At 67.7% G+C, this 56412-nt stretch carries 60 protein-coding genes (1 of these 60 only partly in view); 35 read left to right on the top strand and 25 right to left on the bottom strand.

Annotation, left to right across the window (positions count from 1 at the left end; genetic code table 11):
- The 3 genes in view from NM2_RS28330 to NM2_RS28320 are tightly spaced (at most 14 nt apart) and all read left to right on the top strand, a layout consistent with a single transcriptional unit that may run on beyond the window.
- A protein-coding gene (locus NM2_RS28330) for a glutamyl-tRNA reductase (RefSeq protein WP_067674729.1) crosses the window boundary here: on the top strand, positions 1–1009 show its 3' portion. 356 nt of this gene lie to the left of the window's left edge; only the last 1009 of its 1365 coding nucleotides appear in the window; the start codon falls outside the window, past its left edge; the stop codon is at positions 1007–1009.
- A gap of 14 nt (positions 1010–1023) precedes the next feature.
- Positions 1024–2097 (top strand): hydroxymethylbilane synthase, encoded by a 1074-nt coding sequence (gene hemC / locus NM2_RS28325; protein WP_067674726.1) that lies wholly within the window; start codon positions 1024–1026, stop codon positions 2095–2097.
- Complete coding sequence (locus tag NM2_RS28320; RefSeq protein WP_067674724.1) at positions 2094–3659, top strand: bifunctional uroporphyrinogen-III C-methyltransferase/uroporphyrinogen-III synthase; 1566 nt, start codon at positions 2094–2096, stop codon at positions 3657–3659. The genes hemC and NM2_RS28320 overlap by 4 nt, the downstream gene beginning before the upstream one ends.
- 464 nt (positions 3660–4123) lie before the next feature.
- Here NM2_RS28320 and NM2_RS28315 read toward each other — a convergent pair whose 3' ends face one another.
- Positions 4124–4396, bottom strand: a complete 273-nt coding sequence (locus NM2_RS28315; RefSeq protein WP_067674723.1) for a hypothetical protein — start codon at positions 4394–4396, stop codon at positions 4124–4126.
- Positions 4397–4532: 136 nt separating this feature from the next.
- Entirely contained in the window at positions 4533–5702 is a 1170-nt protein-coding gene (locus NM2_RS28310; RefSeq protein ID WP_067674719.1) for an alpha/beta hydrolase family protein, read from the bottom strand.
- A gap of 108 nt (positions 5703–5810) precedes the next feature.
- Here NM2_RS28310 and NM2_RS28305 point away from each other — a divergent pair, with 108 nt between their 5' ends.
- The 6 genes from NM2_RS28305 (at position 5811) to NM2_RS28275 (ending at position 9998) form a co-directional block, all read left to right on the top strand.
- On the top strand, positions 5811–6428 hold the full coding sequence (locus NM2_RS28305; RefSeq protein WP_067674716.1) for a TetR/AcrR family transcriptional regulator: 618 nt from the start codon (positions 5811–5813) through the stop codon (positions 6426–6428).
- 601 nt (positions 6429–7029) lie between these two features.
- A complete protein-coding gene (gene hemB, locus NM2_RS28300; RefSeq protein ID WP_067674797.1) occupies positions 7030–8007 on the top strand; it encodes a porphobilinogen synthase in 978 nt (325 codons plus the stop codon).
- A complete protein-coding gene (locus tag NM2_RS28295) occupies positions 8004–8537 on the top strand; it encodes a hypothetical protein (RefSeq protein ID WP_067674712.1) in 534 nt (177 codons plus the stop codon). Before hemB ends, NM2_RS28295 begins: the two co-directional genes overlap by 4 nt.
- 299 nt (positions 8538–8836) lie before the next feature.
- Positions 8837–9433: a transport-regulating membrane protein Mce1N gene (gene mce1N, locus NM2_RS28285; RefSeq protein ID WP_245718257.1), complete on the top strand. Its 597-nt coding sequence runs from the start codon at positions 8837–8839 to the stop codon at positions 9431–9433.
- The gene (locus tag NM2_RS28280) at positions 9430–9714 is read left to right on the top strand and encodes a hypothetical protein (protein ID WP_067674706.1); all 285 of its coding nucleotides are present in this window, start codon (positions 9430–9432) and stop codon (positions 9712–9714) included. Before mce1N ends, NM2_RS28280 begins: the two co-directional genes overlap by 4 nt.
- A gap of 62 nt (positions 9715–9776) precedes the next feature.
- Positions 9777–9998: a hypothetical protein gene (locus NM2_RS28275; RefSeq protein ID WP_067674703.1), complete on the top strand. Its 222-nt coding sequence runs from the start codon at positions 9777–9779 to the stop codon at positions 9996–9998.
- Between the two features lie 4 nt (positions 9999–10002).
- Here NM2_RS28275 and NM2_RS28270 read toward each other — a convergent pair whose 3' ends face one another.
- Positions 10003–10389 (bottom strand): hypothetical protein, encoded by a 387-nt coding sequence (locus NM2_RS28270; protein WP_245718256.1) that lies wholly within the window; start codon positions 10387–10389, stop codon positions 10003–10005.
- Positions 10390–10570: 181 nt separating this feature from the next.
- Here NM2_RS28270 and hemL point away from each other — a divergent pair, with 181 nt between their 5' ends.
- The 6 genes from hemL (at position 10571) to ccsB (ending at position 17074) form a co-directional block, all read left to right on the top strand.
- A complete protein-coding gene (gene hemL / locus NM2_RS28265; protein ID WP_067674791.1) occupies positions 10571–11893 on the top strand; it encodes a glutamate-1-semialdehyde 2,1-aminomutase in 1323 nt (440 codons plus the stop codon).
- A gap of 137 nt (positions 11894–12030) precedes the next feature.
- Positions 12031–12636, top strand: a complete 606-nt coding sequence (locus NM2_RS28260) for a histidine phosphatase family protein (RefSeq protein ID WP_157121358.1) — start codon at positions 12031–12033, stop codon at positions 12634–12636.
- A 287-nt stretch (positions 12637–12923) separates the two neighbouring features.
- Entirely contained in the window at positions 12924–13532 is a 609-nt protein-coding gene (locus tag NM2_RS28255) for a TlpA disulfide reductase family protein (RefSeq protein ID WP_067674700.1), read from the top strand.
- A gap of 64 nt (positions 13533–13596) precedes the next feature.
- Positions 13597–14433 carry a cytochrome c biogenesis CcdA family protein gene (locus tag NM2_RS28250; protein WP_067674694.1) on the top strand — a complete coding sequence of 279 codons (837 nt, stop codon included), beginning with the start codon at positions 13597–13599 and terminating at the stop codon, positions 14431–14433.
- Positions 14434–14447: 14 nt separating this feature from the next.
- Positions 14448–16100 (top strand): cytochrome c biogenesis protein ResB, encoded by a 1653-nt coding sequence (locus tag NM2_RS28245; RefSeq protein WP_067674785.1) that lies wholly within the window; start codon positions 14448–14450, stop codon positions 16098–16100.
- A 2-nt stretch (positions 16101–16102) separates the two neighbouring features.
- Entirely contained in the window at positions 16103–17074 is a 972-nt protein-coding gene (gene ccsB / locus NM2_RS28240) for a c-type cytochrome biogenesis protein CcsB (RefSeq protein WP_067674692.1), read from the top strand.
- Between the two features lie 131 nt (positions 17075–17205).
- Here the strand turns inward: ccsB and NM2_RS28235 are convergent, their stop codons facing one another.
- Positions 17206–17367, bottom strand: coding sequence for a hypothetical protein (locus tag NM2_RS28235; protein ID WP_157121352.1), 162 nt, complete (start codon positions 17365–17367; stop codon positions 17206–17208).
- Positions 17368–17460: 93 nt separating this feature from the next.
- On the opposite strand from NM2_RS28235, the gene NM2_RS28230 reads away from it, so the two are divergent.
- Entirely contained in the window at positions 17461–17697 is a 237-nt protein-coding gene (locus tag NM2_RS28230; RefSeq protein ID WP_067674685.1) for a ribbon-helix-helix domain-containing protein, read from the top strand.
- Positions 17694–17993: a type II toxin-antitoxin system PemK/MazF family toxin gene (locus NM2_RS28225; protein WP_067674682.1), complete on the top strand. Its 300-nt coding sequence runs from the start codon at positions 17694–17696 to the stop codon at positions 17991–17993. Before NM2_RS28230 ends, NM2_RS28225 begins: the two co-directional genes overlap by 4 nt.
- 435 nt (positions 17994–18428) lie before the next feature.
- Here NM2_RS28225 and NM2_RS28220 read toward each other — a convergent pair whose 3' ends face one another.
- Entirely contained in the window at positions 18429–18737 is a 309-nt protein-coding gene (locus NM2_RS28220) for a hypothetical protein (protein WP_067674678.1), read from the bottom strand.
- A 177-nt stretch (positions 18738–18914) separates the two neighbouring features.
- On the opposite strand from NM2_RS28220, the gene NM2_RS28215 reads away from it, so the two are divergent.
- Positions 18915–20093: a helix-turn-helix domain-containing protein gene (locus tag NM2_RS28215; RefSeq protein ID WP_067674674.1), complete on the top strand. Its 1179-nt coding sequence runs from the start codon at positions 18915–18917 to the stop codon at positions 20091–20093.
- A gap of 62 nt (positions 20094–20155) precedes the next feature.
- The gene (locus tag NM2_RS28210; RefSeq protein WP_067674782.1) at positions 20156–20710 is read left to right on the top strand and encodes a flavoprotein; all 555 of its coding nucleotides are present in this window, start codon (positions 20156–20158) and stop codon (positions 20708–20710) included.
- A gap of 162 nt (positions 20711–20872) precedes the next feature.
- Here the strand turns inward: NM2_RS28210 and NM2_RS28205 are convergent, their stop codons facing one another.
- Positions 20873–21442, bottom strand: coding sequence for a PIN domain-containing protein (locus tag NM2_RS28205; RefSeq protein WP_245718255.1), 570 nt, complete (start codon positions 21440–21442; stop codon positions 20873–20875).
- Between the two features lie 379 nt (positions 21443–21821).
- On the opposite strand from NM2_RS28205, the gene NM2_RS28200 reads away from it, so the two are divergent.
- Together NM2_RS28200 and NM2_RS51910 are read left to right on the top strand one after the other, a co-directional pair.
- The gene (locus NM2_RS28200) at positions 21822–22085 is read left to right on the top strand and encodes a hypothetical protein (protein ID WP_067674671.1); all 264 of its coding nucleotides are present in this window, start codon (positions 21822–21824) and stop codon (positions 22083–22085) included.
- A gap of 226 nt (positions 22086–22311) precedes the next feature.
- Positions 22312–22722, top strand: coding sequence for a hypothetical protein (locus NM2_RS51910; RefSeq protein ID WP_245718254.1), 411 nt, complete (start codon positions 22312–22314; stop codon positions 22720–22722).
- A gap of 523 nt (positions 22723–23245) precedes the next feature.
- Here the strand turns inward: NM2_RS51910 and NM2_RS28190 are convergent.
- Positions 23246–24142, bottom strand: coding sequence for a LysR family transcriptional regulator (locus NM2_RS28190; protein ID WP_067674666.1), 897 nt, complete (start codon positions 24140–24142; stop codon positions 23246–23248).
- A 70-nt stretch (positions 24143–24212) separates the two neighbouring features.
- On the opposite strand from NM2_RS28190, the gene dapA reads away from it, so the two are divergent.
- Positions 24213–25100, top strand: coding sequence for a 4-hydroxy-tetrahydrodipicolinate synthase (gene dapA / locus NM2_RS28185; protein WP_067674660.1), 888 nt, complete (start codon positions 24213–24215; stop codon positions 25098–25100).
- A 318-nt stretch (positions 25101–25418) separates the two neighbouring features.
- On the opposite strand, the gene NM2_RS28175 is transcribed toward dapA, so the two are convergent.
- On the bottom strand, positions 25419–25652 hold the full coding sequence (locus NM2_RS28175; protein ID WP_040828156.1) for a BldC family transcriptional regulator: 234 nt from the start codon (positions 25650–25652) through the stop codon (positions 25419–25421).
- A 237-nt stretch (positions 25653–25889) separates the two neighbouring features.
- On the opposite strand from NM2_RS28175, the gene NM2_RS28170 reads away from it, so the two are divergent.
- From NM2_RS28170 to NM2_RS28155, 4 genes are all read left to right on the top strand, one after another.
- Positions 25890–26225: a DUF4229 domain-containing protein gene (locus NM2_RS28170; protein ID WP_067674777.1), complete on the top strand. Its 336-nt coding sequence runs from the start codon at positions 25890–25892 to the stop codon at positions 26223–26225.
- 121 nt (positions 26226–26346) lie between these two features.
- A complete protein-coding gene (locus NM2_RS28165) occupies positions 26347–26568 on the top strand; it encodes a hypothetical protein (RefSeq protein WP_040828154.1) in 222 nt (73 codons plus the stop codon).
- On the top strand, positions 26568–27158 hold the full coding sequence (locus NM2_RS28160) for a Clp protease N-terminal domain-containing protein (RefSeq protein WP_067674659.1): 591 nt from the start codon (positions 26568–26570) through the stop codon (positions 27156–27158). The genes NM2_RS28165 and NM2_RS28160 overlap by 1 nt, the downstream gene beginning before the upstream one ends.
- Positions 27159–27222: 64 nt before the next feature.
- Positions 27223–27612, top strand: a complete 390-nt coding sequence (locus NM2_RS28155; protein WP_067674657.1) for a phage holin family protein — start codon at positions 27223–27225, stop codon at positions 27610–27612.
- A gap of 230 nt (positions 27613–27842) precedes the next feature.
- Here the strand turns inward: NM2_RS28155 and NM2_RS28150 are convergent, their stop codons facing one another.
- A complete protein-coding gene (locus tag NM2_RS28150) occupies positions 27843–28709 on the bottom strand; it encodes a 1,4-dihydroxy-2-naphthoate polyprenyltransferase (protein WP_067674655.1) in 867 nt (288 codons plus the stop codon).
- Positions 28710–28900: 191 nt separating this feature from the next.
- On the opposite strand from NM2_RS28150, the gene NM2_RS28145 reads away from it, so the two are divergent.
- Positions 28901–32299 carry an AfsR/SARP family transcriptional regulator gene (locus NM2_RS28145; RefSeq protein ID WP_067674775.1) on the top strand — a complete coding sequence of 1133 codons (3399 nt, stop codon included), beginning with the start codon at positions 28901–28903 and terminating at the stop codon, positions 32297–32299.
- Between the two features lie 287 nt (positions 32300–32586).
- Here the strand turns inward: NM2_RS28145 and NM2_RS28140 are convergent, their stop codons facing one another.
- On the bottom strand, positions 32587–33432 hold the full coding sequence (locus tag NM2_RS28140) for an ABC transporter permease (RefSeq protein ID WP_067674652.1): 846 nt from the start codon (positions 33430–33432) through the stop codon (positions 32587–32589).
- Between the two features lie 98 nt (positions 33433–33530).
- On the opposite strand from NM2_RS28140, the gene NM2_RS28135 reads away from it, so the two are divergent.
- Positions 33531–34265 carry an RNA-guided endonuclease InsQ/TnpB family protein gene (locus tag NM2_RS28135; protein ID WP_067674650.1) on the top strand — a complete coding sequence of 245 codons (735 nt, stop codon included), beginning with the start codon at positions 33531–33533 and terminating at the stop codon, positions 34263–34265.
- 34 nt (positions 34266–34299) lie between these two features.
- Here the strand turns inward: NM2_RS28135 and NM2_RS28130 are convergent, their stop codons facing one another.
- The 5 genes from NM2_RS28130 to NM2_RS28110 form a co-directional block, all read right to left on the bottom strand.
- Entirely contained in the window at positions 34300–35310 is a 1011-nt protein-coding gene (locus NM2_RS28130) for an ATP-binding cassette domain-containing protein (RefSeq protein WP_067674647.1), read from the bottom strand.
- Positions 35311–35382: 72 nt separating this feature from the next.
- Positions 35383–36540: an o-succinylbenzoate--CoA ligase gene (menE, locus tag NM2_RS28125; protein ID WP_067674644.1), complete on the bottom strand. Its 1158-nt coding sequence runs from the start codon at positions 36538–36540 to the stop codon at positions 35383–35385.
- A gap of 80 nt (positions 36541–36620) precedes the next feature.
- Positions 36621–37085 carry a DUF3349 domain-containing protein gene (locus NM2_RS53080; RefSeq protein ID WP_369690340.1) on the bottom strand — a complete coding sequence of 155 codons (465 nt, stop codon included), beginning with the start codon at positions 37083–37085 and terminating at the stop codon, positions 36621–36623.
- Positions 37082–38419, bottom strand: coding sequence for an inorganic phosphate transporter (locus tag NM2_RS28115; RefSeq protein WP_084531633.1), 1338 nt, complete (start codon positions 38417–38419; stop codon positions 37082–37084). Before NM2_RS28115 ends, NM2_RS53080 begins: the two co-directional genes overlap by 4 nt.
- Positions 38420–38523: 104 nt before the next feature.
- Entirely contained in the window at positions 38524–38919 is a 396-nt protein-coding gene (locus NM2_RS28110) for a VOC family protein (RefSeq protein WP_067674641.1), read from the bottom strand.
- Between the two features lie 244 nt (positions 38920–39163).
- Here NM2_RS28110 and NM2_RS28105 point away from each other — a divergent pair, with 244 nt between their 5' ends.
- From NM2_RS28105 to menD, 4 genes are all read left to right on the top strand, one after another.
- Positions 39164–40078 carry a 1,4-dihydroxy-2-naphthoyl-CoA synthase gene (locus NM2_RS28105; RefSeq protein WP_067674769.1) on the top strand — a complete coding sequence of 305 codons (915 nt, stop codon included), beginning with the start codon at positions 39164–39166 and terminating at the stop codon, positions 40076–40078.
- A gap of 96 nt (positions 40079–40174) precedes the next feature.
- A complete protein-coding gene (locus tag NM2_RS28100) occupies positions 40175–40831 on the top strand; it encodes a PaaI family thioesterase (RefSeq protein WP_067674638.1) in 657 nt (218 codons plus the stop codon).
- Positions 40832–40917: 86 nt separating this feature from the next.
- Positions 40918–41364 (top strand): DUF6918 family protein, encoded by a 447-nt coding sequence (locus NM2_RS28095; protein WP_067674635.1) that lies wholly within the window; start codon positions 40918–40920, stop codon positions 41362–41364.
- A gap of 109 nt (positions 41365–41473) precedes the next feature.
- Entirely contained in the window at positions 41474–43099 is a 1626-nt protein-coding gene (gene menD / locus NM2_RS28090; protein WP_067674633.1) for a 2-succinyl-5-enolpyruvyl-6-hydroxy-3-cyclohexene-1-carboxylic-acid synthase, read from the top strand.
- Positions 43100–43372: 273 nt separating this feature from the next.
- Here menD and NM2_RS28085 read toward each other — a convergent pair whose 3' ends face one another.
- Positions 43373–43582, bottom strand: a complete 210-nt coding sequence (locus NM2_RS28085) for an Rv3202a family protein (protein WP_067674631.1) — start codon at positions 43580–43582, stop codon at positions 43373–43375.
- A gap of 137 nt (positions 43583–43719) precedes the next feature.
- Positions 43720–43953, bottom strand: a complete 234-nt coding sequence (locus tag NM2_RS28080; protein ID WP_067674629.1) for a DUF8836 family protein — start codon at positions 43951–43953, stop codon at positions 43720–43722.
- A 161-nt stretch (positions 43954–44114) separates the two neighbouring features.
- Between NM2_RS28080 and NM2_RS28075 the strand changes: the two genes are divergently transcribed.
- The gene (locus NM2_RS28075) at positions 44115–44696 is read left to right on the top strand and encodes a TIGR03086 family metal-binding protein (RefSeq protein WP_067674626.1); all 582 of its coding nucleotides are present in this window, start codon (positions 44115–44117) and stop codon (positions 44694–44696) included.
- Between the two features lie 233 nt (positions 44697–44929).
- Here the strand turns inward: NM2_RS28075 and NM2_RS28070 are convergent, their stop codons facing one another.
- Positions 44930–45541, bottom strand: a complete 612-nt coding sequence (locus tag NM2_RS28070) for a TetR/AcrR family transcriptional regulator (RefSeq protein ID WP_067674624.1) — start codon at positions 45539–45541, stop codon at positions 44930–44932.
- A gap of 83 nt (positions 45542–45624) precedes the next feature.
- Between NM2_RS28070 and NM2_RS28065 the strand changes: the two genes are divergently transcribed.
- On the top strand, positions 45625–46659 hold the full coding sequence (locus tag NM2_RS28065; protein WP_067674620.1) for an aldo/keto reductase: 1035 nt from the start codon (positions 45625–45627) through the stop codon (positions 46657–46659).
- 165 nt (positions 46660–46824) lie between these two features.
- On the opposite strand, the gene NM2_RS28060 is transcribed toward NM2_RS28065, so the two are convergent.
- The 4 genes from NM2_RS28060 to NM2_RS28045 all read right to left on the bottom strand — a co-directional run bounded on the left by NM2_RS28060 (position 46825) and on the right by NM2_RS28045 (position 53697).
- The gene (locus tag NM2_RS28060) at positions 46825–50994 is read right to left on the bottom strand and encodes a bifunctional nitrate reductase/sulfite reductase flavoprotein subunit alpha (protein ID WP_067674617.1); all 4170 of its coding nucleotides are present in this window, start codon (positions 50992–50994) and stop codon (positions 46825–46827) included.
- 138 nt (positions 50995–51132) lie between these two features.
- Positions 51133–51837: a demethylmenaquinone methyltransferase gene (locus NM2_RS28055; protein WP_067674613.1), complete on the bottom strand. Its 705-nt coding sequence runs from the start codon at positions 51835–51837 to the stop codon at positions 51133–51135.
- A gap of 157 nt (positions 51838–51994) precedes the next feature.
- Positions 51995–53137, bottom strand: a complete 1143-nt coding sequence (locus tag NM2_RS28050; protein ID WP_084531632.1) for a glycosyltransferase family 4 protein — start codon at positions 53135–53137, stop codon at positions 51995–51997.
- Between the two features lie 83 nt (positions 53138–53220).
- Complete coding sequence (locus NM2_RS28045; protein WP_067674611.1) at positions 53221–53697, bottom strand: DUF3592 domain-containing protein; 477 nt, start codon at positions 53695–53697, stop codon at positions 53221–53223.
- Between the two features lie 40 nt (positions 53698–53737).
- Between NM2_RS28045 and NM2_RS28040 the strand changes: the two genes are divergently transcribed.
- A complete protein-coding gene (locus NM2_RS28040; protein ID WP_067674609.1) occupies positions 53738–54244 on the top strand; it encodes a DUF2505 domain-containing protein in 507 nt (168 codons plus the stop codon).
- A 63-nt stretch (positions 54245–54307) separates the two neighbouring features.
- On the opposite strand, the gene NM2_RS28035 is transcribed toward NM2_RS28040, so the two are convergent.
- The 3 genes from NM2_RS28035 to NM2_RS28025 form a co-directional block, all read right to left on the bottom strand.
- Positions 54308–54757 carry a VOC family protein gene (locus NM2_RS28035; RefSeq protein WP_067674604.1) on the bottom strand — a complete coding sequence of 150 codons (450 nt, stop codon included), beginning with the start codon at positions 54755–54757 and terminating at the stop codon, positions 54308–54310.
- A 54-nt stretch (positions 54758–54811) separates the two neighbouring features.
- The gene (locus tag NM2_RS28030) at positions 54812–55237 is read right to left on the bottom strand and encodes a helix-turn-helix domain-containing protein (protein ID WP_067674601.1); all 426 of its coding nucleotides are present in this window, start codon (positions 55235–55237) and stop codon (positions 54812–54814) included.
- Between the two features lie 22 nt (positions 55238–55259).
- The coding region (locus NM2_RS28025; protein WP_067674599.1) for a geranylgeranyl reductase family protein at positions 55260–56412 on the bottom strand (1153 nt) is incomplete at its 5' end.

The raw sequence follows: 56412 nt of genomic DNA, 5'->3' as shown, positions 1-56412 counted from the left end.
CCAGATCCGTGCCGCCTACGCGGCCTCGGACGCACAGCAGGCCGCCGGGCGCACCCTGCACGAACTGGCGCAGAACGCGCTGCGGGTGGGCAAGCGGGTGCATTCGGAGACCGGGATCGACCGTGCGGGCGCGTCGGTGGTGTCGGTCGCGCTGGACCGGGCGCGCGCGGAAATCGGCGATCTGACCGGCCGCACGGCCGTGGTCGTCGGCGCGGGCGCGATGGGCGGGCTGTCGGTGGCGCATCTGGCGCGCGCCGGGATCGGCCACATCATCGTGGTGAACCGGACCCTCGAGCGCGCGCAGCGGCTGGCGAACACCGCTGTGAGCATGCACGGCGTCACGGCGACCGCGCAGGACCTCAGCGATCTGGTCGGCGCGCTGGCCGCCGCCGATATCGTCGTCACCAGCACCGGCGCGGTCGGCGCCGTGGTGACGCTGGCCGATGCGCATCGGGCGTTGCACATGGCCCCGGCCGGGCATCGGATGGTCGTCTGCGATCTGGGGCTGCCGCGCGATGTGGATCCGGCGGTGGCCGGATTGCCCGACGTCACCGTGATCGACATGGAGACGCTGCAGCATGATCCGGCGGCCGGTGCGGCCGCCGACGACACCTCCGCGGCGCGGGCCATCGTCGCCGAAGAACTCTCCAAATACCTTGCGAGCCAACGCGTTGCGGAGGTCACCCCGACGGTGGCGGCCCTGCGGCAGCGCGCGGCCGATGTGGTCGAGGCCGAGCTGATGCGGCTCGAGTCGCGGCTGCCGAGTCTGGCCGATCCCGAGCGCGCCGAGGTCGCGCGCACGGTGCGCCGGGTCGTCGACAAGTTGCTGCACGCGCCGACGGTGCGGGTCAAACAACTGGCCTCCGCGCCCGGCGGCGGCACCTACGCCGAAGCCCTGCGCGAACTGTTCGAACTCAAACCCGGTGCGGCACAAGCGGTTGCGGCGCCGATGGAGGTCGCCACTCTCGGCGAGGACCTCACTTCCGGTAATGAAGGGACACCAGCGTGACGGCTACCGATGCCATGGTGCACGAGAACGACACGACACGTCGGGGTACCGCCGACGCGCCGTGGCGGATCGGCACGCGCGGCAGCCTGTTGGCGCTCACCCAGGCCGGCACGGTCCGGGACGCGTTGATCGCGGGCGGACAGCAGGCCGAACTCGTCGTGGTGAAGACCGCCGGTGACAAATCCTCGGATCCGGTGGAGAAGATCGGCGTCGGGGTGTTCACCGCCGCGTTGCGCAACGAGCTGGCCCTGGGCACCGTCGACATCGCGGTGCACTCCTACAAGGATCTGCCCACCGCGCCGGACCCGCGTTTCGTCATCGCGGCGATCCCGCCGCGCGAGGATCCGCGCGATGCGCTCATCGCCCGCGACGGACTGGTCCTGGGCGAGTTGCCCGCCGGTTCCCGGATCGGCACGTCGGCCGCGCGCCGCGCGGCACAGCTGCGCGCGCTCGGGCTGGGTCTCGAGATCCTGCCGTTGCGCGGCAATATCGACACCAGAATTCGTAAGGTCGCCGACGGCGAACTCGACGCGGTGGTCATCGCGCGGGCCGGAGTCGCCCGCATCGGCCGCACCGACGAGATCACCGAATCGCTCGAGCCGGTGCAGATGCTGCCCGCCCCGGCGCAGGGCGCGCTCGCGGTCGAATGCCGCACCGGCGACCCGGATCTCGTGACCATCCTGTCCGCCCTGGACGATGCGGGTACTCGCGCGGCGATCACCGCCGAGCGGGGGTTGCTGGCCGAACTCGAGTCCGGTTGCATCGCCCCGATCGGGGCGTTGGCCGAGGTCGTCGAATCGCTCGACGACGACGGCCGGGTGGTCGAGGAACTGTCGCTGCGCGGTTGCGTGGCGGCGATCGACGGCTCGGACGTGCTCCGGGCATCGGCGGTCGGTTCGCCCGACGACGCCGAGGGACTCGGCCGCGCGCTGGCCCGTGAGCTGCTCGAGCTCGGGGCTCGTGAGCTGCTCGGTGCCGGCCGCGAGGCCGACACACCGCAGGCCGCTGGGGACGGCCGCGACACAGGAGCGGTGGATTCGCCGCACACAGACTTTCACCCATCCCAGCCAATGGAGAACGATAAATGAGCCGAGCCACTAAGAAGCATCCTGGTCGGATTCTCTTTGTCGGGTCCGGCCCCGGTGACCCGGCGCTGCTGACCGTTCGGGCGCGCGAGGTGCTCGACCGGGCGACGCTGGCGTTCACCGACCCCGATGTGGACAAGGGTGTGCTCGCCCTGATCGGTGTCGCGGTGGAGCCGAACCCGGACGGAGAGCGTCCGGTCGACGTGCGCCCGGCGCTGGGCGAACCCGCCGAGGTGGCCAAGACCCTGGTCGCGGAGGCACGCAACGGCCACGACGTGGTGCGGCTGGTGTCCGGTGATCCGCTGACCACCGATTCGGTGATCGCCGAGGTCAACGCGGTCACGCGCTCGCACATGGTGTTCGAGGTGCTGCCCGGTCTGCCGTCGGGTGCGACGGTGCCCGCCTACGCGGGGATCGCGCTGGGCTCGAGTCATACCGAGGTCGATGTGCGCGGCGAGGTGGACTGGGCCTCCGTCGCGGCCGCACCCGGCCCGCTGGTTCTGCACGCGACCTCCGGGCATCTGGCCGAGACGGCCAGCGCCCTGACCGAGCACGGCCTCGCGCCGCAGACTCCGGTCGCGGTGACCGTGCGCGGCACGACCCGTCAGCAGCGGACCATCGAGGCCACCCTGGCCACGCTGAACAGCGCCGCCTCCGAGTTGGTCGGGCCGCTGGTGGTCACGGTCGGCAAGGAGGTCGAGAAGCGGTCGAAGATGTCCTGGTGGGAGTCGCGCTCGCTGTACGGCTGGACGGTTCTGGTGCCGCGCACCAAGGAGCAGGCCGGCGAGATGAGCGAGAAGCTCGTCACGCACGGCGCCATTCCCATGGAGGTGCCGACCATCGCGGTCGAGCCGCCGCGCAGTCCCGCGCAGATGGAGCGCGCGGTCAAGGGGCTGGTCGACGGTCGTTATCAGTGGGTGGTGTTCACCTCCACGAACGCGGTGCGCGCGGTGTGGGAGAAGTTCGCCGAATTCGGTCTGGACGCGCGGGCGTTCTCCGGAGTGAAGATCGCCTGTGTCGGCGAGGCCACCGCGGAGCGGGTGCGTTCGTTCGGCATCAATCCGGAACTGGTGCCCAGCGGCGAGCAGTCCTCGGAAGGGCTGCTGGCCGACTTCCCGCCCTACGACGACGTTTTCGACCCGGTCAACCGGGTGCTGCTGCCGCGTGCGGACATCGCGACCGAAACCCTCGCCGAAGGTCTGCGCGACCGCGGCTGGGAGATCGACGACGTCACCGCGTACCGCACGGTGCGCGCCTCGCCGCCGCCCGCGGAGACCCGCGAGATGATCAAGACCGGCGGTTTCGACGCGGTCCTGTTCACCTCCTCCTCCACGGTGCGCAACCTGGTCGGCATCGCGGGCAAACCGCACGCCCGCACCATCGTCGCCTGCATCGGCCCCAAGACCGCCGAGACCGCCATCGAATTCGGCCTGCGCGTAGACGTGCAGCCCGAACTCGCCCAGGTCGGCCCGCTGGTCGAGGCCCTCGCCGAACACGCCGCCCACCTGCGCGCCGAGGGCCTGCTGCCCCCGCCGCGCAAGAAGAGCCGCCGCGGCAGGGCTTGAGTCCTCGGCCTCCGCTCCGCTTCGGCGGGTTCGCGTTGTCCAGGGGTGCTTGAACTGGGTGTGAGGCCGGCGTTGTCCAGGGGGCTTCTACCGGGCGTGAGGTAGGTGTTTGCCGAGTTCGAAACGGCTTGCGCCTCGGTGTGATTCACACTCGCGCCGGTGGATGAAGACGCGTCGGCTCGAGCGCGGACGGGGTGCCTCGGCGACGAGATGGGTCGTCGATCGGGAGGCCGAATGGCTTGTGCCCCGGCGCGGTCCGTACCTGCTTCCGTGGCCGGATGAGCGAATCGGCCCGGGACTGTGTGGCTCGGCCGCGGGACGTTGTCGATGGTGAGGCCGACATGTCTTGTGCCTCAACGCGATTCGGTTCCTGCCTCGGTTGGGCAGGTGTGAACCGCGTTGAGGAGTTGTGTCGGCGCTCGCTCATCGTGCCCATTCTCGAGCCGAAGCAGCTGCGGGAGCGGTCAGCGGCGGGTGCGCATGAGGTCTCGGACGAGGCGGCAGGTTTTGTCCGAGGGTGGGCGGATGCCTACGAGATCGGCTGTGCGGCGGATCTTTTCGTTGTCGGCGAGGTCGGCTCGGTAGACGCCGGAGTCCAGCAGGGCGATGGCCAGGCGCAGGGCCTTGAGGCGGCGGTTGTGGGTGACGTACCACGAGCGCGGGCGGCCCGCGGGCAGGCGGCGCTTGGCAAGCGGAACGTACGGCTGGTCGATGATGATCGGCGAATCTGTGGCCACGAGACCCTCCCCGGCTGTGGTGGAAACGAATGTCCGAGGGCTGTCCAGCTCTCGAACATGTCTTCGATTATAGCGTCCGCTACCGACAGAAACCGCCGTCGCGAGGTGGGCGATCGGCGGTTGGTCGGAGTGTGGGTCAGCGGCCGAGGACGCCGTCCAGCCAGTCGAAGGTGCGCTGGTGGAACAGGGCGGTCGCGCCCTCGTGGCAGTGTTCGCCGCCGCCTTCGTCCTCGCGGAAGACGATGAACTCCTTCGGGCAGGTCAGCGCCTCGAAGATCTGCTGTGGTTGTCCGGCGAAGAACTGGTCGTTCTCGGCCTCGAGTACCAGCGTCGGGCAGCTGATCCGATCCGCGATGCCCGCCATCGTGTAGCACTCGATCGCCTTCAGCAGCTCCTCGGGACCGGACACCCCGAATGTCCACAAACCATTGCGAACTGCCCAGCGCGCCTGGGTGTTCCGCGTCAGCAGCGCTTCCAGCCCGCCGGGCAGTTGTTCCGCCATCTCGCCGATGGCGGCGAACGGGGCATGGGAGTCGAAGACCCCGTCGTGCAGCACGCACGCGGCGATCCGATGCTCGAAGGCGGCGGCCCGCGCGGCGAGGTAGCCGCCCAGACTGGTGCCCACGAGCGCGAGCCGGTCCGCGTCCACCTCGGGCAGGCCGAGCGCGAAATCCACGGCGGGCGTGACCACGGCCTCCCAATCCGGCCGGAAGTACAGACCCTGATCCCGGACGGTGCTGCCCTGGCCGGGACCGTCGAACGCCAGGACGTGATAGCCGCGCCGCAGCGCGCCCGCGGCGATCGCGAAGTAGTCCTCCTCCAGCGTGGAGTCGAATCCGCCGTGGTAGAGCACGGTCGGACGCGGCTCGCCGGAATCGTCGGACAGGAACAGATAGCCGGGCAGGCTGGTGTCCTCGTAGGGGATCCGCACTCGACGGGCGGGCGTGTCCAGGAGCGCGGCGGCCTCGTCGAAGGTCTGCTGGGAAGCCCGTGCCAGACGCGCCGATTCGGTGTCGTGCGCGGGATCCTCACGCCGGTAGAAGTCGGCGGTCCGGTAGTAGTTCGACGCGCGCAGCAGCGCCTCCCGCGCGCTCACCCGATGACCGGCGGCCAGCGCGTCCCGGCCGATGCGCTCGACTCGCGCCGCCGTCGCGGCCCACTGCGCCGACCAGGCGGTCTCGTCACCCTCGGGTATCCCGCGGCAGGTCACCAGCACTTCGCCGAGTTCGGCGCCGCCGTAGGTCGCGTAGCCCGCGGCGCGCAATGCCTCGAAGGAGAAGGACTCGTCGTCGTAGAGGAATTTCATCGTCGAACACCTTCCTGTCAGGAACGAGACGGTTCCGTTCCATTAGGTACGAAGCTAGCACCGGATCCGAATGGAACGCAACGGTTCCGTCCTGGTTATTCTCGGTGCATGGCAAAGGAGACGACCGCGGCTCGGCCGGCAACCGGCGGCGCGGCCCTGCGGCAGCACGTCACCGACGCGATCACCGAGGCGACCTTCGCCGAACTCGCCGAGTCCGGCTATGCGCGGCTGTCCATGGAGGCGATCGCCCGCCGCGCCGGCGTCGGCAAGGCCGCGCTGTATCGACGCTGGCCGTCCAGGGAGGAGATGCTCACCGAGCTGATCCGCCAGGCCGTCCGCGACACCCTGCCCCCGATCCCGAACACCGGCGCCCTGCGCACCGATCTGCGCCGACTCCTGGACACCCTCCGCGGCCAACTGACGAATGCCACGGTCAGAAATATCGGCGCGGCCCTGTTCGCCGAGGCGCACCACAACGAAGCCCTCGCCGAAGTCCTGCACACCGCCGTGGCGGCCCCCCGCCGCGAGAACGTCCGCACCGTCCTGCGAGCCGCCATCGACCGCGGCGAACTGCCCGCCGACCTCGATCTCGAACTCGCCTCGGACCTGCTCATCGCCCCCCTGGGCTTCCGCGTCCTCGTCCTGTCCGGCGACAGCGACGACGCCTACCTCGAAACGCTCACCACCGCCCTCGAAGCCGCCCTGAAGGTCGCCGTACCCCGCTGACGTCCACCGATCGCTCTCGACCCGCGGCAGCGCCCCGGACGCAGCGCACAGCCTGCGCGCCTGTCCGCTCCGGCCGGCCGTCACATGGTCCGGACGCGTGCAGCATCCCGATCACGGGTTGGTACGCAGCCGTGCGGGGCGTACTGCTCCGCTCGGCGCCGTCGTCGCTTTCGTAAGGTGCGGCGTGAACGACGGAGCACTCCGCGGGCTGCTAGTGCTTCGCGATCATCCTCGAGGGCACCCATGCCCCGCAATGTCGTGCCCGACCGACCCGAGCACTCCGCAGGGGATAGCGCCGGTCGCGCTACCGGCGTCATCCGGCCTCCGGCGGCGGGTTGCCGGAGGTGGTCGGTTGGGATGCGGTCGTGTGCAATTCGTCATAGTCGTGGGCGCGTGCCGCATTCGGAGGGCCGGGTGCGCGGGTGCGGCGCCGGTCGTATCGGCCGGGAAGGCAGCCGGTGGTCAAGCGAATGTTCGGAGTTGCTCGGCGAGTGCCTGGTCACGGGTGTGGTGGTGGTCGTTCCGGGTGGCTCGCGAGGAGGGTCGGGCCGCTGCGGAGGCGGTGCGGCACAGGCCCGGACCGGGGCGTATCGTGCGATTCATGACCGGAATGGACCGCCCGCGGCGGTTGCGTCGTACCCCTGCTCTACGGCGTCTCGTAGCCGAAACCACACTTGAACCAAGGCATTTGGTGCTACCCATGTTCGTCGCCGACGGGCTGGACGAACCGCGCGAGATCGGCTCGATGCCGGGCGTGCATCAGCATTCGATGGATTCACTGCGCAAGGCGGCCGTGGCGGCGGTCTCCGCCGGGGTGGGCGGGCTGATGTTGTTCGGGGTGCCGCGTCCGCAGGACAAGGACGCGGTCGGCAGCCTCGCCAGCGATCCCGAGGGCATCCTGAACCGCGGCCTGCGCGCGCTGTCCGAGGAGGTCGGCGACGCGACGGTGGTCATGGCCGACACCTGCCTGGACGAATTCACCGATCACGGCCACTGCGGCGTGCTGTCCCCGGACGGCTCGGTCGACAACGACGCCACCCTGGACCGCTACGTCGAGATGGCGCTGGCCCAGGCCGAGGCGGGCGCGGATCTGCTCGGCACCAGCGGCATGATGGACGGCCAGGTCGGCGCGATCCGCGACGCCCTGGACGAGGCCGGGCGCATCGACACCGGCATCCTGGCCTACGCCGCGAAGTACGCTTCGGCGTTCTACGGCCCGTTCCGCGAGGCCGTGTCCTCCTCGTTGCAGGGCGATCGCCGTACCTACCAACAGGATTCGGCCAACCGCCGCGAGGCGATCCGCGAGCTGGAGCTGGATCTGGCCGAGGGCGCGGATCTGGTCATGGTCAAGCCCGCCATGTCCTACCTGGACATTCTCCGTGATGTTGCCGACCGTTCCACCGTCCCGGTGGCCGCGTACCAGATCTCCGGCGAGTACTCGATGATCACCGCCGCCGCCGCGAACGGCTGGATCGATCGCCGCGCGGCGGTCCTGGAATCGCTGATGGGCATTCGGCGGGCGGGCGCGGACATCGTGCTCACCTACTGGGCGACCGAAGTGGCGCACTGGCTGTCGTGAATCCGTGGACTCCGCCGGTCCCACCGGCTCCCGACCGGCCGATACCCGACGACGTTCGTACCGCGTCCCAATTATGGTGGGGTGCGGTCGTTTTGGGCGTGGTGCGACTTTTCGCCGGGATGTGGACGCGGTTCGAGCACCGGCACACGATCGCGAAGAACATCTACGATCAGCTGCACCCCCAGCAGCCCGAGACCCCGATGGCGACCTACGACCTGATGGTCACGGTGATGATCGTGCTGGGTGTGGTGTTCGGACTGGCCCTGGCGGCCGCGGCGCTGGCCGTCGTGCATCAGCTGCGCCGCGGGAAGCAGTGGGCGCGCACGCTGTTCGACGTGGCGGCCGTCGTGCTGGTGATCGGCGGGGTGAACTCGATGTTCGGGCTCGGCGCGATCTCCGGAACCGGCGAGATGCTCGCCGGCGCCGCTGCGATCCTGCAGGCCGTATTGGCCGCCGGAGCCGTATTCCTTTGCCGTCGAACGGAATCCAACGCCTACTTCAAGGTGAACGGAAATCGGTTGCCGCGATGAATTTGTCACCGGTGTGTCGGCATGTATGGTGAGGGTTGTCACAGACGACCTTGGAACCGGATGTCGTGGGTCGTGCGTTCCGCATCGGATCGCGCGAGACGTTCCGGAGAAGCGGAGGCAATGATGCGAGTGGTGATTCAACAGCCGCAGAGCCTTCGGCGCGACGTCGTGATGATGAGCCTGGTTCTCATCCTCGGTCTGCTCACTCTGGCCGTCCTGTTGCTGCCCGGTATGGTCGGCTGAATCGCTTCGCCTCATCTCGGAATCGTGCGGGCGAGCGCGACAGCCTGGAGGTTTCCGTGACCGATACCCGAGCCGCGGCCGATGTGCGGTTCGCCGAGCCCGGCGCGCGCTGGCGCACCGTCGCGTACGGTCCGCTGATCTGCCTGATCGTGCTGGTCCTGGAACTGGCGCTGGGGCACGGCCCGGTGCACTGGTTCGGCCTGCTCTTCTGCGCGGTACTGCTCGCCGGATTCGTCTCGTTGCAGGTCGTCGCGGGTAAGCGGCACGTCAGCGTGGAACTCACCGATACCTCGCTGCGCGAGGGCACCGAGACGTTGGAGCTGGAACGGATCGCCGCGATCTTTCCCGAGCACGACGAGGAGTCCTGGGAGGACGAGGACTGGCAGTCCGCGCGCGCCCTCGGGGAGTTGGCCGGTGTGCCGCGCAGGCGCAAGGGCATCGGGCTGAAACTGCGCGACGGCGGTCTGGTGCAGGCGTGGGCGCGCGATCATCGCCGTCTGCGCGAGGAGCTCAGCGCGGCGGTCGAAGGGCGCTCCGCGAACGACGGCTCGGAGCAGGCCGGTTCCAGGGCTGCGGGACCGGATGATTCCGGCCCGGAAGACGCGGACGACGAATTCGAAGGCACCGGCGACGGCAAGGAGGACGCTCGATGATGCACCGCCTGTGGCCGGTCCTGGACGTGGTCGTCCTGGTCTGCTGCCTCGCCGGGGTCGTGCCGGCCTGGCACGCCGGCATCGAATCGATTCCGTTCGCGGCGTCGGGTGATCTGCCCGCTTTCGAGGCGACCCGCTACGACGGCCCATGGCTCGGGCTCGCCGCGCTACTGGTCGTAGCGGCCGGACTGGCCCTCATCGATCTGGTCGCACGGTCTGTGGACCGTCCGGCGCGGAAAGGCCGACCGGGGGGCGCAGGGCCCGCGGCCGAGCGGATATAGAGGTTCGAGGCCAACTTTCGGCTATTGGTGGTAACTCGGTGATTCGCGGGAACACTGAAGGTATGCCCCGCACGTATCCCGTGCAGCGAAGAGTCGTCGTGACGCTGGCCGTCGCCATCATCGCACTGGTCACCGTGGCCTTGGACGTGCTCACGGCGATGGATGCCGGCCCGGCACCGGAACCGGTGACCCACTCGCGTCTGGTCGACGGGCTTCCGGGGCCGGTGAGTTGCCTGGTGTCGACCGGATTCTCGCTGTCGTGCCTGCGGCCCTCACACTGGTAGCGGGTCAGTTCCAGTGCTCGTAGATGTCGAGCACGCGGGGGCCGTGTGTGCCGGGGGCGTCGAGGTAGACGACCACGTTCCCGTTCGGATGCGCGGCCGATTCGAGCAGCAGTTCGCGCGGTGAGGCGTGTACGCCGCCGTGCTGGTCGCGGTAGATCTGGCTGCCCGGATGCAGGCCCGCACCCATTCGGTTCAGCGGGACGACCCTGCTCACCAGCGCCGGAACCGGACCTTCCGCCAGGGCGGCGGTCTCCTCGTGCGACAGGCTGATCCCGATGCGTCCCTGGTCGGGCTGGGCGACGAGGGCGCCCGCCGACGCCTCGGTCGCGGCACAGGTCAGTGCGGCGCCTACGAGGGCGGTCAGGCTGGCGCCGATGAACAACGTTCGCATGAATCTCTCCCGGCCGGATTGCGGATGATGGACCGGACCGAGGGTACGCAGTGGCAATCATCGAGCGATCGAATTGAGCTCGAACGGCACTCCGGCGTGTTGCGGTGAATCCGGACATACGGTGTGGGGTGGCTCACCCCACTACACCCTGTCGTCGACCGGTGCGGACCGGGCTGCGACACTGGAGGCCGTGAGTTCTTCTCCGGCCTCCGCGCACCTGTTCGATCGCGCCGCCGCGATCATTCCCGGTGGCGTGAATTCGCCTGTGCGAGCGTTCCATTCGGTCGGCGGTACGCCGCGGTTCATCACCTCCGCGCGCGGGTGCACGCTCACCGACGCCGACGGCGCCGAATATGTGGACCTGGTGTGTTCGTGGGGGCCGATGATTCTCGGCCATGCGCATCCGGCCGTCGTGGAGGCGGTGCGGAAGGTCGCGGTCGACGGATTGTCCTTCGGCGCGCCGACCGAGGCGGAGATCGAACTGGCCGAGGAGATCGCCGCGCGGGTCGAGCCCGTGGAACGGGTGCGGCTGGTCAATTCCGGTACCGAGGCCACCATGAGCGCGGTGCGGCTGGCCCGCGGGTTCACCGGCCGCAGCAAGATCATCAAATTCGCCGGTTGCTATCACGGGCACGTCGACGCGCTGCTGGCCGACGCGGGCTCGGGCGTCGCGACGCTGGGTCTGCCGACCTCGCCGGGCGTCACCGGCGCGCAGGCGGCCGACACGATCGTGGTGCCCTACAACGACCTGGACGCGGTGGCCGCCGCGTTCGCCGCGAATCCCGGCCAGATCGCGTGCGTCATCACCGAGGCCGCGGCGGGCAATATGGGCACGGTCGCCCCGCAGCCCGGTTACAACGCGGGCCTGCGGCGGCTGACCTCCGAGAACGGCGCGCTGCTGATCATGGACGAGGTGATGACCGGATTCCGGGTGAGCCGGTCCGGATGGTTCGGTCGCGACGGCGTCGCGGGTGATCTGTACACCTTCGGCAAGGTGATGAGCGGTGGCCTGCCCGCCGCGGCGTTCGGCGGTCGCGCCGAGGTGATGAACCGGCTCGCGCCGATCGGGCCCGTCTATCAGGCCGGGACGTTGTCGGGTAATCCCGTCGCGGTGGCGGCCGGGCTCGCCTCGCTGCGCGCGTCCGACGCGGATGTCTACGCGGCCCTGGATCGCAACGCCGAACGACTCGGCGCGCTGATGAGTAGCGCACTCGATACGGCGGGGCTCGCTCATCAAGTGCAATTCGCGGGCAATATGGTGAGCGTGTTCTTCGCCGACCATCCGGTTACCGACTACGCCGCCGCGAAGGCCAGCCAGACCTGGCGTTTCCCGGCATTCTTCCACGCTCTGCTCGATCGCGGCGTCTACGCGCCGCCGAGCCCGTTCGAGACGTGGTTCGTCTCCGCCGCGCTCGACGAGGACGCATTCGACCGCATCGCCGCCGCCCTGCCCGCCGCCGCCGCGGCCGCGGCGGCCGCCACACCCGAAGGATCCGACGCGTGAACGAGCGCACCGAGACACCCGACACACCGCAGGACGCGACGTTCGAGGCGGTGCGGGACACCGTGCCCGACGGCGTGTCCGAGGAGAACACACCGCTGCCCGACGACGTCGCGGACACCGAGACGATCGTGCACGTGATGCGGCACGGTGAGGTGCACAACCCGAAGGGCATCCTCTACGGCCGCCTACCCGGCTTCGGCTTGTCGGTGACGGGCCGGTCCCAGGCCGCGGCGGTCGGCCGCGCGCTCGCCGATCACGACATCACGCTGGTGGTGGCCTCCCCGCTGCAACGCGCGCAGGAGACCGCCGGTGCGATCGCCGGTGCGCATGAGCTGATCGTGCGCACCGACGACAACCTGATCGAGGCGGGCAACACCTTCGAGGGCCTGCGCGTCTCGGTCGGCGACGGCGCACTGCGCAAGCCCCGGCACTGGTGGAAGCTGCGCGACCCGTTCACTCCCTCCTGGGGTGAGCCGTATCTGCAGATCGCGCACCGCATGCTGGCCGCGGTGAACAAGGCCCGCGTGGAGGCCGCCGGTCACGAGGCCGTCGTGGTCTCCCATCAGCTTCCGGTGTGGACCCTGCGCCGCTTCCTCGAGGGCAAGCGCCTCTGGCACGACCCCCGCAACCGCCAGTGCTCCCTCGCTTCTCTGACATCCCTTGTCTACCAAGGGGATACGCTGATCGACATCGTCTACTCCGAACCTGCGGGGGAATCGGATCCGCGGGTGACCGGGGCGTGAACGGCTCGACACCCGACAGAACCGGTGGGCACGACGCTCGATCCGGCGTTAGCGCGCGGCATGACGGCAAGCTTGCGTCGGGGGAAGTAGCGCACGGAAAGCCCTGTGCGCCAGAGCAATCCGGGGAGCGTCGGGTCGTCGAGCGCTTCGGTGGCAGTCGCCCGACCGGTGGTTCCGGTGAGCGTCGCCTGCTCGGCCGTTCGGCTGTGCGTTGCGAATCGAGCCGTGCGCGTGAACGTCGGATGCCCGCAGGAGCTGGGCGATTCCGTCTACGGCGCGCGATCAGGATGCGTAAGCCCGCGCGGATCGTGGTTCCGGTGCTGATCGCCTGTGCTGCGCTGGTGGCGGCACTTGCGGGGTGTTCGACCGGTAGTGATGCGGTGGCGCAGGGTGGGACGTTCCAGTTCGTCTCGCCCGGGGGGAAGACCGATATCTTCTACGACCCGGCGGCGAAGCGGGGGACGATCGGGAAGCTGTCGGGGCCGAATCTGCTGACGAATAAGACCATTTCGGTGAATGATTTCCCGAATCAGGTTGTGGTGCTGAATATCTGGGGGCAGTGGTGCGGGCCCTGCCGGACGGAGTCGCCCGAGCTGGAGAAGGTGTACGAGCAGTCGAAGGCGCGGGGAGTCGCCTTCCTGGGGATCAATGTGCGTGATCCGGAACAGGACAAGGCGCAGGATTTCGTCGACACCAATCACATCGAATATCCATCGATCTACGACCCGGAATTCCGCAGTCTGCTGGCCCTGGGCGGGAAGTTCCCGACCAGCGTCATCCCCACCACGCTGGTGCTGGATCGGCAGCATCGGGTGGCCGCGGTCTTCCTGCGCTCGCTGCTGGCCAGTGATCTGCAGCCGGTCGTGGACCGCCTCGCCGCGGAGAGTGCGCAGTGACACGCGCGGAGTGTTCGTGGTCCGGGCGTAGCGCGGGTGGCCGGGGTGCTCGAGGTCGGTCGACATGCATGTGAGTGTGCTTGCGTCGGTAGGGGATTCGTTCCAGCAGACCGCCGCATCCGGTCCGTTGCTGCTGGCCCTGGGCGCATGTCTGCTCGCGGGCCTGGTGTCGTTCGCCTCGCCGTGCGTGGTGCCGCTGGTGCCGGGATATCTGTCCTATCTGGCCGGTCTGGTCGGTGCGGAAGCGCCGCCGGTGACCGTGTCGCAGGCCCGGGAGACCAAGCGCGCCGACACCGCGACGCTCGACAAGTCCGGCCGGATGCGCGTGGCGGGCGCGGCGGGTCTGTTCGTCGCGGGATTCACCGTCGTGTTCGTGCTGGCCTCGGTGACGGTGTTCGGCGTCATCCAGACCCTGAACGTGAATCGTGAACTGCTGCAACGTCTCGGCGGCGTGGTGACTGTCGTGATGGGTCTGGTGTTCCTGGGCCTGGTTCCGGCATTGCAGCGGGACACCCGGATGCATCCGCGGCGGTTGACCGGTCTGGTCGGCGCGCCGCTGCTGGGCGCGGTGTTCGCCCTGGGCTGGACGCCCTGTCTCGGCCCGACCCTGTCCGGCGTGATGGCCGTATCGGCGGGCACCGAGGGCACTACCGCCGTGCGCGGCGTGGTGCTGATCGTGGCCTACTGCCTGGGCCTGGGGCTGCCGTTCGTGATCCTGGCGTTCGGGTCGGCCAGCGCGTTGCGCGGGGTCGGCTGGCTGCGTCGCCATTCGCGCACCATTCAGGTGATCGGCGGAATTCTGCTGGTCGCCGTCGGTATCGCGCTGGTGACCGGTATGTGGGACCAATTCGTGGGGTGGGTCCGCAATGTGTTCGTATCCCAAGTGACTCTCCCGATCTGACTATGACTGCAACCATGACGGCCCCCGAGGCCCCCGCCCGCCCCCCGCGCCAGTCCCCGCTGCGCAGGGTTCTCGCGATCATCCGCAACACCTGGCGCGGGCTGACCAGTATGCGCACCGCGCTGATGCTGCTGTTCCTGCTGGCGCTCGCGGCGATTCCCGGCGCCCTGCTGCCGCAGCGCAGCCTGAACGCGCAGAAGGTTGACAAATACATCGCCGACCGGCCCACCCTCGGACATCTGATGGACCGGGTGCAGCTGTTCGACGTGTTCTCCAGCTTCTGGTTCACGGCGATCTACGCGCTGCTGTTCATCTCGTTGATCGGCTGCATCGTGCCGCGGGTGTTCGACCACTACAAGGCGTTGCGCACGCCGCCGGTCCCCGCGCCGCGTCGGCTGTCCCGGTTGCCGCACCACTATTCGGCGAACGTCGAGCAGAATCCGGAAGAGGTTGTCGCCCAGGCGCGTAAGCAGTTGCGCGGCTGGCGAGTGATCGAGCGTTCCTCCGATGACGGCACAGAGGTGACGTTGTCGGCGGAGAAGGGCTATTTCCGCGAATTCGGCAATCTGGTCTTCCATCTGGCGCTGGTCGGTCTGCTGGTGGCGATCGCGGTCGGCAAGATGTTCGGCTACGAGGGCAACGTCATCGTCATCGCCGACGGCGGTCCCGGATTCTGCACGAGTTCGATCTCGGCCTTCGATTCGTTCCGCGCGGGCAATCTCATCGATGGCACCGGGCTGACTCCACTGTGCGTGCGCGTCAAGGATTTCCGGGCCGACTATCTGCCCAACGGCGAGGCACAGATGTTCACCGCGGACATCTCGTATCAGACCGCGCGGGACTTCGCGGACAACCGCTGGCGGGACACGACCGTGCAGGTGAACCATCCGCTGCGCGTCGAGGGCGACCGGGTGTATGTGCAGGGCCACGGTTACGCGCCGACGTTCACCGTCACCTATCCCAACGGGCAGACCCGCACCCAGTCGGTGCAGTGGGAGCCCACGGGCGACGCGACGTTCCTGTCCAGCGGTGTGATGCGGTTCGATCCGCCCGGCGGGATGTATCCGTCCGAGGCGGACAACCGAAAGAATCAGATCGCCATCGAGGGTCTGTTCGCGCCGACCGCGTTCATGCACGGAACCCTGCTGAGCTCGTCGTATCCGGCGCTGACCGATCCCGCGGTGGCCATCGATATCTATCGCGGCGAGACGGGCCTGGACACCGGTCGCAGTCAGTCGGTGTTCTCGCTGGATCCGGAGATGATCAAACAGGGCCGCCTGGTCAAGCAGAATCGGGTGAATCTGAAGCCCGGTGAATCCGCGACGCTGTCCGACGGGACGAAGGTGACCTTCGACGGGGCGAAACAGTGGGCGAATCTGCAGGTCTCGCACGATCCCGCGCAGCAGTGGGTGCTGGTGTGCGCGGTCACGATGATGGCCGGGCTGTTGGTGTCGCTGTTGGTCAAACGCCGCCGCATCTGGTTGCGCGCGTATCCGGAGGATCTGCCCGACGAGCGGGACCCGGAGGAGACCACGACGGACAAACGACGTACCGTAGTAGAAATGGGCGGTCTGGCCCGTACCGACCAGGCCGGATGGGGTGGTGAGTTCGACCGCCTGCGCGTCCGTCTGCTGGGCGGGTCGCCGACCGAGAGTACGGGAGAGTAGCAATGCCGATCGACGAGAACATCGCCTCCTACAGCGATCTCGCGTTCAAGTCGGCGATCGTGGTGTACGTCCTGGTCTTCGTGATGCTGCTGGTGCAGTACGCGATGGCCTACACCCGCAAGGCCGAGCAGCGCGAACTTGTCGCGGTGGGCGCGAATTCGACCGGGTCGCCGCAGGGGCCGGGCCGGATCACCGAACCCGCCGGCAAACCGGCATCCGAGCGGATCGGCAATATGGCCTTCGCCGTGCTGTACGTCGCGCTCGGCTTGCACATCATCTCGATCGTGTTGCGCGGCTTCGCAACTCATCGTTTCCCGCTCGGCAACATGTACGAGTTCGTGACGATGGCGACCGGTGCGGCCGTCACGTTGGGCGTGGTGCTGCTGCGGCACGAACGGTATCGCGGGATGTGGGCGTTCCTGCTGGTTCCGGTGCTGATCCTGATGTTCCTGGCCGGGACCGTGCTGTATGCGGATGCGGCCCCGGTGGTTCCGGCGCTCAAGTCCTACTGGCTGCCCATTCACGTGACGGTCGTCAGCATCGGCAGCGGCGTCTTCCTGGTCGCGGGCGTATCCAGCCTGCTGTTCCTGCTGCGCCTGGTCCAGCCCGCGGGTGAGGAGTCCGACAACATCCTCGGCGCGATCGCTCGCCGTCTCCCCGACGCCCGCGCCCTCGACCGCCTCGCCTACCGAACCACCATCATCGGCTTCCCGATCTTCGGCACCGGCATCATCCTCGGCGCCATCTGGGCCGAATCCGCCTGGGGCCGCTTCTGGGGCTGGGACCCCAAGGAAACCGTCTCCTTCATTGCCTGGGTCATCTACGCCGCTTACCTCCACGCCCGAGCCACCTCGGGTTGGCGAGAAACCAAAGCCGCCTGGATCAACATCGCGGGGTTCGTCGCAATGTTGTTCAACCTTTTCATCATCAACATCGTGGTGAGCGGGCTGCACTCGTACGCGGGGCTGAACTGAGCTAGGACACCCGCCCGTGGAGCATTCTCTCGGCTTCGCGTAGGCGCTTCGGATAGCGGCCTTCTAGGCGCGAGAGACCGTAGCGCCGTGGTGGCATTGGAATTCGCCTCGGCGCGGCAGGCCTCCAAGTTTCACTGCTCGGTGCAGAACTGGTTGAGCCGGTCCACGGCCTGAGCTTCGGTCATGTTCTCGATCTCTTCTGGCGTGAGGTTCACCAGCCGCATCAGTTTCTCGGCGACGCCGAGTGTGGCTGGTACCCGAGTAGCGGTTCGGCTGTATCTGACGCGGGTCACGGCCGCTCCGATCGCGACCCCTTCGGTCAACCTGCGCGGATACGCAGGCGAGAATCTCTGGAAGGTGAATCCCGAAATGGATACCATTATGGGATGAGTACTCAGATTACGGTCAGACTCTCCGATGAGATGGTGACGTACCTGGACCGCACAGTTGCCAGCGGCCAGGCTTCGAGTCGCGCGGCCATCGTTGCGCAAGCGCTCGAGCGGGACCGCCTCCGCCGAGCCGCCGAGCGTGACGCGGAGATTCTCGCCCGTGCCGGGGGCGACCCGGATATGGATGGGCTCGCTCGGTTTGCCGCCGATACTCCGCTGGACGATCTCGAGTGAGGCCGATTCATGTTGCGCGTCTGGACAAGACGCGCCCTGTGCTGGTGCTCACCCGAGAAGCGGTCCGGCCGTACCTGACGCGAGTTACCGTCGCGCCGATCACGAGCACGATCCGCGGCTTGTCCACCGAACTACCCGTAGGCCCCCGAAACGGCCTCGAACACGACGGTGTGGTCTCCTGCGACAACATCGTGACCGTTCCGGCCGACGCGCTCGGCCGCCTGATCGGCTACCTCCACGCAGATGCCGAGCCCGCTCTGACCGCCGCAATTCGATCCGCGTTCGAGCTCATCTAGCAGGGCACTCCCGAGTCCAATGGCAAACCCTGCAGAAAGGCAGGTGAACGATGCGCAACAAGTGCGACCACATGCTGCGGACAGGCGATCGAATCCGTGTGTGTGGTTCGGGCACCGCATCGTTGAAGGTGCCGTGACCAGCGCGATGCGCACAGCTCCAGCAGGGGCCGTGTGCTGCTCTGACGGACACAATTCGATCCGCGTTCGAGTTCATCCAGGGGCCTGCCGAGCCCGCAGTACATTCGTCGTTGCTCAGACGTTCGACGGACCGTCCGTTCTCACTTCTGCCTTCGCCGTTGCGTGGTGGGCGCTCAGGTTCGGGCCAGAACGCTGCGGCCAGGAATACCGCCAGTGGCAGAGCGATCGCCAGCAGCAGGCCGAGGGCTTGCGGAACTGTCATGAATCGGGTTGATATGAGATCCACGTGATTCGGCGTCATCCGATATGTCCCGACGGGAGGGGCCAGCGGGCGAAAGTCAGTCGGGGGCAGACGGTTTCGACGTTGACGACGGACATGATCGCGTTGAGGGTGATTGCGGTCAGGTGATTCGGGGCGGGGGTTATCACGATATCGACTTCGGCCGTGCGGATCTGGTCGACCAGCGGGACGACGGATTCGACGCGTGGCCAGATCAGTTGGTATCCCAGGTGTCTGGCCAGGCGCTGGATCTGGGCGCGGTCCCATTCCGGAGCGAGGCTCGTTTCCGGGTTGATCCATGCGAATGCCGTTGGTTCGAATCTCATTGTCGCGCCTCCCCTTTGCGGTTGGACGGCCCTCGTCGCCGCGGATCCGGGTACGGGATCGACGCGGAGTGGGCCCTGCACTTACGTTCGTTGTCGGCAAGATGCCGAGGGGCCAGCCGAGGGACAGTGCTGCTCGATCAGGGGCGTGGTGGGCCGTGATCGAACTACCATGGCGTCATGGGGCAGCACCTCGGTGAACGCATTGCGAACGAGCGCAAGATTGCCGGTTTGACGCAGCTCGCGCTGGCGACGCGTACGAACTACTCGCTGTCGATGGTCAAGGCTGTGGAGCAGGGGCGGGAAGTCGCGTCGCCTGGATTCATCGCCGCGACGGCGAAGGCCATCGGAGTCGATCCGGACCGATTGCAGGGAACGCCGTTCGTCGACACGTTGGACGAGGACGGTCCCCTCGAAGGACTCGCCGAGTTGCGTGCGGTCCTCGCTGAGGGCGCATACGTGCTGGCGGTAGAACCATCTGCGCCAATGGAATTGGCCGCTGAGTTGTCCACGGTCGAGAAGGCGTTGCGCGACGACAAGACGCGGCGTGGCTTGGCGTTGTTACCCAATCTGATTCGGCAACTTCACGGTGCGGTCCAGACTGCGCAGAACGGTCGGGAGCGAACCCGTGCGTACGAGATGCTCTGTGCGGCATACATCGCCGCCGAAGGCGCGTGCTGCCGACTCGGCTATTCGGCCCTCACGACGTTGGTGCTCGATCGGCTGGACTGGGCCGCCGGGCAGGTCGAAGATCCCGGCTACGCGGTTCGAGGTCTGATGAAGCGGTCGCGGCTGCTGATGTCGTACGGTTCGACCGATGTCGCGATGTCACTGGTAGATCGCGGATTGGCGTTGGTGCCGGGCGACAGCGAGGGCGAGCGGATGCTCCGTGGGTACGGCCACCTCCGCGCAGCGATCGTCGCGGCGCGGGGTCTCCAACTCGAACTCGCCCGAGATCACATCGAGCAGGCTCGCGTGATCGCTCGCCCGATGCAGCACGAGAGCGACGCGTACACAACGGATTTCGGTCCGGGCAATGTTGAAATACATTCGTGCGCAATTGAGTTGGAGGCAGGCGACCCCGGGACGGCAGCGCGGGAAGGCGCTGCGCTGCGACTGCCCACGGACGTGGCTGCTCCACGGGCAGGGCATCACTGGCAGGACAACGCCCGCGCGTGGCTGATGATCGGGAAGCCGGACAAGGCACTGGTCGCGCTGAACAAGGCTCGATTGGTCGCACCTCAGCAGACGCGTCTGCATCCGTCCGTCCGGGAGACCGTGTACGGAATAGCGGCAGCACAGCGCCGTCAGTCAGACAGCTTGCTCGGGTTCGCCTCCTGGTTGGGGGCATCGCTGTAGCCGAATGAATTGTGCTGGGGCGGTGTCACGCTCGAGTGTGCTCCGGCTGGGACGATGTACCGGTGAACGACAACGGCAGTCCTGTCCTGTATGCACTCGTCACCGGTACGACCGTGTCTCGCGATGTCGGCGCGCTGGTCGATTTGGCACATGCCGATGGTTGGGAAGTGTGTGTGATCAGCTCTCCGGCCGGTCGCCGGTTCATCGACGCCGACGCCTTGGCGGCCAAGACCGGGCATCCGGTGCGCAGTGAGTACAAGGATCCCGACGCGCCGGACGCGCTACCGCGAGCCGACGGCATCATCGTCGCGCCGATCACCTCGAACTCCCTGGCGAAATGGGCCGCCGGAATTTCCGACACCCTGCCGCTCGGACTTCTGGTCGAAGGTCTCGGCTTGGGGCTCCCGGTCGTCGCCGTGCCGTTCGCCAACCGGGCGCTGCTGAGTTTCCCGCCCATCGGCGAAGCGGTCCACAAGCTCTCGCAGTGGGGTGTGACGGTGCTGTCCGAGGACCCGCCACACGAACCGAGGACGGGAGGCACAGCGCGCGAACAGTTTCCATGGGAAGGCGCATGGCGTGCGCTCCTCGACCACCCCCACCTCAACCTGCGGAAGTAAGCTCAACCGATTGTCGTCTTACTGGCCGGCCGGAAACGGGAAAGAAAGAAACCCATCCCCTGAGGGGATGGGTGCTATGCGTTCGATAATGTCCGACCTTTGATGGCGCTGTCAAGTTGTGTACGTGCCGTACCTGTGGGGCCGTGGATGTTGAAAGGCGGATCACCACGCAGGAGGTTTGGTCAGATGCCCAATATGCGTGGGAAGCTGTGCAGCGCGATAGTCGGCATCGCTGAACTGGTACCACCAGTGTTGTCCGACGCCATCGGTGGGCTTACCGGCAAGTTTGCCGGCCAGGTAGTTCTTGCTCGGGTTGATGATTCCTGTGGGTACTCGTTCACGAGCCTGTTTGATCGGGAAGCAGAGGTCACTGTCATTGCTGATGACGACGGCCGCTTCAACTGTCCGGCTGAGAACATCGATCAGCAGGTGCGAGGCGAGGTTCACGTCCGACCCCTTCTCCTCACGTCGCGCAACCGACACCATGAACACCGCGTCGGGCTTGTCTGATCCCGCGGCACTCTGGACCATGACCGGCCAACCCGGATGGGTCAGTTCGGGTCTGCCGCCCTTGCCGGGCGTAGCCAGCGGAGCGGTGGTTGTGCGGTGGACGTAGTTGCCCATGGCCAACTCGTCATACACCTTCGCGTGCTTCAGCGCACGAAGGTATACGTCCTGCTCCTTGGCTCCGATCGGGTTGTCCCGACCGCTGATTCGTGCGGTGCAGTACACCAGACGGACTATCGATGGCCCGGACCATCCTGAATGTCGCTGTACCGCAGTCGTGGCCAGTGTGCGGAGATCAAGCCAACACCACCCGGGTGTGCCTCGGCCGCACAGGCCACGTGCGCCGTAGTACAGATTGAATCCGTCGATGTAGACACCCACCCGCATGATGTCGACATTAGTACTCGAATATCACTGTGCGACAGCCTTTTACGACTCTGATATGGGTCCGATGAGCGATTGGTGCAACTGGTCTGCGCATGGGAAATAGGGGTTCGTGCCGATAGGATCTGACGAGGGGGAAGTGGCACGGGACTGTATACGCGGTCGAGTCACATTGATGAAGGCGGCCGGAAGGGAAGCGCGGTAGAAAGGCGGGTGAACGATGCGTGAGGGATATTTGCCGGAGTCGCGGGACCGCGTTCGTGGTCCGGCGAACCACTACGCATATCGGGTTGTCCGGTCATCGGAAGATGGCGAGTGGGTCGACACCTGCCTGGAATTCCCTTCGCTGTCGCACCTGGACCCGAGCCCCGGCGAGGCCCTGCGGGGGATCGCCGATCTGGTCGAGTTCGCGGTGGAAGACCTGGAGGTTCACGGTGAAGCGGTGCCGGGGCCGTGGGTGAGTGGGTTGCGGCTGTGGGGGTGAGATGAGGTCCGTTTGGTATGCGGCGTACGGGTCGAATCTGTCTGCGGGTCGGTTGAGGTATTACCGGGAGGGTGGGCGGCCGCCCGGGGGTGCGCGGACTTATCCGGGGTTTCGGGATCCGACGCCGCCTCGGGAGATGCGGGGGTTGATGTTGCCGGGGAGTGTGTATTTCGCGTGGGAGAGTCCGGTGTGGACGGGTGGGATCGCGTTCTATTCGGCTCGGGGAGTGGGGGATTGGCCTCGGGAGGTCGCGGCTCGGGGGTATCTGTTCGGGCTGGAGCAGTTCGAGGATCTCGTCGCGCAGGAGATGTATCGGAAGCCTGGGGAGGGGCCGCGGGTGGACCTGGATGCCGTGGTGCGGGATGGGATGGTTCGGTTGGGGGAGGGGCGCTACGAGACCGTGTTGTACCTGGGGGATCGTGCGGGGATTCCGGTGGTGACCTGTACCGCGTCCTGGGATCCGGAGAGTGTCGAATTACGTTGTCCTGCACCGCGTTACCTGAAGATACTGGCCGAGGGGCTGCGAGAGTCGCACGGGTGGACGACCGAGCGCGTACATGCTTACCTCGCCGGGCTGCCGGGCGTGCGAGGTCTCTGGGATGTCGCCGAATTGCGTGCGTTGATACACGGTGAGTGACCGGCGGTGTGCGGGCGGTGGGAGATGGACGCACGGAAAGTTACTCTTCCTGCGCTCGCTGGATTGTCCGGTCAGCGGGCTGATCGCAATGTGCGTCGACTGTGCGTGCTCGGCGGCGTGTTGGTCGAGGGAATGTGTGGAAGAAAAGAGTTTCACTTTCTCCGGCCGTATCGCTCGACATGCGGTGCGTGGCTGAATTGCGTACCGGTCGACGGTGGACGAATTTCTGGGGGCCGGGCCGAAATCGATTGCGATCATTGCATATCGGGCTTACTGACGTGATGAACGTCGTTTATTCTCGAGTCGCTGTAGCGAGCAACAGTAGATGCCTGCCCCTGTCGTCGGGGCGGGCATCTGTTGTATCTCTCTGTCGCAGGAGTCATTTCGGGGTGTGTGGGAATTCCCTGGGATTGCCCACCGGCAGCATGAAAAGTTCATCAGTACAATGTATTTCGCTTAGAATCCGATGTGAACAACGGGACATCGGCGGTGCGGGCAGTGGCGGTGTCGGCCGGGCGGTGATTCAGCGCGGTGGGATCGCTGCGACAGGGGGGAGATTCCTGGCGGCGGCGTGCAGGGCGGCGCGGGCGGCGGCGATGATGGGATGGGCGCCATGGCCTCGGCGGTAGGCCAGGTGGGTTCGGCGGCGGGTGTGCAGAGGGGTGAGGTGGACGGTGGGCGGGACTGCTGACAGGCCCAGCTCGGGGACGAAGGCAACGCCTTGACCTGCGGCTACCAGGGCCAGAACGGTGCCGAAATCATCGGCATGGTGGCGGATGTGGGGAGTGAAACCTGTTGCTTGGCAGGCTCGTTGGGTCATGGTGTGGCAGAGAGTGCCGGGTGTTCCGGCGATCCAGGTCGAATTACGATGTGCGGCCAGGGAATTGGTGTCGGGGGCAGCGAGGTAGACGGTTTCGGTGAGGAATTCCTCGGTGTCCAAACCGGTTTCGGGCTCGCGCGGGACGTAGTCGTATTCCTGGACCAGGGCGATGTCCAGGCTCTGTGCGTGCAGGGCCGAGGGGGCTCCGGCCGGATCCAATTCGGTGACGGAAAGTTCCAGGCCGGGATGTTCGCGGCTGAGGGTGACCAGGGCGGGGGACAGGATCGCGTGCACGGCGCTCGGGAACGCGCCGATGCGGAGTGTGCCGGTCAGTTCGGTTCGAGCCGTGGCGAGTTCGGCGGCGGCCTGTTCCAGGACCGCCAATACGGTGTCGGCGTGTTCCACCAGACGCAGCGCGGCGGGAGTCAGGCTGACGCTGCGGCCGGTGCGTTCGAGCAGCGGCACCCCGGCCTGACGTTCGAGCGCGGACAGCTGCTGGGAGACCGCCGACGGGGTGTAGGACAGCGCCTCGGCCACCCCGGCGATGGTGCCGCGCCGGGCCAACTCGCGCAGTAACCGCAGTCTTCGCACATCGAGCATTAGTTCAGCTTACGTTTGCCGGAAGAAATGCGTAATAGACGTAATGTATTGATTGCGTCAGGCTGGGCGCATGCGACTCACCGGCCTGTTCGTTCCGCTGATCACCCCCTTCACCGCCGCGGGCGAACTCGCCGACGACGCGCTCGAGGGCCTGGCCCAGCACGTCCTCGACGAGGGCGCGGCCGGAATCGTCGCCCTCGGTACGACCGGCGAGCCCGCGACGCTCACGAGTGCCGAACGTCACAGGGTTCTCGAGATCTGTGCGAAGGTTTGCCGGACCCGCGGCGTCCCGCTGATCGCCGGTGCGGGGTCGAATTCGACCGAGGATTCGGCGAACGCTCTGGCCGCACTTCCTCCCGAGGTCGCGGCCGCGCTGGTCGTGGTCCCGTACTACACCCGTCCCTCCGAGGACGGCGTGGTGGAGCATTTCCGCCGGATCGCCGCGGCCGCACCGGTTCCCGTACTGGTCTACAACGTGCCGCAGCGCACCGGCCGCCCGCTCGGTGCCCGGACGCTGTGCAGGCTCGCGGAACTGCCGAACGTCGTGGGATTCAAGCAGGCGGTCGGCGGCATCGACGAGGCTACGATCGGATTCCTGAGCCGTGTGCGCGGGGAGGTCTCGGTGCTCTCGGGCGATGATCTGTTCGCCGCGCCGCTACTGGCGCTGGGCGCGCAGGGAGCCATTCTGGCCTGCGCAAATGTGGCTCCGGCGGCCTATGCGGACCTGATCGAGTCCTGGCGCGCGGGTTCCGTCGAACGCGCTCGCGATCTGGGAAATCGGCTCGCACCCCTGGCCTCGGCGCTGTTCGCCGAGCCGAATCCCGCTGTGCTCAAAGCGGTTCTGGCGGCGCAGGGCAGGATTCCGAGTGCGGCTGTGCGTTTGCCGCTGCTCGCGGCGAGTGATGCGGCGATGCATGCCGCTCTGGAGGCATGTGACCTGCTCGGGGTGCATCGATAGCTATCCCGGAAGCGATGCCTCGGAATGAGTGGGACGGGCGAGGGTCTACTCGCCCGAACCGGGGTCGTCGTCGCGACGCTGGTGCGAGATGTGCCAGAGGAATTCCGGATCGTCATCGGGGCCGATGACACGGTTACGTCGGGAAACCGTTCGGCCGGCACCGATACGGTTCTCTCGCTGCGGTCCGAACGCCTTCCAGCACAACATCGCAACGGCTGCCACAGCGATGAGTGCCAACAGGTACGTCACGTCGCTCACCTCCTGTATCAAGGGTAATCCCGCGAACGTACCTGTGGCACCGCAGACATCGAAAAGAGGTTAGACCCGGGTCGCCTCGGTGGTCAGCGACCGCAGCAACTGCATTACCTCGGTCTCACGAAATCGCCGGTGGCCACCCGGCGTGCGCAGCGAGCCCAGTCGCCCGGCATGTGCCCAGCGGGTGACCGTCTTAGGATCGACGTGGAACAACGCCGCAACTTGGCCTGGGGTCAGGAGGGCCTCCTGGCCGTTGACGGAACCAAACGTGCGGCTCGCCGCGGTGATCGCAGTCATTCGCAAACCTTTCCGTAATCGACAGTTCCCTCATCAGATAGCGACATCGTTGCACCGGACCCCCCACGTACTCGAATGATCTAACGTTGGTAAAGGGGAAGTAATAGACAAATCGGATAAGCGTACGGCTTTAGCGATTTGGAACGTTTCACACTTCTGGCGAATCCCCAGCGATTCGATCCGGTCCGATCCGTGGCCGATCGTGGGCGTTCGGGCGCGTCGCCTAGGCTGATGGGTGTGAGTGACGCAGCATCCCGCCCGGACGACACGCCGACCGGTGGAGTCTCCGGCTCGCCGGGGCGTCGGCTGGCGCGCAATCTGGCGCTGTACACCGTGGCCCGATTGGCGCTCGTCGCGATCATCGCCGCCGTCATCGTGCTGGTGGCGAAAGCGGTGAAGGTCGACATTCCGGTGATCGTGGCGCTGCTTTTCGCGTTGATCGTCGCCATGCCGCTGTCTCTGCTGCTGTTCAAGCGGCTGCGCTCGCGGGTGAACCAGGACATCGCCGCGGTCGACGAGCGGCGTCGCACCGACAAGGCGCAGCTGCGCGCCCGCATGCGCGGCGACGAGTAGCCACCTCCCGAACACGGCGCATCGGCGTCGCGCACTCTTCGTATTTCGCCGGAGGGAACCGGCTTTCTTGTGATGTCAATTTTCGTTGACACGGCCCTCGTGTCAACGTAAATTGACGTTTATGAGTGAAGCGACAACCCTGGCGGCCGCCGCCGGCAGCCCCGACCCCACGGTCGGCCTGCGCGCGGTGTTGGCCCTGCGACGGTTGCTCGAGCGGCTCGAAGCGATCCAGGTGGGCAATGCTCGCTCCCAGGGGTGGTCCTGGCAGGCGATCGCGGAGGCGCTCGAGGTCAGTCGGCAGGCGGTCCATCAGAAGTACAACCGGAGAGGCGGGATCGGCTGATGTTCGAGAGGTTCACCAAGGCGTCGCGATATGCGGTCGTACTGGCGCAGGAGGAGGCGCGCATACTGCGCGCGCCGAACGTCGACGTCGAACATCTGCTGCTGGGACTGGCGGCGGGTCCCGACGAAGGAATTCGGAAAGTATTGGCGGGCGGCGGAATTACCGCAGCGACGATTCGGGAATCTCTGTCGCGCAAGCGTTCCACCGAGCCGCTGGGCGAAGATGACGCTGCCGCACTGCGTTCCATCGGCATAGATCTGGACGCCGTTCGCGAAAGTCTGGAGGCCACCTTCGGCGCTGATGCGCTCGATCGCGCGGTCGCGCCGGAAAAGCCGCGTGGGCGTTTCGGTTTCGGCGGCGCGGGCGGGACGAATTTCGGACACATTCCGTTCACCAAACAGGCGAAGAAGGTGCTCGAATTGTCCCTGCGGGAGGCAATTGCCCGCAGCGACAACCGGATCGAGGCCGCGCACATTCTGCTCGGTGTACTCCGTGCGCCCACCGCGCGGACCGTCGCACTGCTCGGCGGTGACGACGGGGTCGAGGCGCTGCGCGGCGCGGTGCACGATCTGCTGGACCGGGCGGCCTGAGGCGCTGGGGGCCGATTGATTCGCGTACCCGGTGGCGGGGCGTCATGCCGGTTAGCATGGCGCCATGGCCCTCTTGCTACGCCTGATCATCAATGCCGTCGCGATCTGGCTCGCGTCCGTCCTGGTCGGCAATATCGAGCTGATCAGTCCCGCGAGCCAAGGCACCACCGGCAAAGTGATCGTGGTGCTGATCGTCGCGATCATCTTCGGATTGGTGAACGCGCTGGTCAAGCCGATCGTCAAACTGCTGTCCCTGCCGCTGGTGATCGTCACCCTGGGCCTGTTCCTGCTGATCATCAATGCCCTGATGCTCTGGCTGACCGCCGCGATCACCTCCACCACCGAATACGGCCTGCGCGTGCACGGGGTCTTCGCCGCGATCTTCGGGGCCATCATCATCACGGTGGTGAACTGGGTGCTGGGCATCTTCGTGCCCGAGGGCGGCCGGGACTAGCTTCCCGAGGGTTTGGTCCCGGTCAGCAGCTCCACCCGGCCGGCCACGCCCTCGAGTTCGGCGTTGTGCCTGGCGGATTCGGGGCCGTTGCCGGTCTGCCGATGACAGCCGGTGCCCTGCGCAAGCAGGCCGAGACCATCTGTACCTGGTTCCGCCCGCCCCGGACAACGCCGACTCCAAAGGCGGCGGCCCCTGGGGGCCGCGGCCTCGCCGGAGCGAAGCGGAGGCAGTCAGATACCGAGTGCGATGCCCGACAGGATCGACCACAGCAGCATCGCCAGGCCCGTATCGCGCAGCGACGGAATGAGTCCGGGGCCTTGCTGGCCGCCGCGCACCGGGTTGTTGGAGCGCACCGCCAGCGGGATGGCCAGCAGGCTCAGCAGGGCCCACGGGGTGCGCACGACCAGGATCAGCGAGGCGATGAACGGCACCACCATCAGCACCAGATGCAGTGTGCGCGTGCGGGTGTCGCCCAGACGGACGGCCAGGGTCGTCTTGCCGGTCACCGAATCGGTGGGGATGTCGCGCAGATTGTTGGTGACCAGGACCGCACTGGAGAACGCGCCGACCGCCACCGCGCCGACCACACCGGCCCAGTCGATCCGGTGTGCCTGCACGAATTCGGTGCCGAGCACCGCGACCAGGCCGAAGAAGACGAAGACCGCGATCTCGCCGAAGCCGCTGTAGCCGTAGGGTTTCCGGCCGCCGGTGTAGAACCAGGCCCCGGCCAGGCAGCCCGCGCCGATCAGCAGCAGCCACCACGCGGTGGTGAACACCAGCACCAGTCCGACGACCGCGCCGACGCCCAGGCTCGCGATCGCCGCGTTGCGCACCGCACCCGGCGAGGCCACGCCCGAGCCGACCAGGCGCAGGGGGCCGACCCGCTCGTCGTCGGTGCCGCGGATGCCGTCGGAGTAGTCGTTGGCGTAGTTCACGCCGATGATCAGCGCCAGCGAGACCACCAGCGCCAGCAGGGCCTTCCACCAGACCGCGGCGTCCAGGGATGCGGCCGCACCCGTGCCGACCAGGATCGGCGCGATCGCGTTGGGGAGAGTCCGCGGTCGCGCGCCTTCGAGCCACTGTGCTGCACTAGCCATGGGTCGAAGCCTATGCGTATCGCGGTCCCGGTGACGTGCCGCGGGTGGGATGACCGCGGCGACCCTATCGGTAGCTTTATTTCGATATATCGGAGTATGATGTCGGGGTTCATGGCGCATGCTGGTGAGGGGTGGTCCCGGCGCTGTGAGCCGAATAATCGGTGGACCGCTCACATACGATGGTGAACGGCATGATTCCTGATCAGAGCGGCTCCGCGGGCGCCGCGACGACGAACACCCGGTCGGGTCGGGACCGATCCGGCGGTCTGCCCGCGGACGCCTCGGTGCGAGTGTCGGTCCTGGGTGAGATCGCGCTGTGCCGCGCCGACTCCGGTTTGGCCGCGGTGCCGGGCGCGCGGGCCCGGCTGCTGCTGGCCGCCCTCGCACTGCATCCGGGCCGCAGCCGCAGCGCACCGGGGCTGATCGAGGACATCTGGGGTGCGCAGCCGCCGCGCGCCCCGATGAACGCGCTGCACACCCAGGTCTCCCGGCTGCGCTCGGCACTGCCCGACGGCGCGCTCGAGGTCGGCCCGGCGGGTTACCGGCTCGCCCTCGGCGAGGAACAGGTCGATCTGACCCTGGCCCGCCGGCTCGAACGGCAGGCTCGCGAAATGCACGCCGCCGGACGCGACGACCACTGCCTGGACCTGGTGGCCCGCGCGCGGGCGCTGTGGCGCGGCGAACCGGGTGCGGATCTGCCGCCCGGATCGGTCGCCGACGAACTCGCCGAATTGGCCGCGACCCGCTGGCACGCCCTGGACGAACTGGAACTCGCCTCCCGCGAGGCGTCCGGTGATCTGGACGGCGCGGTGCGGGTGGCGAAGCGGATCGCCGCTGCCCGGCCGCTGGACGAGCCCGCACACGGCACGCTGATGCGTCTGCTCGCCGCGGCCGGACGTGCCAACGAGGCGCTCGAGGTCTTCGTGACGCTGCGAGCGGGCCTGGTGAGCGAACTCGGCGCGGATCCGGGACCGGCGCTGGTCGAGCTGAACGCGGCGATCCTGCGCGGTGAGCCGATGTCCCGCGCGCAGCGCGCACCGGTGCGGCGGGACGCCTCGCCGGATGACGACGAACCCGATGCCGCACAGGAGAATTCCGTTCCGCCGGACACCGCGATCGGCCTGCGTGCCGCGCCGAATCCGCTGCTCGGCCGCACCGCCGACCTGGGTGCGCTGCAGGATCTGCTCGGCGCGTCCAGGGTGACCACCGTGCTCGGCCCGGGCGGCACCGGAAAGACCAGGGTGGCCAACGAATTGGGCTTGCGGATGACCGCGGCGGCGCCGGTGGCGCTGATCGAGCTGGCCTCGGTGCGCGCCGCGCCCGAGGACGCCCGCGCCGAGGTGGAGGCCGCCATCAGCGCCGCGCTCGGCGTCGCCGAGGCGGCCCGCGACACCACCGGCCTGCGACCAGGTCGCAAAATCGATGCGCGCCAACGTCTTCGGGACGCCGTTGCCGCCCGCCCGATGCTGCTGATCCTGGACAACTGCGAACATCTCATCGACGCCGTCGCCGAGGTGGTTGCCGATCTGGTCGGCGCGTGCGATCAGCTCACCGTGCTCACCACCAGCCGCGCACCGCTGGAGATCACCGCCGAGACGGTGTATCCGTTGCCGCCCTTGGCAATCGACGCGCACGGCTCGCCGGCCACCGACCTGTTCCAGGCCCGGGCCCGCGCGGTGCGGCCGTCGGTGCGACTGGATCCCGAGGTGGTCGCGCGGCTGTGCCGCACACTCGACGGGCTGCCGCTGGCGATCGAACTGGCCGCCGCGCGGGTGCGCACCATGAGTGTCGAGGAGATCGATGCGCGCCTGGAACACCGATTCACCCTGCTGCGCAGCGGAGATCGCACCTCGCCGCAACGTCATCGAACCCTGCACGCGGTGATCGAGTGGAGCTGGAATCTGCTGGACGAACCGCAGCGCATCGCCCTGCGGCGACTGTGCCGGTTCCCGGCCGGATTCACCTTCGGCGCGGCCGAGATCGTGGCCGACGGGCCCGATATCGCCGATATCGCCGCCGCGGTGGACGGTCTGGTGAATCAGTCGCTGTTGTCCGTGCTGGACGACGAGGGTGGCGGGATCCGCTATCGGATGCTGGAGACTGTCCGGGAATTCGGTGAGGAGCAGCTGAGCGCCGCTGCCGAAGCGGATCTGGTGATGAGCCGGATGTCCGGGTGGGCAAGGGAATTCGCGATCGAGGTGCTGGTTCACTACGCCGCGGAGCAGCAGGTGCGGATGGTCGGGCAGGTGAGCGCCGAACTCGACAATCTGCTGGCGGTGCTGCGGCACGCCTGCGATATCGGCGACGCCGACACCGTCTACGCGGTGTTCCCGCTGCCGGGCGTGCTGTGGGTGATGCGCGGTGCGCACGGAGAATTCGTGAACTGGTCGGACCGGGTGCTGGCCGTCCCGCCGCCCCCTGCCAACGGAACCTCGACCGACGACCTGCAGGTGATCGCACACGGGCTTGCGGGTATACACTTGGCGTTCGGCGAGACCCGGCTGCGCGATGCGGCGCGGTTGCGAATCCGGTTGCGGCACTTGCTGCGGTCTCCGACGGCGGTGTTGTCGCCGAGCGCGCGCTTCATCGCCGAGTTGGCCTGTGAACGTCCGAGGGCGATCCGCGTGGCGCGCCGGCTCAGTACGGGCGTTCGGTCCGGGGATCGGAACATCCGTTGGGCCGCAAGGCTTTTGCGCGCCAACATCCGTGAGAACGCCGGTGATGTGAACGGCTCGATGCGCGATGCGCAGGGCGCGATGCGGGATCTGGCTCCCGGTGACGTGTGGGGCTCGGCGATGTTGTATCAGCATCTGGCCCAGCTGATGTCGCAGACCGCGCGTTATCGCGAGGCGGCGGTCAACTATCGACGTTCGGTCGATGCGCTGCGGCAGTTGCGGTCGTTCGACGAGGTCGCCGAGATCGCCAGTTATCTGGCCGTCGTACTGGTCGGCGCGGGCGATCTGGAACAGGCCCAGTGGGAGCTGGAGATGGCGGCCGGATTCGTGGAGGGCGGCGCGGGACCGGACGATCCGGTGCTGCGCCCCAATCATCGCCGGGCCAGCGTGCAGGTCGGCTGGGCCGAACTCGCTCTGGCGCAGGATGATCGGGAAGCCGGGCTGCGGCGCTCGCGGAGCGTGCTGGAGATGCACGGATGGCCGGACATGCCCATGCGGGGCGGTCCCGGCGCGATCGCCGTCGCTGCCGGAGTCCTGGACGCCCACGTGCTGTACGACGCCCTGGACGCGGTGCCCACCCTGCCGCAGGAACTGATCGACAACGGCCGCGAACATCTCGGCCACTACATCGATATCCCGCAGATCGGTTCGGTCGCGTTGGCGATCGGGTCGTATCTACTTGCTGTACAACGTTTTCCCGACATCGCCCGGGAGCTGATCGCGCTCGCCCCCAAAGCGATGGCCCGCCAGGACACCCCCTCCATGCACATCGACCGCCACCTCGCCCACCACGCCGCGTCGACCACGCCGGAACTGATGGCCGAGCCGTACCGCCGCGCCGCCCGCATGGGCCGCCGCCCGGCTGGTGGGCGCATCATGGCTCTCCTGGAAGAGGTTTCGGGAAAGGTCGGCTGAAACACAAAACCCGCCAGCCACTTTCGTGACCGGCGGGGAAGTGTCGTGCCACCCGGGAAGCGCCGCCATCCCGCACTACCCGGCCACCTCCCGACGCGCCCAGCGGCGAAGCGTCTCCGTCCCTCTGAAAGTCGCCCGCGAAGCGAAAGGCTCAGCAAGAACACCCCAAAGGTTTTCGGCGCGGGCTCGCCGCTCACCCCTCGAAGCGCATGGCCGAAGGCCGAGTCTCGAGGGGTGAGCGGCGAGCCTTACAGCGCCGAAAACCCGCCGGAGCGAAGCGGAGGCAATTAAGCTCTGCGCATGTAGGCGCGGATGGCCAGCGGCGCGAAGATCGCGATGACGATCACCGAACCGACCAGGCACCAGAGGATATTGCTGGAGTAGACGTTGCCGTTCATCAGGTCGCGGCACGAATTGACCATGTAGTACACGGGATTGGCCTTGTTGATGCCCTGCATCCAGCCCGGCATGGTCTTGACCAGGGCGAAGGCGCCGGACATGAACGTCAGCGGGAACATGATCATCATCGAGATGCCCTGCACCGAGGCCGCGCTCTTACCGGTGACGCCGACCAGCGCCCAGATCCAGCTGACCGCGAACGAGCAGAACACCACGATCAGGCCCGCGACCACGACACCGGCGACACCGCCGCCGGGACGGTAGCCCAGGATCAGGCCGACCACGACGGTCAGGACGGTCGCGATGCCGTAGCGGACCATATCGGCCAGCAGTGCGCCCGCCAGCGCCGAAACCCGCGCTATCGGAAGGGATTTGAAGCGGTCGAAGACGCCCTTGTCCATATCCTCGCGCAGCTGCGTGCCGGTGACGACCGAGGTCAGCACCACGGTCTGCACCAGGATTCCGGGAATCAGCACGGGCAGATAGGCCTGCACGCTGCCGCCGATCGCGCCGCCGAAGATGTAGGCGAACAGCGCGGTGAACAGCACCGGCTGAATCGTCACGTCGAACAGCTGCTCGGGATTGTGCTTGATCTTCAGCAGGCCGCGGTAGGCCATGGTGAACGAATTCGCCAGGGTCTGCCGCAGGCCGATGTGATTGCTTACCTGGGGTATCTCGGCACGGGCCGCGTGTTTGCCGCCGGTCGCGGGGGGGATGGTGACAGTGGTGGTCATCGGGCATCCCCCTCGGATACTCCGCCGTTTACGGCATTGAGGAAAAGCCGAAAGTGCCCTTTATATCGCATGGCAATCTCTTTCGATAGTATGTTCGAATGGGTGAGGTGGTGCGGTACACGTACCGGCTTCGGCCTGGACGCACTGCCGAGAAAGCGCTGCTGGCCGAGTGGGGGCGCTGTCGATGGTTGTGGAACGAAGCAGTCCACCAGCAGAGATCCGGGCAGAAGCCGACGTTCGCGAGGCTCGGGAAGCTGCTGACCCGAGCGCGCGCGACGATGCCGTGGCTGCGTGAAGGTTCCCAGGTCGCCCAGCAGCAGACGTTGCGTGATTACGCGCGAGTGTTGGATCAGTCCTTCATCGTGAAGGGGCGTGGTCGCCCGAAGGCGAAGTCCCGCAAGACTTCCCTGCCGTCGGTGGAGTACACGAGGCGAGGGTTCTCGCTCCGTGAGGGCCGTTCGATACTGCCCAAGGGCGTCACGGTTCCGGTTGTCTGGTCGCGGGAGTTGCCGTCCGAGCCGACGTCGGTTCGCGTCGGCCGGGACAATCTGGGGCATTGGTATGCCTCGTTCGTCGTGCGCCGCGAGATCACGGCCCATCCACGCGGCCAGGGCGGTATCGGGGTCGATTGGGGTGTGAGCACCACTGCGACCACCACCGATCCCGCCTTCGACCTTCCTCATCTCGGCCATCGCAGGCGATGCGCCGCCGAGTTTCGCGATCGGAACGCTGCCAGAGTGATTCTGGCCGTGGCAGAACGGGGCCACGTCGGTGTCGAGGATGTCAGACAATCGGATCACCTCCTTCGGGTGGGCGGTTCGGTTGCGGTCTGAGCTGGAAATCTCCGGCCTTCAGGCGGGGGAACCGTTAAGCTGCGCTCTCTTCGGCGTCGGTGGTGTCGGATTCGGCGGCGTGGCCGGTCAGGGCGAAGAACACCTCGTCCAGGCTCGGCTTGCTCACGGTGATCTCGTCGACCCGGATATCGTTGTCCCGCAGGCGGATCAGCAGATCCGCGGTGACGCTCGGGTCGTTCAGCGGTGCGGTGACGCGCCCCGCCTCGGGGGTGATGCTGGCATCGACCAGCTTTCCGGCCGCGTTCGAGAGGAATTCGCCGATCAGGGTGCGGGCCTGCTCGATTCGCGCGGGATCGGCCAGGGTGATCTGCAGCGCCGAGGTGCCGACCGAACCCTTGAGTTCGTCGGAGGTGCCGTCGGCGATCACCTTGCCGTGGTCGATGACCGCGATCCGGTCGGCCAGCTGATCGGCCTCGTCCAGATACTGGGTGGTCAGCAGGACGGTCGCGCCCTCGCGGACCAGCCGCCGGATGGTCTCCCACATCTGCGCGCGGGTGCGCGGATCCAGGCCGGTGGTGGGTTCGTCGAGGAACAGCAGCGGCGGGGTCGAGATCAGGCTCGCGGCCAGATCGAGCCGGCGGCGCATACCGCCGGAGAAATTCTCCAGGGGCTTGTTCGCCGCCTCGGTCAGCCCGAACTCCTCGAGCAGATCGGCCGAGCGACGTCGCGCGTCGGCCCGGCTCAGCCCGAGCAGCCGGGAGAAGATGATCAGATTCTCTGTGGCGCTGAGCTTTTCGTCCACCGAGGCGTACTGTCCGGTGACGCCGATCAGCGAGCGGACCGCGGTCGGCTCGGCGACCACGTCGTGGCCGAAGATCCGGGCGCTGCCCCCGTCCGGGCGCAGCAGGGTGGCGAGCATGCGGATGGTGGTGGTCTTACCGGCTCCGTTGGGGCCCAGCACGCCGTACACGGCACCTTGCGGCACCGCCAGGCTCACGCCGTCGACGGCACGCTGTTCCCCGAAGACCTTGACCAGCCCGTCCGCCTCGATGGCGAGTGCTTCAGCAGGTGCGTAGGAAGTCATGCCGTAACTGTGCGGGCCCGGTCTTGCATACCTCTTGCGTCGGTATTGCGGACGCGTGCAAGCGGGCGGTGATCAGTGCACGGTTCGGCTGAACAGGCGTTCGCGCAGGACCGCGCGGTTCGGTTTGCCCGGCCCGCGCATCGGGATCTCCTCCACCACGGCCAGCTCGCGCGGTGCGGCGGTCGCGTCGAGTTCGGCGGTCACGAACTCGCGGAACTCCTCCAGCGTCGGCGTCGCACCCGGCGCCGGGACCACCACCAGGGCCACGCGCTGGCCCAGGCGCTCGTCCGGCAGGCCCAGGATCACGCATTCCGCGATGGCCGGATGGTCGGCCAGCACGGCCTCGACGACCTGCGGGATCACCAGCAGTCCACCGGTGGTGATGGCCTCGTCGAGGCGTCCGGTGATGGTGAGCACGCCGTCGGTGAACGTGCCGGCGTCGTCGGTGCGGAACCAGCCGGGTTCGGCGAAGGCGGGATGATCCGGGATGCCGCGATAGCCCTTGGCGAGCATCGCGCCGCCCAGCAGCACGCGCCCGTCCTCGATGCGGACCGTGGTGCCGGTCAGCGGCACCCCGTCGTAGACGCAGCCGCCGCAGGTCTCACTCGAACCGTAGGTGCGCACGACGTTGATTCCCGCGGCCCGGGCGCGTTCGAGCACGGGACGCGGGGTCGCCGCGCCGCCGACCAGGATCGCGTCCAGGGTGGCCAGGGCCGCCGCGCATTCCGGATCGTCCAGGGCCTTGATGAGCTGGGTCGGGACCAGGGAGGTGTACCGGCGTTCGCCCCTCATCCCGGAGATCGCGCTGGTCAGGCCGTCGGTCAGGAATCCGCCCGAGACGTCCAGGACGGCCGGTTCGGTTCCGGCCTGGATGGCGCGCATGAGCACCTGCAGTCCGGCGATGTGATGGGTGGGCAGCGCCAGCAGCCACTGGCCCGGTCCGCCCAGCCGTTCGTGGGTGGCCTCGCCGCTGGCGCGCAGTGCGGCCGAGGTCAGCATGGCGCCCTTGGGCACGCCGGTGGTGCCGGACGTGGTCACCACCAGGGCGACGTCGTCATCGATGGGTGCACCCGGGCTCAGGGCGCTGGACAGCCGGGTCGTCTCCCGCCGGTCGCCGCCGGGTACCGGCAGCCAGGCCGGACCGCTGCCCGCCAGGGCGTCGCGTAGATGCGGTAGGACATCACCCACCGCGGCTCCGGTTGGCATGGGGAGGGTCCGCAGAGTGCTCACGTTCGCGATCGTGTCATGTCGGGGCCGACGACCCGTTTACGGGTCCTCGCCTCCCTTCGGTTAACTCAGGGGTCGAGGGGTCATTCGGACGTCGGTGTCGCCAGCGGCCAGCCACCGGCGGTGAGCCGGGAGGTCACTCGTGCGATATCGTCCTCGCCCGGCAGCTCTTTGGCAACTCGGCCGATCGCATCCTCGATCTCGTGCCGGGCGATCTCGTCGTTCGCGGCGCGTTCGCGGACCAGCTCGTCCACGACGAGGTGGACCTCGTAATCGGTGAGCCGCCGATGCAGCACCGCGAGCAGCGCGACGTAGTCCGATTGCGGGATGCCCTGTGGATAACCCGCACGCAACCAGCCCAGAACCTTCTGCAGGAGCGATCTCGCGGCCTCGGGGGATTCCGGTTGGACGGGCGGTGGACCGGGTTCCTGCGATCGCGGGGTCGGCGGGGCCGGGTTCTGCGGCTCCGTGTCCGGCGAGGCCGAGTTCAGCGGCGTCGGGTTCTGTCGTTCTTCCGGCTCACGCGGCGGTTGCGGGTCAGTGGTCACGGAACGTCCTTTCCGCGGGTCGTGGCCGTCCGGGCGGGCGCCGGGCTGATGTCATCGTCCGGGTCGGTGTCCGTGGTCGTCGAGCCGGTGTTCGGGTTTGGCGCATTCGCGCCAACGGTTGCCGAGCCGGTGCTCGCATCGATGTCGGCGTCCGCCGCGCCGGTGTTCGCGATTGCCGGGTCGGTTTCGGCGGGCGGGGCGGCCCACTGTTCGTTGACGTTGTCCGCGTGCACCGGATGGCGGCGCGAGCGCAGGTAGATGCAGCCCGAGAGCACGATCAGCAGCGCGAACACCACGCCGACGCCGGGCAGTCCGCCGATGCCGTGGGCCAGCGCCCAGCAGACCGCTCCGGTCACACCGGCCAGCGGCAGGGTGAGCAGCCAGGCCACCACCATCCGGCCCAGTACGCCCCAGCGCACCTCGGCCCCCGGACGTCCCAGTCCGGTGCCCAGGATCGCACCGGTCACCGTCTGGGTGGTCGAGAGCGGGAGGCCGAACTGTGCGGAGGTGAGAATGATTGCCGCACTGGCGGATTCGGCGGCCAGGCCCTGCGGTGCGCTGATGTCCACCAGTCCCTTGCCGAGGGTGCGGATGATCCGCCAGCCGCCCACCGAAGTCCCGGCCGCGATGGCCACCGCGCAGGCCGCGACCACCCACAGCGGCAGCGCGTCCGATGTCGTGCGCGAGCCGTAGGCGATCAGGGCCAGGAAGATGATGCCCATCGTCTTCTGCGCGTCGTTGGTGCCGTGCGCCAGCGACACCAGTGAGGCCGAACCGATCTGGCCCCAACGGAATCCGCGATTCACCCGGTCGGGGTCGCTGCGCCGGGTGACGCGGTATACCAGCCAGGTCCCGATCGTCGCGACCAGCGCGGCCACCACCGGCGAGAGCACCGCCGGGATCACGATCTTGGTCAGCACGCCCTGCCGGCCGGACACCCAGATCACCCCGTGCCAGCCCAGCGCGATCACGGTCGCGCCGATGAGCCCGCCGAACAGGGCGTGCGAGGAACTCGACGGCAGGCCGAGCAGCCAGGTCAGCAGATTCCACAGGATGCCGCCGACCAGGCCCGCGAAAACGATTGCGAGAAGGTCACGACCACCGACCTGATCCAGCCGGACGATGCCCTCGGCGACCGTCGCGGCGACCTCGACGCTCAGGAACGCGCCGACCAGATTCAGGCTTCCGGACAGTACGACCGCGGTCCGCGGCCCCAGCGCGCCGGTGGCGATGGAGGTGGCCATCGCATTGGCGGTGTCGTGAAAACCATTGGTGAAGTCGAAAACCAGAGCGGTGACGATGACTATGAGCAGAACGATCAGTTCGGCGGACACGCACCCAGTGTGCGCTACGGGGGGTGAAACCGACCAGTGCGTTCCGCGAAATCGAACGTCTTCGCGAACGTTGTCGCTTCTGGCAGCTGGATATTCGCTGGAGATCAGTCCTTGCGCGCCCGGCTGTCGCGTCGCAGTGGGTGATCCGCGGGTACCTCGACGAGCGCGATCGGCACGTCGTCGGGATCGCGCAACCACATCTCGATCAATCCCCAAGGTTCCCGCACCGGCTCGCGATCGAGCGCGATGCCCCGCGCGGCCAGCGCGGCGGCCGTCTCGTCCGCATCGCGCACCTGCAACCACAGCGCCCCGGCGAACCCGGTCCGCGCATCCGCCGCCCGTGCATGCCCGGCCACCTCGATCAGCGTCTGTCCCGCGAAGAACACCGTCCCGCCCGGATACTCCCGTGCAACCGCCAACTCCAGCCCGTCTCGATAGAACGCCACCGTCCGCTCGTAATCCACCGGCCGCAGAATGACCCGACTGCTCAGTATGTCCACCCGTCGAGCGTAAAGGCGACGTCCCCGGCGCGACCCGTATTTCGCTCCGGCCGCGAGGGCTCCACCGCAGAAGCGGGGTGCGGGTGTCATCCGATTTCGCGCCCGCCCGAGCGGCTTTCGTGCCTGCCCGGCTCATACCGGTTCGGCTGTGCCGCTACCGCACTCACCGCAGCGGCGTATTCGCGTCGGCTTGTTCGGGACACACCCGAGGACGGGCGTGTCGGCGGGTGCGGCCCGGCGCGCGGTGCCGCGGGGGCAAGATGGCGATGTGTTCAATGCGAAGCTGTGGGAGCCCGTGGAGGGGTTCGAGGATCTGACCGACATCACGTATCACCGGCATATCGAGCAGGGAACCGTGCGGGTGGCGTTCGACCGGCCCGAGGTGCGCAACGCGTTCCGGCCGCACACCGTGGACGAGTTGTATCGGGCGCTGGATCACGCGCGGATGACCTCCGATGTGGGCGCGGTGCTGCTGACCGGGAACGGGCCGAGTCCCAAGGACGGCGGCTGGGCGTTCTGCTCGGGTGGCGATCAGCGGATCCGGGGTCGTAGCGGATATCAGTACGCGTCGGGGGAGACCGCGGAGACCGTGGACAAGGCGCGGGCGGGCCGGTTGCACATTCTGGAGGTGCAGCGGCTGATCCGGTTCATGCCGAAGGTGGTGATCGCGCTGGTGAACGGGTGGGCCGCGGGTGGCGGGCACAGTTTGCACGTGGTGTGCGATCTGACCCTGGCCAGCCGGGAGCACGCCCGGTTCAAGCAGACCGACGCGGACGTGGGCAGTTTCGACGCCGGGTACGGGAGCGCGTATCTGGCGAAGATGGTGGGTCAGAAGTTCGCACGGGAGATCTTCTTCCTCGGCCGCCCGTACACCGCCGAGGAGATGCATCACATGGGCGCGGTCAACGCGGTGGTCGATCACGATCGGCTCGAGGACGAGGCGTTGGAGTGGACCGCGCAGATTCTCGGCAAGTCCCCGCAGGCTCAGCGGATGCTGAAATACGCGTTCAATCTCACCGACGACGGCCTGGTCGGTCAGCAGTTGTTCGCGGGTGAGGCCACCCGCCTGGGCTATATGACCGACGAGGCCGTCGAGGGCCGCGACGCCTTCCTCGAAAAGCGCGCACCCGATTGGAGCCCCTACCCCTGGTATTTCTGAAGTACCAGTTCAGCGCATCGATCGCCGTTCTGTCTGATGTGTCACCTACCGGCCCGTTGGATTGGACGGTGTAAGAAAGCGAGCTACCGTTCAAAGATGAGCAAACGCGCCGAGCCCGTGATCGATCGGAGCGCGATCGATGCGAGCAAGTACACCGAGCACGGCGGATTTCCCAAGGTCGCCGAGGCCGAGCCGGGGCCGAACTTCGCGCCGTTCGTGGCCGCCATGCGCACGCTGCAGGATCTCGCGGTCTCGGCGGACTGTCCGGACGAGGTGTTCGGCGAGGCTTTGGAACGGGTGCGTCAGCTCAACGATCTGCTCGAGCCGTATCGCGCACCGGAACTACAGGGTCCGGCCGGGCGGGTCAGCAAACTGCCCGGGCGCGGCAGCCTGCTGATGCCGCCGTGGGAGATCGTCGAGGCGGGGCCGACCGGGGTGTCGATGCGCGGCGAATTCCGCCGCTTCCACCTCGGCGGCAACGGCGCCGCGCACGGCGGCGTGCTGCCGCTGCTGTTCGACGATCTGTTCGGCGCACTCGTGCACTACGCCGGACGGCCGATCAGCCGCACCGCGTTTCTGCACGTCGAGTACCGCAAGATCACGCCGCTGCACACGCCGCTGAAGGTCGAGGGCACGGTGGATCGGGTCGAGGGACGCAAGAGTTTCGTCAGCGCGCGGTTGCGCGACGAATCCGATACCTTGCTAGCGGAATGTGAAGGGCTGATGGTGCAATTGCTGCCTTGGCAGCCATAGTTGGTGCAGGACAGTGTGCCTGGAACGTCCGGTGCGTATAGTTGCGTGCGCTCGCTCATTGAAAATCAATCCGGAGGAACCTGAAAGTGGTTGCAGCACTGTCTGAATCCCTGCTCGACGACGCCAAGCGCCCGGCCTTCCTGGCTGACGCCAAAGAGGTGCTGGACGCAGAGGTGTCGGATAAGGGTGGCGCCTCGGGCCTCGCCGTCAAGGGCGGATACGCCGCGGTGAAGAAGGTCAGCCCGTCGATCGTCGCGGATGCGCTGGAATCGTTCGCGCCCAAGTTCGTCGAGAAGCTCGAGCCGTACTGGGCCGAATTCCAGGGCAACGGCGGCGGCAGCTTCGCTGATCTGCTCGTCGCCAAGCAGGACGAGGTCGCCGAGGCGCTGCTGTCGGTGACCGACGCGCGGGCCGAGAGCTCCTCGCGTCCGGCACTGCAGAAGGTCTACTCCTCGCTGCGGTCCTCGGCGAAGAAGAATGTCGCCGAGGCGCTGCCTCGGGTCGGTGACCTGGTTCAGCGTCACGCTGGCTGATCGGCGTACAGCCTTCGGTGTCCGCTCCGCGCGGCCCGAAGGCTCCTCCCTGGCGAGTGTGAGCGGGTCCACGCACCGCTGCTGGGAACAGTCTGACAGGCTGGGGGGTGTGAATCCTTCGACAGCGCAAGCCCAGGTCGTCGTCGACGAATTGGCACGTGGCGGCGTCCGCGACGTCGTACTGTGCCCCGGCTCGCGCAATGCGCCCCTGGCTTTCGCCCTGGAGTCCGCCGACGCGGCGGGACGCCTGCGGCTGCACATGCGCATCGACGAACGAACCGCCGGATTCCTGGCGATCGGCCTGGCCGTGGCCAGCGGCCGTCCCGTGCCGGTGGTGATGACCTCGGGAACCGCGGTGGCCAATCTGGGGCCCGCGGTGCTGGAGGCCAATTACGCGCGGCAGCCGCTGATCGTGCTCAGCGCCAATCGCCCCTACGAGATGCTCGGCAGCGGGGCCAATCAGACCGTCGAGCAGTTCGGCTTGTTCGGCTCGCAGGTGCGGCTGTCGAACAGTCTCGGGCTGGCCGAGGAGGAGGACGGCTACCGGCAGCAGAACAGCGTCTGGCGGGCGGCCGTGTGCCGGGTGCTGGCCGCCGCGCGCGGGACCCGCTCGGGCAATGCCGGACCGGTGCAGCTCGATATTCCGCTGCGGGAGCCGCTGGTCCCCGATCTCGCGCCGGGCGAGATCGTTCCGGCCGGACGTCCCGACGGATCTGCTTGGACCGCAACACAATACGCGACACTCGACGTTCCGCTGGAACTCGATCTGACCCCGGACACCGTGGTCATCTCCGGGCACGGCGCGGGCCTGCGGCCCGAACTTGCCGATCTGCCGACCGTCGCCGAGCCGACCGCCCCGCGGCATGGTCCGGCCCTGCATCCGCTGGTGTTGCCGCTGTTGAAGCCGCGTCAGGCGATCATCACCGGGCGGCCGACCCTGCATCGGCAGGTGTCCCGGGTGCTCGCCGATCCCGAGGTCGCGGTATTCGCGTTGACCACGGGCCCGCGCTGGCCCGACGTGTCGGGCAATGTGATCGGCACCGGAACTCGCGCGGTCACGCGCGGCGCGCCCGATCCGGAATGGCTCGAACGCTGTCGCACCCTGAACGCCAAGGCTTCCGGCGTCGTGCGCGACGAGTTGGACCGGCATCCCAAACCGACCGGCCTGCATGTTGCCGCGGTCGTGATGGATGCGCTGTGTGAGGGCGATCATCTGCTACTGGGCGCGTCGAATCCGGTGCGCGACGCGGCGTTGGTCTCACATCCGCGGCCCGGGGTCACCGTGCTGTCCAATCGCGGCGTCGCGGGCATCGACGGCACGGTGTCGACCGCGGTCGGCGCGGCCCTGAGTCACCCCGGCCGCACCATCGCGCTGATCGGCGATCTGACCTTCCTGCACGATGCGTCGGGTCTGCTCATCGGCCCCGGTGAACCCCGGCCGGAAGATCTGACCATCGTGGTCGCCAACGACGACGGCGGCGGCATATTCGAACTGCTCGAACAGGGCGACCCGCAGTACGCCGGGGTTTTCGAGCGGGTCTTCGGCACACCGCACGGTATGGACCTGGCGGCCATGTGCGCGGCCTACCGTGTTCCGCATCGCCAGGTCGATACGGCCGAACTCGCGGTCGAGTTGACCCGGCACGCGCACGGTATGCGGGTGCTCGAGGTCGCCACCGAGCGGTCGAGCCTTCGTGAGCTGCACGCGACCGTGCGCGCGGGGATCGGCGGGTAGGCGCGCGGTTCGGTCGTCGGACGCGGAACGCGGCGTGACCGAGTGTTCCGGTCCGCGTGAGGTCGCACACCGTCGTGCGGGATCGATGGGTAGGCGCGCGGTTCGATCGGCGGCCGGACGCGGGATTCGGCGCGACCGAGTGTTCCGGTCCGCGTAATTCACGCACCGCCGTGTGGGATCGATGGGTAGGCGCGCCGCATCGATCGGCGGGCCGTCGGGCTCGTCGACAGGTGTGCGCGGTTCGATCGGCCGTATGTGGAAACGGCGGATCGGTCAGTACTCGTCGTCGGAATTCTCGGCGTAGTCGTCGTCGAGCGGGACCTCGATGGTCTGCTCGATGACGTCGGCCTCGGTGGCCTCGCGATCGGCTGCGGCCGTGGGGAATTCGGGTTCGAACTCGTCGTCTTCGAGGTAGGCCGGGACGGACTGTTCCGCGCGATCGGCTTCGGGAACGGTGTCGATGGCGGCGATGGGGTCGGTCATCGGGTGCTCCTTTCCGTCGTGGGCGGTCGCCCGGTACTGGGCTACTGTCGAGAATCCTCCGTTCTGGAGGGGCTGGCAACCTTTCGGTGCTCCGATGTGCCCCCGTGGGGATGGATTTCCGCTGGTCGGGAGGCTTGTCATTCCCCGGGCAGCGGTCCGGCCTCGGCCGGGTATTCGACGAGCGCCAGCGTCCGTCCGGCCATGAAGCGCGCGGTCCGCACCGGCACTCCGGTCCGGGTCACCTCGCTGACCTCGACCACGCCGCGTGCGATCCGCACCTCGACCCGGCGGCCCGCTCGGGTGGCGGCCACCTCGTAGTTCCGCGAACCGCCGCCGATATCGACGACGATCTCCACACGATCACCCTTCATCCCCCAATTGTCCTCGCCACCTCTGCATTCCGTCGCTAACGAGTGCGTTGCGGGATGGTGCCGCACATACATCCGCACGCGCACCGATGAATCCATCGGATGGGGTCCGTCTGCATCGGTGAGGGCTCGGCGCGTCCGGGCCGCCGCACGCGAGGAGAGCCATGACCACACCGATGTTCGATCTGGAGAATGCCGCGACGCTGCTGGAGCAGGTGGTCGCCGGTATCGCCGACGATCAGCTCACCGCCCCGACGCCCACCGCCATGACGGTCGGCGAGATGGTGCAGCACGTCCTCGGTTTCACCGAGGGGTTCCGCCGCGGCGCCACCAAGGAGGGCATCGGCACGTCGGTGCCGCCCTCGCAGGCCGCACCGCAAACTCTCCCGCCGGACTGGCGTTCCCGCGTTCCGGCACAGTTGAAAGCACTGGTCGTCGCATGGCGCGACCCCGCCGCCTGGGCGGGCGACACGGAGGTGGGCGGCGCGACCGGCCCGGCCCCGCAGATGGCCTGCTTCGCCCTCGACGAGGTGATCGTGCACGGCTGGGACCTCGCCCACGCCACCGGCCAGCCCTTCGCCCCCACCGAACAGGACCTGGTGACCCTGCTGGAAATGCTCGCCGAAATCCCCGCTGAGGGCGTCCCGGGCCTGTTCGGCCCCCGAGTCCCGGTCGCACCGGAAGCTTCGCTCCTGGACCGGGTGATCGCTCTGACCGGCCGCGATCCTGCTCTGGCCTGTCGATAGGACCGCTCGATCGCGAAGCCCTGGAATGGGAAGCAGGGCTGCACACCGTCTGCGATCAGCACCCTGCCTGGAATGGGAAGCCGCGCTGCACCCGAGTGGTTCAGAACATGGAGCGCGAGCCGGAAGCGTTCTGTTCGCAGTCGGCCTGATCTGCTGCTGCCTCGTCATCCGCGGAAGGGTGTGGGTATTCGTAATGTGTTGCGGCGCTCGGCCGGTCGGGCTCGGCTGAGGGGTCAGCGGATGAAGAGCCCGGAGCGGGCGGCGAGTGCTGCGGATTCGGCGGCGGCGGTTGCGGTGTGGTCGTCGATGGGGTCGCCGGTGGTGAGGAGGCGGTAGTAGAGAGGGGCGGAGACGGCGGAAAGGACTGCGCGGGGGTCGGTTTCGGGAGGGATTTCGCCGCGGGCCACCGCCGCGGCGATGCAGGGGGACCATTCGGTGAGGCGGGTGTCGTAGAAGTGGCGCAGGGCTGTGGCGGTGGTGGGGTCGGAGGTCGCGGCGGCGATCAGGGAGGCGAAGAGTTTTCCCTGGCGGGGCTCGTTGAGGGTGCGGGCGACCAGGCGGGCGTTGGCGAGTAGATCCTCGCGCAGGGATCCGGTGTCGGCATGCGGGAGCGACGTTTCGGCCATCTCGGTGAGCAGGTCGGCGACCAGGCCCGCGGGGGTGCGCCAGCGTCGGTAGACGGTGGTCTTGCCGACGCCCGCGCGGGCGGCGACCTCGGCCGGGTCCAGGTGTGCGAAACCCCGCTCGGCCAGCAGGTCACCGGCAGCCCGCAGGACCGCCTCGCGGACGCGGGCGGTGCGGCCGCCCGGACGTACCGAGCCCGGGGTGGCCGTGTCCTGAGTCATAACGGTCCTCCAGTTCCGTTAGCGATCGAATGAGTGTAACGTTCGAATTGTTAATGAAACTACTGTCCCGTTAGGAGCGGATCATGGAGTATCGGCGGTTGGGTGCTTCGGGGCTGACGGTTCCCGCGCTGAGTTTCGGTGCGGGAACCTTCGGCGGGCGCGGTGAGCTGTTCGGCGCGTGGGGTGACACCGACGCCCGGCAGGCCCGCCGGATGGTCGACGTCGCCCTGGACGCGGGCGTCACGATGTTCGACACCGCGGACGTGTACTCCGACGGCGCGTCGGAACAGGTTCTGGGCGAGGCGATTCACGGTCGACGGGATCGAGTGCTGTTGTCCACCAAGGCATCGCTACCCACCGGGCCGGGGCCGCACGAGGCCGGTTCGGGCCGCTCCCGGTTGATCGCCGCGGTGGAGGGCGCGCTGCGGCGGCTGGGCACCGAGTACCTCGACCTGTTCCAGCTGCATGCCTTCGACGCGGGCACCCCGGTCGAGGAAGTGCTCGCCGCACTGGACGATCTGGTGCGCGGCGGCAAGATCCGGTACGTCGGCGCCTCCAATTTCGCCGGTTGGCAGCTGATGAAATCCCTTGCGGCGGCCGACCGGAACGGCCACGTCCGGTATGTCGCGCATCAGGTGTACTACTCGCTGGTCGGCCGCGACTACGAGTGGGAGCTGATGCCGCTGGGCCTGGATCAGGGCGTCGGCGCGGTGGTCTGGAGTCCACTGGGCTGGGGTCGGCTGACCGGGAAAATCCGTCGCGGACAACCACTTCCCGAGGGCAGCCGACTGCACAAGACCGCCGAAGCCGGTCCACCCGTGGACGACGAGCTGCTCTACGCGGTGGTCGACGTCCTGGACGATCTGGCCGCCGAAACCGGCCGCACCGTCCCGCAGATCGCGCTGAACTGGCTGCTGTCCCGGCCCACCGTCTCGACGGTGATCATCGGCGCGCGCACCGAGGAACAGCTGCGCCAGAACCTGGGCGCGGTGGACTGGCAACTCGACGCCGACCAGATCGCCCGGCTGGACAAGGTCAGCGCGCGCACCCCCGCGTACCCGTACTACCCCTACTATCGCCTCCCGGACTTCGCCCGGCTGAATCCGCCCGCCGTGTAGAGCCACATTCCCGTAGTCGGTCGGCATCCGCGGATCCGCATCGTCGGCGGGCGTCCGGTCATGGCGTGCCGGCCGGGGAATTCGTATCCGAGGGTCGCTCGCCTCGCATCGCTGTTGCCCATCGGACTCGCCGATGCCCGGGGCCGGGCTCGATTCGCCGGCCGGTCAGTAGACGTCGCGGACGTAGCGCTTCTCGGCCGTGAGCTGTTTCTTGTACGCGGTGGCGGCTTCGGGCGTCATGTTCCCGTGGATCTGGGCGATGGTGAGCAGGGTCTGGTCCACGTCGCGGGCCATGCGACTGGCATCACCGCAGACGTAGATGTGGGCACCCGAACGCAGCCAGGACCACAGTTCCGCGCCGTGTTCGAGCATGCGGTGCTGGACGTAGACGCGTTCGCGTTGGTCGCGGGAGAAGGCCAGGTCCAGTCGGGTGAGGAAGCCGTCGCGGAACATGTCCTCCAGTTCGGTGCGGTAGTAGAAGTTGTCCGCGGCGTGCTGGTCGCCGAACAGCAGCCAGTTGCGCCCGCGACAGCCCAGCGCGCGACGCTCGTGCAGAAAGCCGCGGAAGGGTGCGATACCGGTGCCGGGGCCGATCATGATCATCGGCGCGTTCGGGTCCAGCGGCGGGCGGAAATGCGGCGCGCGCTGCAGGAATATCGGAATCCGCGCATCCGCGCCGCGGTCGGCCAGGAAGGTCGAGCAGACGCCGCCGCGCGGTGCGGCCGGATCGCCGTAGCGCACCACGCCGACGGTCAGCTGCACCTCGTGCGGATCGACCAGCGGACTCGAGGAGATCGAATACTGCCGTGGCTGAAGCTTTTTCAGGGTTGTCAGCCAGTCCACCGGATCGGCGCGGACCTGGAAGTCGCGCAGCACGTCCACGATCTGTTTGTCCCACAGATAGCCGTCGAGTTCGGTGCGGTTGTCGCGGCGCAGGAGTTTGGCCAACTGCGGGCTCGGGTTGTGCGCCGCGAGGAAATTCAGCAGGTCGTTGCTGACCCGGGTGATGTCGTAATGGGTGCGTAGTGCCTGTTCGAGCGGGACTTCGCGATCGTCGATCTCGGTCGGGTGCCGTGGGTCGAGTCCGGTCGCCTCGAGCCATTCCGTGACCAATGTCTGGTCGTTGGTGGGCCAGACGCCGAGGGAGTCGCCGACCTCGTAGGTCGCGTCACGATCGCGCAGGTCGAATCCGAACTGCCGCACCTCCTTCGGCGAGCCGGGCCGGGAGAGCAGCTCGTTGCGCACGAGCGGTGCGGGGATGGGGGCGTTGCGGGTGAACGCCGGGGCAGCCGGACGCGTCTTCGGAACGTGCTGGGTGCGAGCGGGACTCGGCACTCCGACGCGGTCGGTGCGGGATGACGCCGAATCTCCGCGTGCCCCTCCGGCCGGCCGCGAACCGCCCGATTCGCCCGGACCCAGCACCCCGAGCACGTCCTCGAGCCACCGCGTCGAGAGTTCGGCGTGGTCGGGCTCGCTGTCCACGCGTGGAAGCAATCTGGTGGCACCGGATTTCGCGAACAACTCGTCGAGTTTGCGTCCGTGACCGCAGAAGTCGTCGTAGGAGGAATCGCCGATCGCGAACACGGCATAGCGCAGCTCGTTGAGACGAATTGCGCTGCCGGACATCAGGTCCCAGAAATCCGCGGCATTGTCCGGCGGACCGCCGTCGCCGAACGTGCTCGTGATGACCAGGACGTCACCGCTCAGATCGGCCGGCTCGCAGGAATTCATCTCCAGCAACCTCGGCGCGCAACCGGATTCGGACAACCGCTGGGCGGCCTCGGCGGCGAACTCCTCGGCGGTCCCGGTCTGCGAAGCCCACAGCACGGTGACCACATGCGATTCGGCCTCGGCCGCAGCCGGTTCCGCCTCGGCGGTCGCAGGACCCGTCGCGCGCGAGTACATCCCCGCCAGCAATCCGTCGATCCACAGCCGACTGCTGCGCGCCAGGGGCGCGGACTCGGGCAGCACCGGTTGGCCCCGCACCGGAAGGGATTCCAATGCCGCCAGATAGCCACCCAGGTAGATCCGCTCGGTGTCGCTCAGCGTCGGCGCGGCGGCGGTGTCCAATCCGAGCATTCGGGCCAGGGGATGCCCACTCCCCGACGTCTCGGGCGTGGCGACCGGCGGCGCTTGCGCAGGTGCGGCGGGTTCGGCCGCGATGCGGCGCAGGGATACCGCGCACGCCTTGAACTCCGGCTGCAGCGACGCATCGTCCACCGCGTCATTGGTGACCGCGTTCACCGTCAGATATTCACCCTGTTCGTCGTTCCAGTGGAACGGCGCGAAGCAATCACCCGGCCGCACCCGGTCGCTGATCCGCACCGGCAGCACGGCACGCCCACGGCGAGAGTTGATCTCGAGCTGATCCTCCGGTCGCACGCCCAGTCGCTCGGCGTCCTCGGGATGCACCTCGACGAAGGGTTTGCCGTTCAGCTTGGTCAGCTTGGCGACCTTGCCGGTCTTGGTCATGGTGTGCCACTGATGCGGCAGGCGACCGGTGTTGAGCACGAAAGGATAGTCGTCGTCGGGCATTTCGCGGGGTTCCATATGCGGCCGCGGCCAGAACACCGCGCGCCGGCTCGGCGTCGCGAAGGCCAGCTCGGGCGTGTTCCCCGATTCGTCGGTGAACAGATGCTGGCTCACCCCGTCGTTGCGATATCGAATCGGGTTGCGCCGCTGCGCCGGATCCGGACACGGCCACTGCAGCGGACCGGACCGCAGCTCCTCGTAGGAGACCCCGCGCAGGTCGTATCCGGTCGCCGGATTGGCGAACTGCCGAATCTCCTGGAAAACCTCCGCACTGGAATCGAATTCGAATCCCTCGAATCCCATCGCCGTGGCCACCTGCGCGATCAGCAGCCAATCCGGGCGCGCGTCACCCACCGGATCGATCGACCGCTGCAACAGGCTCACGGTGCGTTCGGAATTGACCATCACCCCGTCTGCCTCGGCCCACAGCGCCGCGGGTAACAGCAGGTCGGCATAGGCGTTGGTGGCGGTCTCCGCGTAGACGTCGCTCGTGACGACCAGTTCGGCCGATTCCAGCCCGGAGATGACCGTCTTCCGATTCGCCACCGACGCAACGGGATTACTGCAGATGATCCAGCACGCCCGGATCTTCCCGTTGGCCAGTTCCCGGAACATCTCGATGGTGCCCGGCCCGGATTCGGCTCGAATCGTCCCCGGCTCGAGACCCCAGGCGGTCTCGACGAATGTGCGATCTGCTTCGGACAGCACACTGCGCTGACCCGGCAGTCCCGGGCCCATGTAGCCCATTTCCCTGCCGCCCATGGCATTCGGCTGTCCGGTCAGCGAGAACGGGCCGCTGCCGGTGCGGCAGATCGCGCCGGTGGCCAGATGCAGATTGCACAGCGCGTTGGTGTTCCAGGTGCCGTGCGTGGACTGGTTCAGGCCCATCGTCCACAGCGACATCCATTCGCCCGCCTCGCCGATCCACCGTGCGGCAGTGCGGATATCGGCTTGCGACAGGCCGGTGATCTCCGCGACCCGGTCCGGAGGATAGTCGGCGAGGAATTCATCCATCGCCGGCCAACCCTCGGTGTGCGCGGTTATGAAATCGGTGTCTATGTCACCGTTTTCGACCAGCAGATACAGCAGGCCATTGAGCAGTGCGAGATCGGTGCCGGGCGCGATCTGCAGGAAAAGGTCCGCGTTGCGGGCGGTTTCGGTGCGACGCGGATCGACGACGATGAGTTTTGCCCCGGCGCTCTTGCGGCGATCGGCAAGGCGCAGATACAGAATCGGATGGCAGTCCGCCATATTCGAGCCGATCACCAGGAACAGATCGGCATGGTCGATGTCGTCGTAGGATCCCGGCGGCCCGTCCGCGCCGAGCGATTGTTTGTATCCGGTGCCCGCGCTGGCCATGCACAGCCGCGAATTCGATTCGATGTGCACGGTGCGCAGATATCCCTTGGCCAGTTTGGTGGCGAGGTATTGCGCTTCCAGGGACATCTGCCCCGAGACGTACAGCGCGATCGCATCGGGCCCGTGCGTGCCCAGAATGGCCCGCAGCCGCCCGGCCACCTCGCGGACCGCATCGTCCACGGCGATCGGAGACGGTTCGTGCCCGCGTTCGGCGCGGCGCAGGGCCGTGGTCATCCGGCCGGGCGCGCGCATCATCTCGGCGTGGGTGGCCCCCTTCGTGCACAGTCGTCCGGCGTTGACCGGGTGCAGTTTGTTACCGCGCACGGCCGCGATCACGGGCGCGCCGGACTCGTCCACGCTGGTCTCGACCGTGATCCCGCACCCCACGCCGCAGTACGAACAGGTGGTGTCGACGTTCGCCGGACTGGAGGGTGGAGGGGGCATGCCTCGATGATCGCCACCGGCGATTGCGCCGGATTTACCGGACGTTATCGGCGGGTGACAAAGGTCCGCACAGCCCCGAGTCGATCTTGTGAGGAGTGATCGACATCACCGAGGGGTGTGTTTCTAGCCCAGTTTGTACTAGCCCAGTTTGTAACCGCGATGCAGGGCGACGATGCCGCCGGTCAGGTTACGCCACTTCACCGAAGACCAACCCGCATCGGCCATCCGGAGTGCGAGCTGGCGCTGATTGGGCCAGGCGCGAATGGATTCGGCGAGGTAGACGTAGGCGTCCGGATTGCTGCTGACCGCGCGCGCCACGACGGGCAGGGCCCGCATCAGGTATTCCATGTACACGGTGCGGAACGGGCCGAACACCGGCGTGGAGAACTCCGCGATCACCAGGCGTCCGCCGGGTTTGGTGACGCGCAGCATCTCGCGCATCGCCAGGTCCGGATCCGAGAAGTTGCGCAGCCCATAGGAAATGGTGACCGCGTCGAACGAATCGTCGGCGAAGGGCAGCCGGGTGCCGTCCGCGGCGACCATCGGCACCTCGCGGAAGCGACCCGCGTCCAACATGCCCCGGGAGAAATCCGCCGCTACGCACCAGGCCCCGGACTTGCTGAACTCCAGGGTGGAAACCCCGGTCCCGGCCGCCAGATCCAGTACCCGCTCGCCGGGCCGCAGCGCCAGCGCCTTGCGGGTCGCCCAGCGCCAATACCTGTCCTGACCCGCGGAGATCACGGTGTTGGTCAGGTCGTACCGCTTCGCGACCCCGTCGAACATCGACGCGACCTCATGCGGTTGCTTGTCCAGCGAGGCACGGAACGACTCTGTTTTCGCCACGTCTGCAGACCCTAGCGTGATCCGCGCGCGGGGCCGAGCCGGGCCGGTTCACCACCGACGGCGGCGGATCCGGATCCTGGCGACTCCGAAGTGATCTTGCAGCCGATGCCCAGCTTCGGGGCGACGACCATGGCGGACACGACCGGGCCGGGAATTCCTACGCGCTGCGGCAGATGTCGTCGCTACTCGCCCCGAGCACGTCCGCGTAATGCCCCATCAGCTCGGTGCAGATGGCGGGCCAGGTGCGGTGCAGGACGGATTTGCGTGCGGCGGCGGCGAATCGGGCGCGGTGCGCGGGATCCTGCAGGGCCCCGACGGCGCTGGGCAGCAGTTCGCTGAAACGATCCACCGGGAGGAGATATCCGTTGCGGCAGTGGGAGATCAGATCGCGCGGGCCGCCCGCATCGGGACCGACGACCGGCAGACCGCTCGCCAGCGCCTCCTGCACGCCCTGGCAGAACGTCTCGTGCTCACCGGCGTGCACCATCACATCCAGGCTCGCGTAGGCCCGGCCCAACTCGTCGCCGCCCAGCTCACCGGTGAAGATCGCCGAGGGCATCAGCTCGGCCAGACGCTTGCGATCGGGCCCGTCACCCACGATGACCAGCTGAATCTCCGGATCGCCGTCCAGCACCGCCAGACGCTCCACATGCTTCTCCGGGGCCAGCCGCCCCACGAAGCCGACCACCAGACGCTGGTCGGCCGACCACGCCTCGCGCAGCTCCGCCGAGCGCGCCGAGGGGGTGAATCGCGCGATGTCCACCCCGCGCGCCCACCGGTGTACACGCGGAATCCCGTGCTGGACAAGGTCTTCCGCTGCCGCCGAGGAGGGGGCGAGGGTGCGGGCGGCGCGTTGGTGGATGCGCCGTGTCCACGCCCACGCCGCCCGCCGGGCCGGGCCGAGCCCATAGCTCTGGGCGAATCCGGCGACATCGGTCTGATACACCGCCACCGCGGGCAGATCCAGCCGCAGCGCGGCCGACATCCCGCCCGCCCCGAGCAGGAACGGCGAGGCCAGATGCACGATATCGGCGTCGAATTCCTCGATCGCCGCGGTGATTCCCGGCTGCGGCAGCCCGACCGGCAGCGAACTGATCTTCGGCACCATCACCGCGGGCACCCGCACCACCGGGAACCGGCCGTAGGAGTGCGGCGCGGGCGGCTGTCCGCGCGGGGTGTCCGGCGCGATGATCAGCGCGTCGTGACCGTGCCGCTCCAGATGCCCGAGCACCTGCAGCACGGAGTTGACGACGCCGTTCATATTCGGCAGGAACGACTCCGAAACGATCGCTACACGCACACTTCGAGTGTGCTCGAGCGGCGACGCGAAGCCGCCACGACCATATGACGCCTATGCGAAGTTCCGGCGAACATCTACGTTCATCAGGCCGATCGGGCGACTTCGACACTCTCCAGCGGCTCGCGCCGCCGCAGCCGCCGCAGCAGCCACACTGTCGGCAGCGCGATCAGCCACACCACCACGATCACCGACAACGCGGGCACGATCGCCACCCGCGCGTCGCGGCCCGCGACCCGCACGAGTTCCGGATCGGACAGGCTGTACTCGACGTTGATGCGTTCCCCGGCGGTCAGCTTGGTCGGGTACAGCACGCCCAGGCGTGGATTGCGGGTGACGCCATCGGGAGTGACGAACGTCACCGCGGAACGCAGCCGTCCCGCCGAGAGCACTTCGGCGCTGGCCACGCCCTTGTCCGAGGCGATCAGCATGTCGTCGCGCCAGGCCGCCAGCACCAGCAGGACCGCCAGCGCGCTGATCGCCGTCGCGGCGATGAGCACACCGATTCGAATCCGTCGCAGACGCCGCGTACGCCGATGTGCGGGCTGACTGTTCTCCGACACGACTTCAGGCTATTGCATCGCTCCGATAGCGTGTGCGCCCATGTCCCGAAAATTCAGCTTCACCGTGTCATACAGCGTCCCGGTCGAGGAGCTTCACCGGGCGATCACCAGCGACGAGTTGTGGCAGGACCGTTTCGAGGGCGCGGAGACGGCCACCCTGGACCTGTCCCACGACGACGGTCCCGGCACCATCCGCGTGCACATGACCGAAAAGGTACGCCCGGAAAGGATTCCGGCGCTCGTTCGCAAGGTGCTCAAGAACGATCTCGTGGTCGCGCGCACCGACAACTGGGGCCCGCTCGACGGCGACACCGCCCGGGGTGTGTTCTCCGGCACATCGCAGGGCATCACCACCAAGATGTCCGGCACCTACGAAATGCGTCCCGCCGCAACGGGTTCGGAGGTCGTGGTCGCCGGTACGGTGGCGGTGAAGGTGCCGCTGGTCGGCGGCGCGATCGAGCCGCTGGCCGAACAGTTGCAGCGTCGCGTCGTCGAGAGCGAATCCAAGTTCATCGATTACTGGTTTGCCTCCAAGGGCGAATCCTGAGCTGGAAAACCTTGCATGCGAGCCGATTCCGGGTGCTCGCATGCAAGGAACCGGGAGTGCCCGCTATTGCGCGCCCGGCCCGAAATCGCCGCCGTCGAACTCCCTCGGCTCGACCAGGACCAGCCAGTTGCCGGAGTTGTCGCGGATGATCGCCTCGACGCCGTACGGCCGGTCCGAGGGCGGCTGAACGAATTCCACGCCCTTGGCGGTCAATTCCTCGTATGCCTTGTGGCAGTCGTCGGTCCGCAGCCCGAGTCCGCCGTTGGTGCCGTTGGCCAGCGCCCGCCGAATCGCCTCGGCGACGTCCTCGGCCAACGGAGGTCCCGGCACCATCAGGGTGATCTCCAGCTCCCGATGATCCGGATGCGCGATGGAAACCCAGCGGAAACCGTTGTCCCCCATGGTTATATCGGTCACCTCCACGAAGCCCAGCTTCTCGATGTACCAGTTCTTCGCCGCGGTCTGATCGGTCACGTGCACGGTGACCAGTGACACATTGGTGATGGTTGTCATGTCATAAGGCTATGGGGTCCGACGCTCGGATCGCTTCTCCGAAATTGCTCGGTTTCAGGGGCGTTTCCGGTCCGACAGGCCGTGCATGAAGATGTAGCAGCCCGGGATGTGGGGTGCGCCCTCGGCGGCGAATTTCGCCTGGTAGGCCGAGGGGGACATGCCGACCAGGTCGGTGAATTTGCGGCTGAACGAGCCCAGACTGGTGTAGCCCACGAGCATGCACACCTCGGTGACGGTGACGTTGGTCGCACGCAGCAGATCCTGGGCGCGTTCGATCCGGCGTTCGGTCAGGTACAGCGCCGGGGTCTTGCCGTAGGTCGCGGCGAAACAGCGCAGGAAATGGTATTTCGAGACCCCGGCCGCGGCGGCCAGACCGTCCAGGTCCAGCGGTTCGGCATAGTGGCGGTCGGCCAGATCGCGCGCTCGGCGCAGGTGGGGGAGCAGGCCCTCGGGGACCGGTCGGGGCGGGGTATCGGCCATACCGTCCTGCTCACCCTCGTGATCAGCTGAACGGGGTCAGGTCGTCGAAGCGCATGGACGCGCGGCCCGCGGTGCGCCACAGCCGGGCGGTGAGGTCGGCGTCCTCCTCGGTCACCAGATTGCCCATCACCCGGACTGCGGTCTGCTGCAACAACTTCGAGCGCATCATCGGCGGACCGCCGGTCGGCACCATGCGCGGGTGGGTGGCCAGGGCCGCGATCCGGCGCGCGACGGAGAACGTGCGGCCGTAGCGGGCGCGCAGCAGATCCGGCCACAGCGTGGTCAGATCCGGTTCGTCGAGCAGTCCGGCCAGCAGATGCCCGCCCTCGAGGCCGTAATCGATACCCTCGCCGTTCAACGGATTGACGCAGCCCGCCGCATCGCCCACCAGCGCCCAGTTGCGCCCGCTCACCCCGGAGACCGCGCCGCCCATCGGCAGCAGCGCCGAGGCGACCGCGCGCGCGTCGCCGTCGAACTGCCATTCCTCCCTGCGCAGCGAAATATAGTGCTGCAGAAGCGGTTTCAACGCGATATGGGACGGGCGACGTTCGGTGGCCAGCGAGCCGACGCCGATGTTCACCTCGCCGTTGCCCAGCGGGAACACCCAGCCGTACCCGGGCACCAGAGTGTCCTGCGCGTCGCGCAACTCCAGATGCGAGGTGATCCATTCGTCATCGCTACGCGCGGAACGGATGTACGCGCGCGCGGCCACGCCGTAGGCGAAACGGCGATGCCAGGTCCGGCCGAGCAGCTTGCCCACCGGCGAGCGGACGCCGTCGGCGACGATCAATGTCCGGCAGGTGATTTCGTGCGTCCCCGCCTCGGTGCGCACGGTGACGCCGGTGACCCGGTCGCCCTCGCGCGCGACCTCGACCACCCGCGTCCCGTCGACCATCTGTGCACCCCCCTTGACGGCGGTTTCGCGCAGCTTCTCGTCGAGTTCGAGCCGGGGGACGGCACTTCCGTAGGTGGGGAACGACCCGCCCGGCCACGGCAGCACCGCCTCGCGGCCGAATCCGCCCATCCGCAGGCCGCGGTTGACCGTATGCGCCCGCATCCATTCACCCAGTCCCAGATGTTCCATCTCCGCGGTGGCGCGCGGGGTCAGCCCGTCGCCGCAGGTCTTGTCGCGCGGGAAGACCGCGGCATCGGTGAGCAGCACGTCGCGCCCGGCG

Source organism: Nocardia miyunensis NBRC 108239 (assembly GCF_001613065.1).
In the GTDB taxonomy this organism is placed as follows: domain Bacteria; phylum Actinomycetota; class Actinomycetes; order Mycobacteriales; family Mycobacteriaceae; genus Nocardia; species Nocardia miyunensis.
The sequence above is the reverse complement of the archived record's forward strand: the minus strand, read 5'-3'. Positions and strand labels throughout refer to the sequence as shown.

Bases quoted from the DNA above. Each gene is read 5' to 3' on its own strand.
- NM2_RS28320 (WP_067674724.1), top strand. From the start codon at position 2,094: ATGAGCCGAGCCACTAAGAAGCATCCTGGTCGGATTCTCTTTGTCGGG.
- hemB (WP_067674797.1), top strand. From the start codon at position 7,030: ATGACCGGAATGGACCGCCCGCGGCGGTTGCGTCGTACCCCTGCTCTA.
- NM2_RS28200 (WP_067674671.1), top strand. From the start codon at position 21,822: ATGCGTGAGGGATATTTGCCGGAGTCGCGGGACCGCGTTCGTGGTCCG.
- NM2_RS28075 (WP_067674626.1), top strand. From the start codon at position 44,115: ATGACCACACCGATGTTCGATCTGGAGAATGCCGCGACGCTGCTGGAG.
- NM2_RS28080 (WP_067674629.1), bottom strand. From the start codon at position 43,953: ATGAAGGGTGATCGTGTGGAGATCGTCGTCGATATCGGCGGCGGTTCG.
- NM2_RS28155 (WP_067674657.1), top strand. From the start codon at position 27,223: ATGGCCCTCTTGCTACGCCTGATCATCAATGCCGTCGCGATCTGGCTC.
- NM2_RS28255 (WP_067674700.1), top strand. From the start codon at position 12,924: ATGCGTAAGCCCGCGCGGATCGTGGTTCCGGTGCTGATCGCCTGTGCT.
- NM2_RS28145 (WP_067674775.1), top strand. From the start codon at position 28,901: ATGATTCCTGATCAGAGCGGCTCCGCGGGCGCCGCGACGACGAACACC.
- NM2_RS28280 (WP_067674706.1), top strand. From the start codon at position 9,430: ATGATGCACCGCCTGTGGCCGGTCCTGGACGTGGTCGTCCTGGTCTGC.
- NM2_RS28150 (WP_067674655.1), bottom strand. From the start codon at position 28,709: ATGGCTAGTGCAGCACAGTGGCTCGAAGGCGCGCGACCGCGGACTCTC.
- NM2_RS28215 (WP_067674674.1), top strand. From the start codon at position 18,915: ATGGGGCAGCACCTCGGTGAACGCATTGCGAACGAGCGCAAGATTGCC.
- NM2_RS28085 (WP_067674631.1), bottom strand. From the start codon at position 43,582: ATGACCGACCCCATCGCCGCCATCGACACCGTTCCCGAAGCCGATCGC.
- NM2_RS28260 (WP_157121358.1), top strand. From the start codon at position 12,031: ATGCGGCACGGTGAGGTGCACAACCCGAAGGGCATCCTCTACGGCCGC.
- NM2_RS28070 (WP_067674624.1), bottom strand. From the start codon at position 45,541: ATGACTCAGGACACGGCCACCCCGGGCTCGGTACGTCCGGGCGGCCGC.
- NM2_RS28065 (WP_067674620.1), top strand. From the start codon at position 45,625: ATGGAGTATCGGCGGTTGGGTGCTTCGGGGCTGACGGTTCCCGCGCTG.
- NM2_RS28160 (WP_067674659.1), top strand. From the start codon at position 26,568: ATGTTCGAGAGGTTCACCAAGGCGTCGCGATATGCGGTCGTACTGGCG.
- dapA (WP_067674660.1), top strand. From the start codon at position 24,213: ATGCGACTCACCGGCCTGTTCGTTCCGCTGATCACCCCCTTCACCGCC.
- NM2_RS28030 (WP_067674601.1), bottom strand. From the start codon at position 55,237: ATGGCCGATACCCCGCCCCGACCGGTCCCCGAGGGCCTGCTCCCCCAC.
- NM2_RS28270 (WP_245718256.1), bottom strand. From the start codon at position 10,389: ATGCGAACGTTGTTCATCGGCGCCAGCCTGACCGCCCTCGTAGGCGCC.
- NM2_RS28250 (WP_067674694.1), top strand. From the start codon at position 13,597: ATGCATGTGAGTGTGCTTGCGTCGGTAGGGGATTCGTTCCAGCAGACC.
- NM2_RS28190 (WP_067674666.1), bottom strand. From the start codon at position 24,142: ATGCTCGATGTGCGAAGACTGCGGTTACTGCGCGAGTTGGCCCGGCGC.
- NM2_RS28040 (WP_067674609.1), top strand. From the start codon at position 53,738: ATGTCCCGAAAATTCAGCTTCACCGTGTCATACAGCGTCCCGGTCGAG.
- NM2_RS28135 (WP_067674650.1), top strand. From the start codon at position 33,531: ATGGGTGAGGTGGTGCGGTACACGTACCGGCTTCGGCCTGGACGCACT.
- hemC (WP_067674726.1), top strand. From the start codon at position 1,024: ATGGTGCACGAGAACGACACGACACGTCGGGGTACCGCCGACGCGCCG.
- NM2_RS28060 (WP_067674617.1), bottom strand. From the start codon at position 50,994: ATGCCCCCTCCACCCTCCAGTCCGGCGAACGTCGACACCACCTGTTCG.
- NM2_RS28130 (WP_067674647.1), bottom strand. From the start codon at position 35,310: ATGACTTCCTACGCACCTGCTGAAGCACTCGCCATCGAGGCGGACGGG.
- NM2_RS28275 (WP_067674703.1), top strand. From the start codon at position 9,777: ATGCCCCGCACGTATCCCGTGCAGCGAAGAGTCGTCGTGACGCTGGCC.
- NM2_RS28230 (WP_067674685.1), top strand. From the start codon at position 17,461: ATGAGTACTCAGATTACGGTCAGACTCTCCGATGAGATGGTGACGTAC.
- NM2_RS28305 (WP_067674716.1), top strand. From the start codon at position 5,811: ATGGCAAAGGAGACGACCGCGGCTCGGCCGGCAACCGGCGGCGCGGCC.
- NM2_RS28245 (WP_067674785.1), top strand. From the start codon at position 14,448: ATGACGGCCCCCGAGGCCCCCGCCCGCCCCCCGCGCCAGTCCCCGCTG.
- NM2_RS28310 (WP_067674719.1), bottom strand. From the start codon at position 5,702: ATGAAATTCCTCTACGACGACGAGTCCTTCTCCTTCGAGGCATTGCGC.
- ccsB (WP_067674692.1), top strand. From the start codon at position 16,103: ATGCCGATCGACGAGAACATCGCCTCCTACAGCGATCTCGCGTTCAAG.
- NM2_RS28175 (WP_040828156.1), bottom strand. From the start codon at position 25,652: ATGACTGCGATCACCGCGGCGAGCCGCACGTTTGGTTCCGTCAACGGC.
- NM2_RS28140 (WP_067674652.1), bottom strand. From the start codon at position 33,432: ATGACCACCACTGTCACCATCCCCCCCGCGACCGGCGGCAAACACGCG.
- NM2_RS28035 (WP_067674604.1), bottom strand. From the start codon at position 54,757: ATGACAACCATCACCAATGTGTCACTGGTCACCGTGCACGTGACCGAT.
- NM2_RS28100 (WP_067674638.1), top strand. From the start codon at position 40,175: ATGAGCAAACGCGCCGAGCCCGTGATCGATCGGAGCGCGATCGATGCG.
- NM2_RS28220 (WP_067674678.1), bottom strand. From the start codon at position 18,737: ATGAGATTCGAACCAACGGCATTCGCATGGATCAACCCGGAAACGAGC.
- NM2_RS28165 (WP_040828154.1), top strand. From the start codon at position 26,347: ATGAGTGAAGCGACAACCCTGGCGGCCGCCGCCGGCAGCCCCGACCCC.